Source organism: Duganella paludis (assembly GCF_054461335.1).
Genome location: NZ_CM136922.1, coordinates 5675577 through 5731921, shown reverse-complemented (window position 1 = coordinate 5731921; position 56345 = coordinate 5675577). Strand labels below are relative to the sequence as shown.

The window sequence follows — 56345 nt, the reverse complement described above, 5'->3', positions numbered from 1 at the left end:
CAGCAAAGCCGGCCCGGCGCGATGCGCTGCTGGACCATCCTGCTCGCGCTACTGGCCTGCTGGGGCCTGATCCTGCTGTGGGAGCCGCGCCGGCAACCGCCCTCGCTGGTGACGTTGATCTGGTACGTGCACCTGATCGAAGGCTTGTTTGCATTCATGGCGCTGAGTTTCCTCGGGCTGTACCTCAACAACCTGGCGCTGTTCTTCGCCGCCTGCTGGAGCCGCTGGAAAGCGGGCAAGGGCAATGTGCGGCAGGCGGTCGATACCGCCCTGATCGCGGCGACCATCCCGGCGCCGCTGCTGCTGACGGTGGTGCTGGCGCTGTGGGCGGTGGCCTGGCAGGCCCTGAAGAGCGGCGATTTTCCCATCCTGAAAACGACGGTGACACTGCCCTTCCCTGCCGCCGGTGACCAGGGCATACCGCTGATCGACCGCATGGGCAAGCTGATCGAGCTCAGCGCTAGCGAGGCCTTCACGCCGTATCTGCTGGTGCTGGCCGTGGCCTTCGCCTGCGCGCTGATCGCGCTGCTGCCCTCGGTGGTGGCCGAGCTCAAGCCGCGCGTCGACCGCGCCAACCTGGCGGCCACGCGCGGCCTGTGGCATTGGCTGAACCAGGGCTTCCACCTGCTGCACCTGGCGCAGTGGCTGTGCGTGGCCGGCTTCGTGTTCGTGATTCCGTATGGCGTGATCGGGCAATACACGCCGTGGAAGCCGGAGGGCTTCCCCAATCTCGGCACCGCGATGGGCGGCGGGATACTCGCCTTCATCACCGTCACCAAGCTGTCGAGCGTGAACGCATTGGGTCGCGTATCGAAATTCTTCGCGCGCCTGCGCGTGCTGATCGACACCCTGATCGACGTCGACAACTGGCTGCGCGAACGGCCGGTCGGCCATACGCCCCGGTTGCACATCATGGCGCGCTATGTGTCGCTGCTGCGCTACCTCGAAAGCCAGGGATACAAGCGCATCGTATTGGTGAGCCACAGCCAGGGCACGGTGATCACGGCCGACCTGCTGCGTTATCTGAAAGCGCGCAATCCCGGACTGCTCAAGCGCCTCGGCAAGATCGACTTGCTGACACTGGGCTCGCCGCTGCGCCAGCTGTATGCGGCGCGCTTCCCCGGCATTTACGAATGGGCGGTCAATCCGGTGTTGAGCAGCACCGGCCTGGCCAGCTGGCACAACGCCTACGGTAGCGGCGACTATGTCGGCCGCAACCTGTGGGACGCCGCGCCGCCCGAAGTATGGCAGACGGGACCGCGCCCGCCGCGCAAGGAGTTCTGCACCGGCGCCGTGGCCCACACCCACTACTTCGACGACAACAGTCCCTACGTGGCGGCGGCCGTGGTAGCGCTGCTGGCTTAGAGCGGGCCGGGCAGCGAGTCGCGCACCGCCTGCAGCACTTCGAGCGACATCGCCTCGTCGTCCACCGCGCGCGACAGCACGATGGCGCCGACCATGGCGGCGTAAGTCGCCAGCGCCTGCTTGCGCCGCTCGGCATCGTCCGCGCCCGGCATCAATTGCTCCAGCACGGCGATCTGGCCGCTGGCGCCGGTGGTGACGGCGTGCCGCGCCTTCGGCCCGAGGCGGGCGATGTCGGCGCCCAGCGCGGTGACCGAGCAACCCTTTTCCGGATGGTCGCGGTGCTGCGGCGTCAGGTAGCCGTCGCCGATCTTTTCCAGCGCGGCGTCGCGGCCCTCGGCCAGATAGCCTTCCCAGCGCGCCACCGATTTTTTCAGCGCATGGTCGGCGGCTTCGGCCAGCAAGTCTTCCTTGGAGGCGAAGTGGCCGTAAAAGCCGCCGTGCGTCAGGCCGGCGCCCTTCATCAGATCGGCCACGCCGATGCCGTCGTAGCCCTTTTCGCGGAACAGCCGCGCGGCCGTTTCGACAATGCGCTCACGGTTGAGCGCCACTTGTTCCCTGCTGACTTTCATGTTTGTCTCCCGCTTCCAGCCTATTGACATTATACATTACGGGCGTAATATATCAAACATTACGACCATCATCAAAGGTGATTCATCATGAAAGCAGTCATCAGCGCCTATGCGCGCTCCCCCTTTCATTTCTCCCGCAAAGGCAAACTGGCCGAGGTGCGCCCGGACGATCTCGGCGCGCAAGTGGTCAAGGGATTGATCGAGCGCACCGGCCTCGACCCGGCCTTGCTGGACGACGTCATCCTCGGCTGCGCCTACCCGGAATCCTCGCAGGGCAACAACCTGGCGCGCATCGTCTCGCTGCTGGCCGGATTCCCGCATGAAGTCAGCGCCATGACCATCAACCGCTTCTGCGGTTCGTCCATGTCGGCCGTCCACATCGCCGCCGCCAATATCGAGGCCGGCCTGGGCGAGGCCTATCTGTGCGTGGGCGTGGAATCGATGACCATGGTGCCGCAAGGCGGCTTCAACTTCTCACCGAATCCGCAACTGCTGGCCGAAACCGACGCCTACATCAGCATGGGCGACACCGCCGAAAACGTCGCCCGCAAATACGAAGTGGCGCGCGCCGACCAGGAACTGCTGGCGCTGCAATCGCACCAGAAAGCCGCCGCCGCCCGCGCCGCCGGGCTGCTGAAAGATGAAATCGTCCCCATCACCACCGCCAGCGGCGAAGTGATCGCCGAAGACGGTTGCATCCGCCCCGGCACCACGCTGGAAGCGCTGGCCGCGCTCAAGCCGGTGTTCGATCCCGAGCACGGTGTGGTCACGGCCGGCACTTCGTCGCCGCTGACCGACGGCGCCTCGGCGGTGCTGGTGACCACCGAGGAATTCGCCCGCAAGCATGGCCTGCAGCCGAGCGCGCGCATCGTCTCGATGGCGGCCGTGGGATGCGATCCGGCGCTGATGGGCATCGGCCCGATCCCGGCCACGCAAAAAGCCCTCAGGCTGGCGGGACTGAAGGCGGAAGATATCGATGTGGCGGAAATTAACGAAGCCTTCGCCTCGCAGGCGCTGGCCTGCGTGCGCGAGCTGGGCATCAAGCCGGAGGTATTGAATATCGACGGCGGCGGCATGGCCATCGGCCATCCGCTGGGCGCCACCGGCGCGCGCATCACCGGCAAGGCGGCGGCGCTGCTGGCGCGCACCGGCGGCCGCTACGCGCTGGCCGCCCAGTGCATCGGCGGCGGCCAGGGTATTGCCACCATCCTGGAGAAGATTTAAACCGTCGCCATCTCGATGCAGTTGCGGCCCGCGCGCTTGGCGCGGTGCAGCGCCGTGTCGAGACGGTCGAGCACGGTGGCGCTGCCTTCGTCGGCGCCGACCTGGGTCACACCCAGGCTGATGCTGACGGCGGCGCCGAAACCGGCGCCCGGCAAATCGGCTTCGGTGATGGCCGTGCGCAGCTTTTCCGCCAGCCGCATGGCGTCGGCCGAGGTGGTGTGGGTGGCGACGATGAGGAACTCTTCGCCGCGCATGCGCGCCAGCGTGTCCGAGGTGCGCAGGCGGCCCAGCACCGTCTCCGCGACCTTGCGCAAAGCGGCGTCGCCGACCGGCGAACCATACAAGTCATTGGCCGAGCGGAAGCTGCCGACGTCGAACGACAGCACCGCCAGCGGCAGGCCGTAGCGGCGGGCGCGGCGGATTTCGTTGTCCAGCGTGTCCTCGCCGGCGCGGCGGTTGGCGGCGCCGGTCACCGTATCGACCGTGCTCATCTGCGACAGCTGGCCCGACAGCGCATCGTTCTGATGCTTCAACTCGCTCATGCCGAGGCCGAAGCTGACAAACTGCGCCAGGCTGGCGAAGCAGGCGAACTGCTCGCGCGAGAAGGTGATGTGACGGTCGAACATCATGCAGATGGCGCCCATCTCCGGGCCGCCCGGTTCGGCGCGCAACGGTAGCGCTAGCACCATGCGCACATTGCGGTCGTGCAGTTGCATCGACAATTCGGGATCGCCGGACTTTTCCGGCGCATCGAGCAGCACCATTTCGCCGCGCGACACCGCCATCAGCGGCGGGAAGCTGTCGCGTAACGGCGATTGCAGCAGGCGGTCGCGCCGTTGCAGCAGGCGACCCAGGTCGAGGTGGTTGCGCGCTTCCTGCGCCACCAGTTGCAGGTCGCCCCGCGTTTTCATGTGCATCAGCGAGGTGTGGCGCACGCCGGGGAAATTACACAGCGCCAGGCAGATCTGCGCCGACATGGTGGCGATATTGTCGATGCCGCTCAGGGCGCGCTGCAGGCTGCGCTGCACGCCGAGCAGGTCGCGCAATTCTTTTTCCTTGTCCAGCAGCTCCTGCTGCATGGCAGCGGCCGGGTCCAGCGGCACGGCCAGGCCTTGCTTGACGGCCTGCTGCAACTCTTCGCGCAGCACCGGGCAGATGCGGTAGTTGAAGGAACCATAAGCCATCAGTTCGGGCAGCCAGGCGCTGTGCTCGTAGGCGCACAGCACCAGGATCTGCGCGCCGGCCCGGCTGCGGATCAGGGCGCCCACGCCGGCCAGCTCGTTCAGGTGGTCGAAACCATTCAGATCGAGAATCAGCAGGTCGGTTTCGTGCTTGACCAGGGCCGCGCCGGTGGCGTCCACACTGTCGCAGGCGATCAGCTGCGAAAACATTTCCGCGCAGCACGATTGAAACTCCGCACGGCGCTCGCCGCTGGGATTAAAGAATACGCCCGTGCTGTTCAACCGGCTCAAAACGTCCGACATGATGTGTTACTCCCCTGCGCTGATTTTATAGTTGGAATTGGTCTCTCCTACTAGTGTGCCATAAAGTTCATAATTAGCAATATTTTTTGCATTAAAGATCAGTTTTTTTTGCTGGCCGTGGTTTGGCGGCATATGTGAGTGAGCGTACCGTCATTGTGGCGGAGCGCGCCAATACTGTTCTTTCGACGATGGAGGAACGGACCATGGCAAATTCAGAGAACAAGGCGGACCCCGGCAGTGGCAGCCTGCAACGCGAAATCCAGCAGCGCCAGGATCAGCTGGACCAGCAGGGCCAGCGCGCCAGCGAAACCGCGCAGAGCAAGGAACCGGTGCAAACCAGCAGCCACCACTATCCGGGCACGCCGATGCCTGCCCAGCATCTTGAAAAACCGGGACTGGAAGCCGACATGCAGCAAAAGCCCGAATTCCTCGCGCCCGACTACGCCGGCAGCGGCAAGCTGGCCGGCATGGCGGCGCTGATCACGGGCGGCGACTCCGGCATCGGCCGCGCGGTGGCGGTGCTGTACGCGCGCGAAGGCGCCGACGTCGCCATCGTCTACCTGGAGGAGGATCAGGATGCGGAAGACACCAAACGTTATGTGGAGGCGGAGGGCCAAACCTGCCTGCTGCTGCGCGGCGACGTGCGGGATCCTGCGTTCTGCCGCGACGCAGCACACCGCACGAACGAACGCTTTGGCCGGCTGGACATCCTGGTCAATAACGCTGCGTTCCAGGAGCACGCGGAAAAACTCACCGACCTGACCGAGGACCGCTTCGACCTCACCATGAAGACCAATGTGTACGGCTACTTCCACATGGCCAAGGCGGCCCTGCCCTACCTCAAGCGCGGCGGCTCCATCATCAACACCGGTTCGGTGACGGGCCTGGAAGGCTCCAGCCACCTGCTCGACTATTCCACCACCAAGGGTGCGATCCATGCGTTCACCAAGTCGCTGGCCTCCAACCTGCTGGATCAGGGCATCCGCGTCAACGCGATCGCGCCGGGGCCGGTGTGGACGCCGCTCAATCCGGCCGACGCCAGCCCCGACAAGATCGCCCAGTTCGGCGCCGACACCGACATGCGGCGTCCCGCCCAGCCGCAGGAGCTGTCGCCGGCCTACGTGTTCCTGGCCGCGCCCTGCTGCTCCAGCTACATCACCGGCATCGTGCTGCCGGTGACCGGCTCGGTGGGAGGCTGACCATGGCCGCGCGCGCCTTGTGGAAGGGAGCGATCAGCTTTGGGCTGGTCTATATTCCGGTCGAGATGTACACGGCCGTGCAGGAGCACGACCTCGATCTGACCATGCTGGACCGGCGCGACTTTTCGCCGGTCGGCTACAAGCGCTACAACAAGAAGTCCGGCAAGGAAGTGACCTGGGACGACATCGTCAAAGGCTACGAGTACGAGGACAACGAGTACGTGGTGCTGTCGGACGAGGATCTCAAGCGTGCCAACGTGGAAGCCACGCAGACCATCGACATCGTCGCTTTCGTGGAGGCCGCCGACGTGCCGCTCACCTACTATGAAACGCCCTACTACCTGGCGCCGTCGCGCGGCGGGGCCAAGGTGTATGCGCTGTTGCGCGAGACGCTGCGCAAGGCCGGCAAGATCGGCATCGCCACGGTGGTGATGCGCACCAAGCAGCACCTGTGCGCGCTGGTGTGCGTGGAGGACAAGATCGTCCTCAACACGCTGCGCTATGCGAGCGAGATCCGCAGCGCCGAGGAATTGAAACTGCCGCCGGCCACGCTGAAAGCGGCCGGCATTAGCGACAAGGAGCTGCAGATGGCCTTGTCGCTGGTCGAAGGCATGAGCGAGGACTGGAAGCCGGAGCAGTACCACGACACCTACAAGGAAGACGTCATGGCCATGATCAAGAAGAAGATCAAGGCCGGCCAGACCAAGACCATCACCGCGCCTGAAAAGGACAGCGGCGCGCCGAAGGCATCCAACGTGGTCGATCTGGTGGCGCTGCTGCAGAATAGCCTGGGCAAGAAAGGCAAGGCCGCCGCCAAGCCTGCGCCTGAAGAGGATGAGGAAGAGGAAGACGAGGAAGTCAAGCCTAAGGCCAAGCCCAAGGCGACGGCCACAAAGCCGACCGCCACGCCAGCTGCGAAGACGACCACTAAGTCGGCGCGGAAGACCACCGCCAAGGCTGCGCCGAAGGTCGCAGCGCACGCCACAGCCGCCAAGCGCAGCAAGCCAGCGGCGAGCCGCAAGGCCGCCTGACCTCAAGCCGGCGCATGGGCACGCAGGCGCTCAGGCGACGCCCGGCTTGAACTTCATCAGCTTCATGGCCGGTGCCAGACCCTTGGCCGCTTTGGCGTAGTCGTCCCACGGCGTGTTGCCGACATCCAGCCGCGTGTGCACATTGCTCACGTTCCAGTGATCGGCGCCCTCCAGTCCATCCAGTTCTTCCCAGGTGATCGGCACCGAGATGCCCAAGCCCGGCCGCGTGCGCGCCGACCAGGCGCAAACCGTGGTGGCGCCACGCCCATTGCGCAGGTAGTCGATGAAGATCTTGCCGACGCGGTTGCGCGGGCCACTCTTGAGCACAAAGCGCTCCGGTATGGTTTCCGCCATGTGCGCGACGATGGCTTGCGAGAAGGCTTTCACATCGTCCCAGCCGTAACCGGGCTTGATCGGCACCACCACGTGCAGCCCCTTGCCGCCGCTGGTTTTAATAAATGCGGGGAGGCCCAGTTGCTCCAGGAAGGCGCGCGTCAGCTGCGCGCCCTCCTTCACCTGCTCCCACGTCACGCCCTTGCCGGGGTCGAGGTCGAACACCATGCGATTGGGTTTTTCGTAATTGCTACCGGTTGCGTTTTGCGTGTGCAGCTCGATCACGTTCATTTGCGCGGCCGACAGCAACGCCTCCTCGGTCGGCACCTCGATCATCGGCGGGTGGTCAGGATCGAGTTCCTGCTTGAACTGCTTCACGCCGGGCATCTGGCTCACTTCCGCGTGCTTCTGGAAGAACAGCTCTCCACCCACGCCGGCGGGCGCGCGCACCAGCGATACGGGACGGCCTTTCAGATGAGGCGTCATCAGCGAGGCCACCAGCGCGTAGTAGCGCACCACGGTGATCTTGGTGGCGCCGCTTTGCTTGTCGATTACGCGGTCGGGATTGGTGATCTTCAGCGATTTGGGCAGCTTGCCCTCAACGGACGGTTGCATGTCTGGTTCCTCCTGCTTGAGATGTGCGGGTACTTCGCGCACGATGGCGCTGGCTTTCTTATCCTTGCGCAGGCCCTTGAACACCGAATGGCGGATCGAGCCTGAATGCGTCCACTCCCCGAAGGCGACTTCCGCCACCAGCGTAGGCTTTAGCCAGTGGGCGCGCTTGTCGATATCTCGGCTGGGCGCGAACGGGCTTTGCTCGGCGTGCAGCTTGTCCATCTTCGCCTTCAGCTCTTTCAACGAAGTGGCGTTGAAACCGCTGCCGACGTTGCCGGCATATTGCAGCTTGCCGTCCTTGTCGTAGGTGCCAAGCAGCAGCGAGCCGAAGCCGCTGCGCGTCCCCTGCGGGTCGGTGTAGCCGCCGATGACGAACTCCTGGCGCTGGCCACATTTGAGCTTGATCCACGTGCCGGTGCGGCGCGCCGTGTAGCGCGAGTCGCGCCGCTTGCCGATGATGCCTTCGAGGCCCATCTGGCAGGCGGCGACGATCATCTCCTCCGGCGGCGCGGACAGCGCGGTGCTGAAACGGACCGTGTCGTTGGCGCGCTTCTCCATCACATTTTCCAGGATGGCGCGGCGCTCTTCCAGCGGCGTGTCGCGCAGGTCGTGGCCGTTGTGGAATGGGATATCGAATAGGAAGTAGACAATCTCCCCAGGATGGTCTTCGTCGAAAGCGTTTTGCAGCAGGCCGAAGTCGGGACGGTCGTTGTCGTCGTGGACGACAATCTCGCCGTCGTACCAGCCGGAGGGCAGCTTCATTTTGGCCAGCGCTGTTTGTAGCGGCTTGAGCTTGTGTGTCCAGTCATTGCCATTGCGGGTGATGAGGCGGATGTCCTTGCCCTCCACGCGCGCCAGCAGGCGGTAACCGTCGAACTTCACTTCGAACAGCCAATCGCCGGCGTCCGATGGCGGAGCGTCCACCAGCGTGGCCAGTTGCGGCGACAAGGTCTCCGGCAGCTCGGCGTCCGGCGCGGCCTTGAGCGCCTTGGCCGGCGCCACCGCAGCCTTGCCCGGCGCGCCGGGCATCGGCAGCGCCTTCACGCTATCGGGCATCTCGTCGACCACGCTGAACTCCGACGCCGGCCGCACGTATTCATCATTCTCCTTAATCAGCAGCCAGGGCTCCTGCTTCTCACCCTTGCCCTTCATGCGAACCAGCACCCAGCGGCCGCGCATCTTGTGGCCGTGGATTTCGAATTTCAGATTGCCGGCCTTGAGCGCCTTGTGCGGATCGTCCAGCGGCTTCCAAGTGCCCTTGTCCCAGATAATGACCTTGCCCGCGCCGTACTGCTTGGGCGGGATGGTGCCTTCGAAGTCGTTATATGAAATCGGATGGTCCTCGACATGCACCGCCATGCGCTTGTCGTGGGTGTCGTAGCTGGGGCCCTTGGGCACGGCCCAGCTCATCATGACGCCGTCGAGTTCCAGGCGGAAGTCATAGTGCAGGCGCGAGGCCCAGTGTTTCTGGATCACGAACGTGAGCGTGCCGACGCCCTCCCCGCCACCTTCGGCGGGTTCGGGCGTGATGGCGAAGTTGCGTTTGGCCTTGTAGGTCTTGAGCAGGTCGTTCATGTGACCAGCGTATGCCGGCCGGCGTGCAAAAACCGTGCGGTGACGAACATGTAAGCGATTGTAAAGACCGTCAACGACAGCAATCCGGACCGCGTTTCTTGCTCAGTGACACGGGAATTGTCCCGGGCCCGAAACCTGCAAACAAAGGAATACACCATGACCAAAGTTATCGCTACCCTGATCGCCGGCCTGTTCGCTACCGCTGCATTCGCACAGACCCCTGCCACCGCTCCTGCCGCTCCTGCAGTGGTCAAAGCCGAAGCCAAAGAAACCAAGGCAGCCGCCAAGGCGGAAGCTAAAGAAACCAAGGCCGAGATCAAGGCTGAAGCCAAGAGCGCCAAGGTAGAAGCCGACGCCAAGAAAGACGTCGCCGTCGCCAAGGCCGATGAAAAAGCCGTCAAGGCCGATGCGCACGCCAAGGCAAGCAAAACCAAGGCCAAAGCCCACGCCAAAGCTGAAAAAGCCGAAGCCGCAGCAACGCCAGCACCTGTCGTCACCAAGTAAGATCACCGCACGTCATTCCCGCGAAAGCGGGAATCCATGGAATGCATATTCAGCATGGACTCCCGCTTGCGCGGGAGCGACGGCGAAAAAAAGCGGACCATTTCGGTCCGCTTTTCACTTTACTGCTGCGCCAATGTCTGCGCGGGAGCACCGGCATCCCAGCCGCCGCCCAGCGCGCGTATCAGCGCCACGGTGGTCACCGCCCGATTGCCGCGCAACTGCACCGCCGCACGTTCCACCGTCGCCAGATTGCGCTGCGCATCCAGCAGATCGAGATAGCTCGAACGTCCCGCCGTGTACAGCTTCTGCGCCAGGTCGGCCGAACGGCGCGCCGACACCACCGCATCATCGATCTGCGCCGTCTGGCCAGCCAGAATGCGCAAGCCCGCCAGATTGTCTTCCACTTCCGCGAACGCCGTCAGCACGCTCTGGCGATACGTCCCCACCGACTCCTCCAGCGCCGCTTCGCTGCGCGTGATGTTGGACTTGTTGCGGCCACCATCGAGCAGCGGCATCGACAACGCCGCGCCCAGCAACCACGAACGGCTGCTCCACTTGAACACATCGGCCACGGTATTACCCGACACGCCACCCGCATTCGCATTCAGCATCAGCGATGGGAACATAGCCGAACGCGCCACGCCGATGCGGGCATTGGCCGCTTCCATCGAACGCTGCGCCGCCGAGATATCCGGACGACGTTCCAGCAGCGACGACGGCAAGCCCGCCGGAATCACCGGCAGCAGCGACGTATCCAGCAACGGGCTGGCGCCCGCCGTGTAGCTGGCCGCCGGCTTGCCCAGCAAGACCGCCAGCGCATGCTCGGTCGTCACGCGCTGACGCTGCAGGCCGATCGCTTCCGCTTTCGCGGTCGCCAATTCGGTCTTGGCGCGCGAGAGATCGAATTCGCCGATGTCGCCCAGGTCGAAGCGACGCTGGTTGACCTTGACGTTTTCTTCCCGCGTCTGCACCGTGCGGTTCAGCGTTTCCAGCTCGGCATCGGTGGCGCGCAGACGGAAGTAAGTCTGCGCCACGTCGGCCTGCACGGCCAGCAGCACCGAGCGGTAGTTGGCTTCGACCGAAGCCGCATCGCCGCGCGCCGCCGCCACGTTGGACGATACGCGGCCGAACAGGTCGACCTCGTAGCTTGCGGTCAGGTTGGCGTTGAACACCTTGGCTGGCGTCACCGGTGTACCGGCCGGCAGTCCCAGTTCGGTCGCCGACTGGCGCACGCGCTGTGCACCAACGCCGACGCCCACTTGCGGAATGCGGTCCGCTTCCGCGATGCCGGCGATGGCGCGCGCCTGCTTGACGCGGGCCGCAGCCACGGCCAGGTTGGCGTTAGCGCGGGTGGCTTCGTTGACCAGCTCATTCAAGGCCGGGTCGTTGAAGGCCAGCCACCATTCGCCGCGCGGTTGCGCTTCGGCGGCTTGCGCCTGTTTCCAGGTGCTGCCGTCGGCCGCAACCTTCACCGAGGCTTCCGGCGTTTGCGATTCCTTGAAAGCGGTCGGCACCTCCATCGCAGGTTGCTTGAACTCCGGCGCTGCGCATGCGGTCATCAGCAATGCGGCCAGGATGGGCGCTACGCCCTTGGCGATCATATGCAGCTTGTTCATATCAATGGGTCCCTTCCAGTTTTGCCGGTGCGGCATCAACCGCCACGGCAGGTTTTTTCTCCAGGCGCACCGCCAGGGTGCGCAGCAGGACGTAGAACACCGGTGTCAGGAACAGGCCGAAGAAGGTCACGCCCAGCATGCCGGCAAACACCGCCACACCCATTGCATGACGCATTTCCGAACCCGCACCGTGCGAGAACACCAGCGGCAGCACGCCCATGATGAATGCGATCGACGTCATCAGAATCGGACGCAGACGCAGACGGCAAGCTTCCAGTGCTGCTTCAACGATGCTGCGGCCCTGATGTTCCAGCTCCCGTGCAAACTCCACGATCAGAATCGCGTTCTTCGACGCCAAACCAACCAGCACGAACAGCGCAATCTGCGTGAACACGTTGTTGTCGCCACCGGTCAGCTTGACACCGATCAGCGCGCACAGAATCGACATCGGCACGATCAGGATCACGGCCAGCGGCAGGGTCCAGCTTTCATACTGTGCAGCCAGCACCAGGAACACCAGCAGCACGCACAGCGGGAACACATACATCATCGTGTTACCGGACAGGATGTCCTGGTACACCAGTTCCGTCCATTCGTAGCCGATACCCTTCGGCAGGACTTCGTTGACGATCTTGGTCATTTCAGCCTGCGCTTCGCCCGACGACACGCCAGGAGCCGGTGCGCCGTTGATTTCAGCGGCGACGTAAGCGTTGTAGCGCTGTACGCGATCCGGGCCATAGCTGTCTTTCACACGCATCAGCGAGGACAGCGGAATCATCTCGCCCTTGTCGTTGCGGACTTTCAGCTGGGCGATGTCTTCGGCATGCGAACGGAATTGCTGGTCAGCCTGGACGCGCACCTGGTAGGTACGGCCGAACTGATTGAAGTCGTTCACATACAGCGAGCCCAGATTGATCTGCAAGGTCTGGTAGATCGTATTCAGCGGCACGCCCAGTTGCTTGGCCTTGGCGCGGTCGATGTCGGCGAACAGCTGCGGCACGTTGATCTGGTAGCTCGAGAAGACACCGGCCAGTTTCGGGTTCTGCCATGCCTTCATCTGCACTGCCTGCACTGCTTTGTACAGCGCGTCGTAACCGAGGTTGTCGCGGTCTTCGACCATCAGCTTGAAGCCGCCGGTGGTGCCCAGGCCATTGACTGGCGGAGGACCGAGGACCATCACGAACGCACCTTCGATGGCGCCCATGCGCTTGTTCATCTCGGCGGCAATCGCTTCGGCCGAGGTTTCCTTGGTGCCGCGCTTGTCGAACGGCGCCAGGCCCAGGAACACGATACCGGCGTTAGGTGCATTGGTGAAGCCGTTGATCGACAGGCCAGGGAACGAGATCGAGTTGTCCACGCCTGGAATGTCCTTGCCGATTTCCGACATCTTGCGGATCACGGCGTCGGTACGGTCCAGCGAAGCTGCATCAGGCAGTTGTGCGAAGCCGATCAGGTACTGCTTGTCCTGTGCCGGCACGAAACCCGGTGGCACCAACTTGAACATGAAGCCTGCGGCCACGGCCAGCACGGCGTACACCACCAGCGACGAGCCTTTGCGTTTCAACACGCCGGTCACGCCCGATTCATAGCCGTGCGAGGCACGGTTGAAGAAGCGGTTGAACCAGCCGAAGAAGCCGCCGAACACTTTGTCCATGCCACGGGTCAGCACATCTTTCGGTGCATCGTGTGGTTTCAGCAGGGCTGCAGCCAGGGCCGGGGCCAGGGTCAGCGAGCTGAATGCCGAGATCACGGTCGAAATCGCGATGGTCAGTGCGAACTGCTTGTAGAACTGGCCGGACAGGCCCGATACGAAAGCGATCGGCACGAACACGGCGCACAGCACCAGCGCAATCGCGATGATCGGACCACTCACCTCTTTCATCGCCTGGATGGTCGCATCACGCGGATTAAGGCCGTCGTGAATATTCCGCTCGACGTTTTCCACCACCACAATCGCATCATCGACCACGATACCGATGGCCAGCACAAGGCCGAACAGCGACAGCGTGTTGATCGAGAAGCCGAACGCCATCATCACGGCGAAGGTACCCACCACCGATACCGGCACAGCCAGCAGCGGAATCACCGAAGCACGCCAGGTTTGCAGGAAGATGATCACCACCAGCGCCACCAGAATGATCGCTTCGATCAGGGTGTGGATCACGGCGTTGATCGACTCACGCACGAATTGGGTCGGGTCGTATACAACGCTGTATTCGACGCCTTCCGGGAAATCTTTCGACAGGCGAGCCATGGTCGAACGCACGTCGGCCGACAGCTGCAAGGCATTGGCGTTAGGTGCTTCGAAAATAGGAATCGCCACAGCCGATTTGTTGTTCAGCAGCGAGCGCAGTGCGTAGGAGTTCGAACCCATCTCCAGGCGTGCCACGTCCTTCAGCAGCGTGACCGCGCCGTCGGCGTTGGCCTTCAGGATGATGTTGCCGAATTCTTCTTCCGACTGCAGACGGCCTTGCGTGTTGACGGTCAGCTGGAAGTCCGCGTTTTTCGCAGGACCTTGGCCCACCACACCGGCGGCCACTTGCACGTTCTGCTCGCGGATGGCGCTGACCACGTCACCGGCGGTCAGGCCGCGTTGTGCCACTTTCTGTGGATCGAGCCAGACGCGCATGGCGTAGTCGCCCGAACCAAACAGCTGCACCTCGCCCATGCCGGGCAGGCGTGCCAGTTGGTCCTTGATGTTCAGCACCGCGTAGTTACGCAGGTACAAATCATCGTAACGGCCGTTCGGCGAATTCAAGTGAACCACCATGGTCAGGTTGGGCGAAGACTTCACCGTCGTCACACCGATCTGGCGCACTTCTTCCGGCAGGCGTGGCAGCGCGCGTTGAACGCGGTTCTGCACCTGGGTTTCAGCTTGCTCGACGTTGGTGCCGATCTTGAAGGTGACGGTCAGCGCCAGCGCGCCGTCCGAGGTGTTTTGCGAGGACATGTAGAGCATGTTCTCGACGCCGTTGATCTGTTCCTCAAGCGGCGCGGCCACGGTTTCGGCGATGATCTTCGGATTCGCACCCGGATACTGCGCACGCACCACCACCGATGGCGGCACCACGTCCGGATACTCCGAGATCGGCAGCTTGAAGATGGAGATCAAGCCGGCGACGAAGATAAGAATCGACAGCACCGCCGCGAAGATCGGCTTGTCGACGAAGAATCGAGAGATATTCATATTGTTTTATTCCTTCACAGTGCCAGTCTTGGCGATGGCGACTTTCTCTTCTTTTTTAGCCACGTTGGCGGCCAGCGGATCGGAATCCATCGGCACCACGGTTGGCGTCAGCGGTGCGCCAGGCTTCACGCGTTGCAGGCCGTTGACGACGATTTTCTCGCCCGGCTTCAAGCCCTCGCGCACCACGCGCAGGCCGTCGATTTGCTGGCCCAGCGTGACCGGACGGTATTCCGCCTTGTTGTCCTTGTCGACCACGAACACGAACTTGCGGTTCTGGTCCGTGCTGACGGCGCGTTCGTTGATCAGCAGCGCCGACTTGGCGCCGGTGCTGCCGGCCAGTTGCACGCGGGCGAACAAGCCTGGCACCAGCACGCCGTCGGTATTGGCCAGGGTGGCGCGCATGCGCACCGAGCCGCTACGCACGTCCAGCTGGTTGTCGACGAATTCCAGCTTGCCTTCATGCGGGAAGCCGGTCTCGTTGGCCAGGCCGATCTTCACGGTGGCAGGCTTGCCGTTGTGGGCGTCGGCGCCAACGCGCAGGTAGGTGTCTTCGTCGCCGTCGAAGGACGCGTAGATCTGGTCCAGCGACACCACGGAGGTCAGCACGGCGGAAGCATCCACCAGGTTGCCCAGCGTGATTTCCGCTTTCGATACGCGGCCGTTGATCGGCGAAGTCACTTGCGTGTAGCTCAGGTTCAGCTTGGCCGCTTCGTACTGCGCCGTGGCGGCGCGGGCGTCGGCGTCCAGCTGCTTGTAGCCCGATGCCGAAGCGTCGTATTCACGTTGGGCGATGGCTTTGTCGGCCAGCAGTTTTTCTGCGCGGGCCAGTTCCACCTTGGCCAGATCGGCCTTGGCGCGCGCCGAGTTGGCGGCGGCTTCAGCGCGGTTGGCTTCGGCCTGGTATGGACGCGCGTCGATCACGAACAGCACATCGCCCTTCTTCACGCGGCTGCCCGGCTTGAAGTTGATGGCGGTGATGAAGCCGCTGACGCGCGGACGAATCTGCACCTGTTCGATGGCTTCCAGACGACCCGAGAACTCCTGGGTTTCAATGATGGTTTTCTCGACCACGGCCGCCGCCGAAATGGGTGGGCCGCCTGCTGCTGCCGGTGCTGCTGCCGCCTTGGCGGAATCGCCGCAGCCGGACAGCGACATTGCGGCCAGGCCCGCCAGCGCCATAGCGGCTACCAGCGGCCGGGCTAGAGCACTCATTGGTTTAATGTTTTTCATTTTAATTCCTTTTTGTATGAAAATAATTAATATAAAAGGCGGCACCGAGCGGTCTCAGCAAAAATCGAGAAAACACGGTACTAGCGCCCCGCCGGCAAGCCAGTGGGGACGTAACTTCGGATACTGCTAAGGGTTAGGGGATCCTATGCGGCTGGCGGCGTCTCGGTCCGGTCCAGTCCAGCGATGAAGCTGGCGATCTCTCCCAGCGCTTGACATCGACAAGCGCATTCGTTGCGTGCCTCTACATCGTTCAAAGGCGCCGGCTGCATGCGCCGGACGGTGGTCTTGACGCCGCAGGAAATCAGCTTGGCGCCATATTGCTCGGCTTCGTCGCGCAGCGGATCGTCTTCGGTCGACAGGATCAGCGCCGGCGGCAGGTTTTTCAGTCGGCTCGATTGCAGCGGCGAGGCGTACGGGTGGGTGCGGTCGGCGGCGTTCGGCAGATAGCCGCGGTAGGCCTTGGCGCAAGCGTCGGCCACGTCCAGCAGCTCAGGCGCCGCTTGCATTTCGCGCATCGAGCAAGTGGTCAGGCCCGGATCGAGCATCGGCATGATGAGGATCTGGCCGCCCAGCGCCGGGCCGCCGCGATCGCGCGACATCAGCGCGCAGACAGCCGCCAGGTTGGCGCCGGCTTCGATACCGGCCACCAGCAACTGCTTGCCGCTCCAGCCTAGCTTGGCCTTGTTCTTTTTGGCCCAGACCAGCACGGCGTGCGCATCTTCCACAGCCGCCGGGAACGGGCGCTCGGTGGCCAGCGTGTAGGCCGAAGCCAATACGGCGACATGCTGGCTGTCGTCGGCCATGTGGCGCAGGAATACATCCGCATCTTCCAGGTCGCCGCCGACAAAGCCGCCGGCGTGGAAGAACACCAGCAGCGTGCCGCGCTTGGCGCCGGCATCGCCGCTGGTGTAGAGGCGCGCAGCCAATGGACCTTCCGCGCCCTTGACCTCAAGGCTGCGGATTTTCAGTTGGTCCGATAATATCGGCAGGGCCTCTACTGGATTGTTCATTGTTGCACCGTTCCCGATTCGTTGGAGGACAACATGGTAGCAGGATCGCAGTCCGCCGCGTCGCCGCTGGCCACCAGCGACAGCGCGCGCATGCCGTGAACCTCCGCCTTGGCGGTGTGTGAGTAGGCATCGGTATATACCACGCCAGCCAGTGCAACCGACGAAAGCGCCAGTGCTATCGTTGCAAATATTGCATCCCGATATTTCATGATAAGTCCTCCTTTCCGGTCTTTTACTTTGTGCAGTACAGCAATCTTAAACTTGTTCTACAATCTGATAAATACGGCAAAGATGAATTGATTGTTCAGGATTCCGAACAATGAGAGCGAAAGATGAATAAACTTCAAGCGATGGAAGTGTTTGTACAGGTGGTGGACGCCGGCGGCTTCACGCGCGCGGCCGAAAACATGAAGCTGCCCAAGGCCACGGTGTCGACCCTGATTCAGTCGCTGGAGGGCTCGCTGTCGACCAAGCTATTGCACCGGACCACGCGCCACGTCAGCGTCACAGCCGACGGCGCCGCCTATTACGAGCGCTGCCTGCGCATCCTGTCGGACGTGCGCGAGGCCGAGGAATCGCTGTCGCGCACCCGGCTCAGCCCTTCCGGCCGGCTGCGGGTGGACGCGCCGACCGGCTTGTCGAGCGAAGTGATCGTCCCTGCCCTGCCCGACTTCTTTACGCGCTACCCGGACATCCAGCTGGAACTCGGCTCCAGCGACCGCACGGTGGACCTGATCGAGGAAGGCGTCGATTGCGCGGTGCGCGGCGGACAGCTCGGCGATTCCAGCCTGATCGCGCGCCGGGTCGGCATCATGCACTTCATCACCTGCGCCACGCCGGGCTACCTGGAACGCTACGGCCGGCCGGCGCATCCGAATGAGCTGCTGCGGCACCGCTGCGTCAACTATTTTTCCTCGCGCACCGGTAAAATCTTCGACTGGGACTTCACCCGCGACGGCGAGCGGGTGCAGGTGGCCCTGCCCGGCCTGATCGCGCTGAACGACACCAACTCCTACACGGCGGCGGGACTGGCGGGACTGGGCATAGTACAGATGCCGAATTTCCTGCTGGAGCCCATGCTCAGCGACGGCCGCTTTGAATCGATCCTCAACGACTGGGTGAGCGATCCGCTGCCGGTGCACGTGGTGTATCCGCAGAACCGCCACCTGTCGGCCAAGGTCCGCGTGTTCGTCGAATGGATCGCCGAACTGTTTTCCAATCACCCCGGCATGCGCCTGCCCAAAGGGCCGGCGGCGCGTGCCCCAACCCTGGAGGTTGCCGTATGACCGAAGCACACCGCATCGTTTTCCTGGACCGCGACAGCCTGATCGCCAATGTGCGCAAGCCGTCCTTCGCGCATGAATGGACCGACTACCCGGCCACGCGCGCGGCCGACACCGTGCAGCGCCTGCGCGACGCCCGCGCCACCATCGCCATCAGCAACAAAGTGGCGCTGTCGGCGGACGACATGGCGCAGCTGCCGGACCTGAAGATGATCGCCATGGCCGCCACCGGCACCAATATGATCGACGTGGCGGCCGCAGCGCAGCGCGGCATCGTGGTCAGCAACATCCGCAACTACGCGGTGCACACGCTGCCCGAGCACACCTTCGCGCTGATCCTGGCGCTGCGCCGGCAACTGGTGGCCTACCGCGCCGATATCGAAGCGGGCCTGTGGGAGAAGTCGCAGAATTTCTGCCTGTTCGGCCATCCTGTGACCGACCTGGCCGGCAGCCGCCTGGGCCTGTACGGCTACGGCGCGCTGGGCAAGGCCACGGCGCGCATCGCCCGCGCCTTCGGCATGGAAGTGATCGTGCACACGCGCTCGCCCTTGCCCGATGCGGCGGCGGACGGCGTGCGCGAAGCCAGCTTCGACGAAGTGCTGGAGACCTCGGACGTCATCAGCCTGCACCTGCCGCTGAACGACAAGACGCGCAACATGATCAGCGCCAAGGAATTGATCCGCATGAAGCGCACCGCCCTGCTGATCAACACCGCGCGCGGCGGCCTGGTGGATGAAACCGCGCTGGCCGACGCCTTGCGCGCGGGCGTGATCGGCGGCGCCGGCTTCGACGTGCTGACCCAGGAACCGCCGCCGGAAGACAACGTCCTGCTCAAGCTGCGCCTGCCCAACTTCCTGCTCACGCCGCATTCGGCGTGGGCCAGCACGCAGGCCATGCAAACGCTGGCCGATCAGCTGGTCGACAACATCGAAGCCTGGGCCGCCGGCACGCCGCGCAATGTGGTGAGCTAAGCTTTAGCCGCGCACTGCGGCGCGCTTGCGGGCCACCACGCCCATCAAGGCCAGGCCGGCGAACAGCATCGCATAGGTGGCCGGCTCAGGCACGGCTGGCAGCGCGGCGATCGCGTCCGGGCTGCCGACCACCATCACCGGCTGCAGCGGGTTGCCGAATGGACCGGTCTGCTGGCCGGACAGCCAGATCGTGTCGGCGCCGCCGGCGCCCAGCGTGGTCAGGGCAACCACGCCCGGCGTTGCGCCATAAGCGGCCTGGAAGGTCACGTCGACGCTATAGCCCGACATAAAGCTCTCCGACCAGCTGAAATGCAGCACACCGCCGCCAATGCCGAACAAATCGTTCGATGCTTCCACTGCGGACGACCAGCCTTCGCTCTGTTGGACGTTCTGGATGCCCATGTCGGCGAAATACGGCAGATAGAAGTCGGTCAGCCTTGCGAAACTGGAATTGCCGGTGCAGGACAGCGCGGTGGCCGTGATGGCGTAATCGAACGACGAGCCCGATCCGGTGACCGAAGTGCTGGTATTGGCCGGCGTGATGAAGCAGATTGCCTGCGCGCCGCTCATGGCGCCGAGCATGGCCACCACGGCCACGAACCGTTGCAGCGTTTTCGAAAGTAAGCGCATGTGAAATCCCTGTTCTGATGGTGAGTTTTAGATAGATTTGATATCAATAATACATTGATTATTTTACATCAGAATGTTTAGCGCAAGGGCATTGTTGATGCAAATCGGCATCGATAGTATTATCTCCGCGTCAACAATCTCATTCACCTCACAATCGGTCAGCCGCCGCCACACCGGATTCCACGCCATGACCAAACTTACACACATGATTACCGCCGCCAGCCTGTTGCTGGCGGCCATAGCGACCGCTGCCGCCGCCACGCCGGCCGGACAGGATGCCCTCGCCGGCCCGCAAGTGCGCGTCGATGTCGGCGGGCGCAAGCTCAATATGTACTGTAGCGGCAAGGGCTCGCCAACCGTATTGTTCGAAGCCGACGCCGGCCGCGCGGGCTGGGACTGGTCGGCGGTGCTGCCGGAGATGGCCAAGCGCACGCGCGCCTGCGTGTATGACCGTGGCGGCATGGGATCGAGCGATCCCATCATCCGTCCGGCAACGGTGGCCAACGCCAGCAAGGACCTGAACTTCCTGATCAAGAATGCGAAGATGGAGGGCCCGTTCGTGCTGGTGGGCGCGGGCTACGGCGCGATGATCTCACAGCACTTCGCGCTGCGCTCGCGCGGCGCCAACGTCGCCGGCCTGGTGCTGGTGGAAGCCATGCACGAAGACGCGCTGCCCGCTGATCGCACGGCCTGGCTCGATGCGGTGGTGGCCTGCCTGACGGCGGCGGAGCAAGGCAAGCCGAGCGCCGGCTGCGGCTACCCGTCGAACAGCATGAACGCCGACATCGGCCCGGCCCTGGCGTCGGCGCAAGCGGCGCAAACCGCCAAGCTGACCTACTGGCGTGCCCGCGCCTCGGAACTGGACAGCCTGGAAACCAGCGCCGACCAGCTGCGCAAGGCCCGCAAGTCCTTCGGCGATATCAAGGTAGTCGAAGTGCCGCAAGCAGATCCGGCCGCCATCGTCGCTGCGGTATCGCAACTGCTTGAAAAAAACTAAGCCAGAAACTGATAGGCGTGCGCAGTGACAGGCCTACTCTCGCTCAGCCTGGTCAGGCGTTCCCAGTCGCCCAATGATCAAGGACGAGAAGCTGCTTACGCCGACTCGGATGCTTTCCTCGTCTACTTGAAAATCCGGGGCGTGGTTCATTGCAATGAAACCTTTCTCGGCATTTGATCCGCCGAGGAAAAAATACACACCCGGAATTTTCTGTTGAAAGTAGACGAAGTCATCATTGAAGAACGGTGCCTGTCCAAAAGCTGGCCTGACCGCGTCAACTCCCCGACTTCGCTGCAGTGTGCGGATGGCAGAGCGGGTCAGTGCGGCGTTGTTCAGCACAGTGGGATTCTCTTGTACGTACGACACGGAGACCAATTGGCTCTTGTGGCCGCTGGCATCAATCACTCGCTCGATTCGAGAAATGATGCCCTCCAGCTTTGTTGCTGTTGTTTCATATAGATAGAAGTCAAGAACCAGCTCTTCGTTTTCCGTGCGAGTATCAAAGGTCGCATCCATGATCAGGTAGTCCTGAAACGCAGTACGCGGGGACGTCAATCCGATCACAGGATCGCCAATATTCTGAATCTCCCAAGGCTTCGCGCCGGTCTGGCTCCGAGACAGCTCACTGTTCACATCCTTCGTCAACTGCACTATCTCCGCCTTCGATAATTCGTTTTTCAGCCGGATGCTGACTCGCCGCTGATATGCGAACATCTCATTTTCCCGGACAACAATCTGTCCCACGGGCAATGGCGTCACGTGCAAGCCGTAGATCTCATCCGGGGTGATGGACGAGAAAACGCCCCGCTCGATCAAGCCCTTTGCGCCCTTGAAGGTCTCCTCGTCCGACTGAAACACGAAGACAACCGTTCCACGCAAGAACTCCCGTTGCTTCGCAAGGACCTCGGCGATTCCTAAGGCAATTGCAATGTGGATATCGTGCCCGCAGGCATGGTGAACGCCGGGATTCTGCGACCTGAAGAGTGCGGGATCACGGAACTCGCCAGGAAGCGCATCAAGCTCGGCTCGCCATGCAACCGTCTTTCCCGGGTGCCCGCCCCGCAGTATTCCGATAACACTGTGGCCGTACTGGCCAGTCTGAACTTCAAGCCCCATTTCACGCAAGTGCGCGCTTATGGTCGCCGAAGTTCGAGATTCATGGCCTGCCACTTCAGGGTGCTGGTGGAGATCTCGCCTGATGGCGACAAGCTTCTCGAAAAGGCCATCAGTCTGCAACTGAACCGCATCCGGAGCAGTGCGCTGGCTTGGGTTGTATTGGCAGCCGCCGAGTAGGAGTCCGAAGACACTTGAGAGAATTATTAAAAGTCGCGTCATGGTCGAGATTGGGGAATAGTGAAGAAGTGCAACTGACGAATCGAGTGTGTCACATCGTCAATTCACACGGCACCCCAATTGCGATGAACTGCAGTTCGCTCAGATGAACTGCAGGAAGGTGCGGACCAGTGGAATGATTGTCCGCGCGGATGATCTGCTCACGGACGCCGTGATGAGTTCAGCAAGAGAGAGCAGGCATCTCGGCTAAGCGCCGGCGATCCGGTCGACGACGAGATGGTGGGCGTCATCGAAGACCCACACAGGTTCGTAATCGACTTCAAACAGGTGGCCGTCGGGATCCTTGAAGTAGCCGGCGATGCCCCAGTTGGTGCGCGTGGCGGGTTTGACGATGACGCCGCCCGCCGCCTCCGCCTTGGCCAAAATGCGCGGCACGTCTTCCGGCTTGCGCGCCATGTGGATCAGTGCGACGCCGGAAAAGCCGCTTTTCGCTGCGGTCGGCTCCAGCGCATCGCTGGCGAGGTCGTTCCGGTTAATCAGGCTGATCGCGTAGCCGCCCATATTGAACTTGACGAAGCCGTCGCTGCTGGTCGGCGATCGAGTCCAGCCCAGGGCTTCGTAAAATTTCGCCGAGCTCGCCACGTCCGCCACGCCCAGCAGCACCATGTGCATGCGCTGGCTCGGCGCCAGCGTTTCAGCAAAAATATAGGTGTGCCCTACCGCTTGATCCAGCATTAAAAACTCCCCGGCAACAAAATATTTTTATCGACCTGGCGCACGTCGCGCAGGCCGCAAAAGGCCATGGTCAGGTCCAGCTCGTTGCGGATGATGTCCAGGCATTTGCTCACGCCCTGCTCGCCCATCGCGCCCAGCCCGTACAGGAAGGGACGGCCTATGTAGACGCCTTTGGCGCCCAGCGCCAGCGCCTTGATCACATCCTGGCCGGAACGGATGCCGCCGTCCATGTGGACTTCGATCTGCTTGCCCACCGCGTCGGCAATCGCCGGCAACGCGCCGATCGACGATTCGGCGCCGTCGAGCTGGCGGCCGCCATGGTTGGAGACGATCAGCGCATCGGCGCCGCTTTCCACGCACAGCCGCGCGTCTTCCGCGTCCATGATGCCTTTGATGATCAGCTTACCGCCCCAGCGCTGCTTGATCCACTCCACGTCTTTCCACGACAGGCTGAGGTCGAACTGCTGGCTGGTCCAGGACGACAGCGACGACATGTCGGACACCGACGTCGCATGGCCGACGATGTTGCCGAAGCTGCGGCGCTTGGTGCCCAGCATGCCGAGGCACCAGCGCGGCTTGGTGGCGAGATTGATCATGTTGGCGATGGTGAGCTTGGGCGGCGCCGACAGGCCGTTGCGCAAGTCCTTGTGGCGCTGGCCCAGCACCTGCAGGTCCAGCGTCAGCACCAGCGCCGAACAGCGCGCGGCCTTGGCGCGGTCGATCAGGCGGTTGATGAACTCGCGGTCCTTCATCACGTACAGCTGGAACCAGAACGGCTGGCTGGTGTGGGCGGCGATGTCTTCGATAGAGCAGATGCTCATGGTCGACAGGGTGAACGGCACGCCGAACTTTTCGGCGGCCTTGGCGGCGAGGATTTCGCCGTCGGCGTGCTGCATGCCGGTCAGGCCGGTCGGCGCCAGCGCCACCGGCATGGCCACGTCCTGGCCGATCATGGTGCTGGCCAGCGAACGGTTTTCCAGATTCACGGCCACGCGCTGGCGGAATTTGATCTTGGCGAAGTCTTCGTTGTTGGCGCGGTAGGTGGATTCGGTCCAGGACCCGGCATCGGCGTAGTCGTAAAACATGCGCGGCACGCGCTTTTTCGCCAGAACGCGCAGGTCTTCAATGCTGGTGATGATGGTCACGCCCACTCCCCATAGTAATGATCGTCAGATCATCGGGCATTTTTAAGAAAATGCCAATAGGGATGAGGTTCGCGCTGCGCAGTAGTCATCGGATTGCGCGTTATGCAGGAACGAAAACGTAGCGACAAAGCAAAAGGGCCTGAAGATTGCTCTTCAGGCCCTTCCACTAACGAATTTTGGTGCGGCTGGCAGGAATCGAACCCACGACCCCTTGGTTCGTAGCCAAGTACTCTATCCAGCTGAGCTACAGCCGCGTAAAACGTTTTTACTACTTAAACTTCTATCAGACAGACTCGACAGTCTATCCAACTACAAAATCTGGTGCGGCTGGCAGGAATCGAACCCACGACCCCTTGGTTCGTAGCCAAGTACTCTATCCAGCTGAGCTACAGCCGCAAAAAACAAGATTATAACAGCACTTTCTTGTTTGCAAACAGGAAAATCTTCCAACTCTCCTGGGTAAAACGATGGTGCGGCTGGCAGGAATCGAACCCACGACCCCTTGGTTCGTAGCCAAGTACTCTATCCAGCTGAGCTACAGCCGCACTGTGCAAGCATTATAAAGCATTAATTTTGTTTTGCAAAGTTTGGTATTTACTACCGTTTAGTTGGCTTGACATACCTTCCGCCGAATCAACCACTATGCAAAAACTATTCAAAACTGCTCTGCTGCATTTCTTCCGAACAGCATGCCGCTCGAAAGAAGCAGCATTATAGGGATGTTGCCCGGGCTTGTCCAGCACCGCGTATGGATTGCCTCCGCCTTGCGCTCAGGTGCCGAATTCGGCCGCCGCCTTGGCCGACCATAGCGCCTCGTTGTAGGACGGATACGGAATGCCGTAGCAATCGATGGCGCCGCCGGCGCCGACGAACTTCACCCACCAGCCTTCGTCGTCCTGCAGGATGGCGATATCGCCCTCGCCGCAATGGGCGGCGATCTCGGCGTCCGGCCCCAGCACCACTATTTTCACCTTGCGATGTTTTATTACCGTAGCCATTATCGCTCCTAGCCCTTCTTATTCATGACGGTGATGTCTCACATTGCCAATCTAAATTTGCATTCGTTTGCGCATTGCAGCATGATTGACCTGTCTCCTCTATTCTCCTCCAAGAAAATAGATTTAGCCCGCTCCCGTAGCGGGCTTTTTTTTTACCGTGTACGATGCAATCGGCTTTGCCTTTTCATAAGACGAATAAGAGAGAACGCTCGCAACCGCACATGACTGCACCTTCCGCCATCACGCTCCCGACTCCCGACTGGTCGCAAACCGCCCTGGGCGATCCCGCCGCATGGCCCGCAAGCCTGCGCCTGACCACCGATATTATGCTCAATTCGCCGCAAGCCATGCTGCTGATGTGGAGCGATCAGAAAATCATGGTGTACAACGAAGCCTACGTCGATCTGACCGGCCTGCCCGGCCTGCGCGCGCCTGGCGGCAACGTGCCGGCCATGCAGCCGGCGGCGTGGAGCTGGAACGCCAGCGTCATCGCCGAGGTGCGCGCCGGCCGCAGCCTGGCTTATCGCGGCTGCACGCTGCCGGTCTGGCACGACGGCCGCGTCGAGCCGGTCACCCTCGACCTGTACTACACACCAGTTCGCGACGACACGCAAGTGGCCGGCGTACTGTGCACGCTGGCGCTGGCCACCCTGGGCGCACCGGCCGAAAGCACTGCGCCGCTGCGCCTGCTGGTGGTGGAAGACAATGGCGACGCCCGCTACCTGGTCTGCGAAACCCTGCGCGCACTCGGTCACGAGGTGGACGCCGTGGCCAGCGGCGAGGAGGCGCTGCCCTACCTGGAACAACATCCGTACGACGTGCTGTTCACCGATGTCAGCCTGCCCGGCATGTCCGGCGTCGACCTGGCCCGCCTGGCGCGGCGCGACAAACCGCAGTTGGCGTTGCTGTTCGCGTCCGGTTACGGCGAGGAATTGACCCGGCGCCTGGATTTTCCAGCGCAATCGTTGCAAAAACCCTACGATATTGAACAACTGCAAGCGGTGCTGGAGAGCATCGCCGCCGGGCGCAGCGCGGTCTGAGTTGTCCTGGACGCGTGATCGGCACCGCGCCAACCGTGCGGAGCCGCCACCTGCCTTGGGGCTAGAATGAGGCCATGATGCCGAACGCCCCGCCCGCCCCTCTTGTCACTGCGTCTCTCACGCCGGACGCGCACGAAGAACTGCTCCGCGCGAAAGAGGCCCTGCGTCAGAGCCAGCTGGAATTGCGGGCGCTCGCCAACTCCATGCCGCAACTGGCCTGGATCGCCGAACAGGACGGCGCCATGGTCTGGTACAACGAACGCTGGTACGACTACACCGGCACCACGCCCGAACAAATGGCCGGCGACGGCTGGCAGCGGGTCTACGCGCCCGACTGCTTGGGCGCCATGGAATCGCACTGGGAGCATTCGCGCCAGACCGGCACGCCGTTCGAGCTGGAAGTGCCGATCCGCAGCGCCAGTGGCGAGTTCCGCTGGTTTCTCACGCGCGCCAATCCGGTCCACCGCAGCGACGGCAGCGTGCTGCGCTGGTTCGGCACCAGCACCGACGTCGACCAGGTCAAGCGCGCGCAGGAAGCCCTGCGCGACGAAACGGCCGTGCTGGAGCTGCTCAATCGCACCGGCGCCATGCTCGCTTCGCAGCGCGACCTGCAACCGCTGCTGCAGGAAGTGACCGACGCCGCCACCAGCATCAGCGGCGCGCGCTTCGGCGCCTTCTTCTACAACACCACCGACAGCAGCGGTGAAGCGCTGATCCTGCACACGCTGTCCACCGGCGCGCCGTCGGCCTTCTCGAAATTCGACCAGCCGCGCGCCACCGCCCTGTTCGGCCCGAGCATGCGCGGCGAAGGCACGATCCGCTGCGACGACCTGCTCAAGGATCCGCGCTACGGCAAGAACGCCCCCTATTTCGGCATTCCGAGCGGCCATCCGCCGGTGCGCAGCTTCCTGTCGGTGCCGGTGGCGCTGCGCAACGGCGCGGTGATCGGCTGCCTGTTCTTCGGTCATCCGCAGCCGGGCATCTTCAACGAGCGCACCGAACGCATCATCGGCGGCATCGCCGCGCAGGCCGCCGTGGCCATCGACAACGCCCGCCTGTACGAAGCGTCGCAACAGGCGGCGGAAGAACGCAAGGTTCTGCTCGACAGTGAACGCCAGGCGCGCGCCGAGACCGAGCGCACCAGCCAGCTCAAGGATGAATTCCTGGCCACCCTGTCGCACGAGCTGCGCACCCCGCTCACCGCCATCCTCGGCTGGGCCCAGGTGCTGCGGCGCGGCAGCCGCAACCAGGCCGATCTCGATCGCGGCCTGCAAACCATCGAGCGCAACGCCCGCGCCCAGGCCCAGCTGATCGAAGACTTGCTGGACATGAGCAGCATCACCTCCGGCAAGGTGCGGCTGGACATGCAGCCGCTGGCGCCGGCCGCGATCGCCGCCGCCGCCATCGAATCGGTGCGCCCGGCGGCCGAGGCCAAGCAGATCCACATCAGCCGCGCCTTCGCACCCACGCCCGGCATGGTCTCCGGCGACGCCAACCGCCTGCAGCAAATCCTGTGGAACCTGCTCACCAACGCCATCAAGTTCACGCCGCGCGGCGGCAACGTCGAAGTCGGCGTGCGGCGCGACGGCGACCAGATCGCCATCACGGTGCGCGACAGCGGCATCGGCATCGCCTCCGGCTTCCTCGACCATGTGTTCGAGCGCTTCCGCCAGGCCGACTCCACCACTACTCGCCAGCATGGCGGCTTGGGACTTGGATTGGCCATCGTCAAGCACCTGGTGGAACAGCACGGCGGCACCATTGCCGTAACCAGCGCGGGCGCCGGCCAGGGCGCCAGCTTCACCCTGCGCCTGCCCGCGCACGACAGCGCGACGCCCTCGGCACCGGCCAGCGTGACCGCGGCCGCGCATGGTGCGGCGCATGATCTGAGCGGCCTGCAAGTGCTGGTGGTGGACGACGAGGACGACGCCCGTGAACTGATCACGCGCATCCTCAGCGACTGCAATGCCGAGGTGCTAACGGCCGCCACCGCCACCGAAGCTCTCGAATTACTACAGCACGAACGGCCCGACCTGATGGTCAGCGACCTCGGCATGCCCGAAGTGGACGGCTACGGCCTGCTGGACCGCATCCGCGCCCTCGGGCCGGCGCGCGGCGGCGACCTGCCGGCCATCGCCCTGACCGCCTTCGCCCGCTCGGAGGATCGCGTCAAGGCGCTATCCAGCGGCTTCCTGGCGCATATCGCCAAGCCGGTCGAGCCCAATGAGCTGATCGCCAAGGTAGCCAATGCCAGCGTGGCCCGGCGCGCCGCCTGAAACCAGCTTAAGTTTCCAAGCGGCAAGTATGCATTCCTACTTTTAGACGCGGCAATGTCCTACAAGCAATTTGAAAAACTCTTGATACACTACAAGAATCTAAATTTAGGCGTACAATAGTTTCCACACGGAAACCAAGCGCTCTTATGTGCGACGCAGCACCGAGGCTTGGGCTATTATCGAATTACTATTAAGCACCCGAAACAAACGAGACCACTATTATGCCGAGCCGAGACGAAATCCTGAACGCCAAAATCCTGGTGGTGGATGACAGCGCAGACAACGTCGAACTGATGTTGGAGATCCTGCGCGAGGCCGGCTATACCGATGTGTCCTCCACCATGCTGCCGGAACAAGTGTGCCCGATGCACCGCCAGCATTGCTACGACCTGATTTTGCTGGACCTGCAAATGCCGGGCCTGAACGGCTTCCAGGTCATGAAGGGCCTGAAAGAGATCGAACAAGGCGGCTACCTGCCGGTGCTGGCCCTCACCGCCCAGCCGAGCTTCAAGATCGCCGCGCTGGAAGCGGGCGCGCGCGACTTCATCAGCAAGCCGTTCGACCTGCTGGAAGTGCACAAGCGCATCCACAACATGCTGGAAGTACGCCTGCTCTACAAGGAATTGGCGCAGTACAGCCGCCAGCAGCAGGAACTGGCCCTGCACGATCCATTGACCAGCCTGCCCAACCGCCGGTTGCTGGAAGACCGCATTTCCACGGTGCTGCAACACGCCGCGCGCCAGCAGACCAAGGCCGCCGTCATGTACCTGGACCTGGATGGCTTCAAGATCATCAATGACACCCACGGCCACGCCTACGGCGACGAAATCCTCAAGCAGGTGGCGCAGCGCCTGGTCGGCTGCTCGCGCAAGGAAGACACGGTGGCGCGCGTGGGCGGCGACGAATTCGTCATCGTCATGGGCAACATCAGCGCCGTCGGCGATACGCAGGAGCCGTGCAACAAGCTGATCGAAGCGGTATCGCAGCCCTACCTGGTCAACGGGCTGACGCTGCAACTGTCGACCAGCATCGGCGTCGGCATCTTTCCGGACGATGCAACGGAAGTGGCGCCGCTGATCGCGGCCGCCGACGGCGCCCTCTACGAAGCCAAACGCTCCGGCAAGAACCGCTGCTGCACCGCGCAAATGCTGGCCGCGCCACCGGCCCATCACCACACCATGTCGGCCACGCCGGCGTGACGCAAAAAAGGCGGGCCGCAGCCCGCCTTTCCTTTTTCCATTCCGCCGACTCAGTGCGCGGCGGCTTCCGCTTTCAGGCCTTTTTCCGTGCTCTGCTCGACCTTGCCTGCGTGCTGGTGGTCTTCATGCGCGCTCACGGTTTCGGGCGCCACTTCGATGCGGGTGATGCCGGAATCGACCGACACCGGATCGCTGGCCGGGAAGGTCATTTCGACGCCGCTGTCGAGCAGGGTCTCCTTGGCCTGTGCTTCCGGCGTTTCCTGTTCCTGCTCGGCCAGCGTGGTGATGGCGGCGGCCAGCTTCACGAATTCCAGGTTGGCCAGGTCGCGCACGGTGTGCACATTGAAGGCCTGCGCCAGCGCCTTGGCATCCTTGGCGCTCACGCCGCGCAAGGCGCTGGTCGGCGCATCGGCCAGGGCGCGGAAGGTCTGGCCCAGGTACTCTTTGTCCACGACAGTATCGATATTCATGATGTGTTCCTTTCAGTTGAACGTCGCAGTCACTGTGCCAGTCCGGCCGCTCCAGGTCTGTGCGGGAGCGAACACTGCCCCCAGGCCGGATTTACTGTTGTGTTCAGTAGCATGTGCTGTTTTGACATTCATATAGGCAGTTGCTATGATCGCCCGATCCCTCGTGGTAGAGCCTCCCGTGCCTAAAATAGAAAAACCAAAGATTCTGGTCGTAAACGACGACGCGAACAGCCTGTTCGCGCTGACCAGTCTGCTCGCCCAATGGGCCGAGCAGGAAGGCTATGAGGTACTTGCCGCCCGCTCCGGGCAGGACGCCCTGCGCCAGGTGCTCATGCACGACTTCGCCGTGATCCTGCTGGACGTGAACATGCCCGGCATGGACGGCTTTGAAACCGCCGCCGCCATCCACGCCCGCGCGCGCTCGGCCGACATCCCCATCATCTTCATCACCGCCTTCCTCGCCGACGAACTGGACCGCCTCAAGGCTTACCAGCACGGCGCGGTGGACTTCCTGTTCACGCCGGTGATTCCGCAGATCCTGTACGCCAAGATCTCGGTGTTCGTGGCGCTGGCCATGAAGAACGAGGAACTGAAAAAGCAGGCGCGCCAGCTGAGCCAGCGCACCACCGAACTGACCGCCACCAATTTGCGCCTGACGCGCGAGATCGAAGAACGCCAGACCGTCGAACGGCAGAACCACGCCAAGGACGAATTCCTGGCCATGCTCGGGCACGAACTGCGCAATCCGCTCAGCGCCATCAGCAGCGCGGCGTCCTTGATCGGCCTGCCCGGCGTGTCGGCCGACGGCGTGCAGCGCGCCAAGAAGATCATCCAGCGCCAGAGCCAGCACCTGGGCCGCATCGTCGACGACCTGCTGGACCTGTCGCGCGCCATGTCGGGCAAAATCCTGCTCAACCGCGTGCCGATCGACCTGGCCACGCTGGTGGCGCAGACCCTGGAAACCTACCGCGCCACCGGCCGCAGCACCGACTACGAGCTGGAGCAGGATCTCGATCCGGGCTGGATCGCCGGCGACTCCACCCGCCTTGAGCAGATCACCAGCAACCTGATCGACAACGCCCTGAAATACACCCAGCCCGGCGGCCGCATTGAAGTGCGCACCTGGACCGAAAACGAAGACGTGGTGCTGAGCGTGCGCGACACCGGAGTCGGCATTTCGGCCGAGCTGCTGCCGCATGTGTTCGACGTGTTCGTGCAAGGCAGCAGCACGCTGGACCGCTCGCAGGGCGGGCTCGGCATCGGCCTGTCGCTGGTGCGCCGCCTGGCCGAGCTGCACGGCGGCAGCATCGAGGCCGACAGCAAGGGCCCCAACCGTGGCAGCACCTTCACGCTGCGCATGCCGCGCATCGAACACCTCCCCATCACGGCACCGGCACCGACACCAGTCGCAGGCGAACACGGCAAGCCGCGCGTGCTGCTGATCGAAGACAACGACGACGGCCGCGAAATGATGACCATGATGTTGTGCGGCTACGGCTACAGCGTGGAAGCGGCCGCCGACGGCTTGCTGGGCCTGGCCGCTGCACACAGCTATGGGCCGCACCTGGCGCTGGTGGACATCGGCCTGCCCGGCATCGACGGCTACGAAGTGGCGCGCCGCCTGCGCGCGGATCCGGCCACGCGCGCCATCAAGCTGGTCGCCCTCACCGGCTACGGCCAGGCCGAAGACCTGCGGCGCGTGATGGACGCCGGCTTCGACCGCCATCTGGTCAAGCCGGTCGATATCGACCAGCTGATGGAGGTGATCGATACCTGCGCGCAGCTTCCTGTTCCCGTCAAACAATAGTCGTGCGCCCCCGCCAGCAAAGCTCGGGTATCATCGGTGCAAGCCTCCGTTCGTTCGACTTAACCGAGAAAACCATGTCCGTACCGGCACCGCAAGAACCACAACCTACCCAGCAAGACGCCCTGCGCAGCGCGGACCTGAGCGAGCTTTTGGGCCATGTCCACACCTGCTGGGACAATGAACGGCGTTCGCTGTCGCGCCAGCTGCACGACAGCCTGGGCTCCTCGCTGACCGCGCTCACCATGCACCTCGGCCTGCTGATGCAGAAGCTGCCGTCCGACCAGGCGCTGCAAGACCGTGCCGGCCACATGAAAAAGCTGCTGGGCCAGATCGTCGAAACCAACCGCCAGATGCAGATCAAGCTGTGGAACGACAAGCTCGAATTCCTCGGCGTGCGGGTGGCGCTGGAAGAACTGGTGACGGATTTCGGCGCCCAGCACAACATCACGGCGCGCAGCAGCCTGCCTGAAGACGAGCTGGACTGCCCGCGCAGCCACGGCATCGTGCTGGTGCACATGCTGGAAGAAGCGCTGCGCAATATCGCCAGCCATGCGCAAGCCACCGAAGTCGATGTGATCGTCGACGACAACGAAGATGAAGTGATGCTGACGGTGAAGGACAACGGCGTCGGCCTCAGCGGCCCGGTGCCGGCCGCGCCCGAACACGCGGGCGGCAAGTTCGGCCTGCGCACGGTGCGCGAGCGCGCCGCCTACCTGGGCGGCACGCTGACGGTTTCTTCCGGACCTGAACGCGGCGTCACGCTCAGCATGATCCTGCCCAAGCCCAAGCCCAGCCCTAGTGCAGCTTGACCAGCGGCGTGGTGCGCTTGATGAGGAAGCGCGCCAGCGCCAGCACGCCCGTGCGCACCGTGCCCAGCACGGCCTGGTGATGCATCAGGTGCAGGCTGGTGTACATCAGGCGCGCCACAAAGCCATCGACAAACCAGCTTAAGCCCTTCAAGGAGCCCATCAGGCTGCCGACCGAATTGGTCTGGCCGAACGACACCAGCGAACCGTAGTCGCGGTATTGGTAGGGCTTGGTTGGCGGCGGCTTGCCCTTGTGCTGGCGCAGGAAGGTGTCCAGCAGATAATCGGCCTGCTGGTGCGCGGCCTGCGCGCGCGGCGGCACCAGCTTGCCGTCCGGGCCGGCACATGCGGCGCAATCGCCGAGCGCGTAAATATAATCAAAGCCTTTGACCGCCAGCCTGCCATCCACGTCAACCTGGCCGGACTTGATGGTCGGCAGTCCCAGCGTCTTGAGGAAATCGGGCGCCTTGATGCCGGCCGCCCACACCACGATCTGCGCCGGATACACGGCGTCGCCGGCGCGCACGCTGGTGGCGTCGATGGCGGTGACGCGAGTGTCGGTGACCACGGTAACGGCACGCTGGCGCAGCAATTCCAGCGCGGCGGCCGAGACTTTTTCAGGCAAAGGCGCCAGGATGCGCGGCGCGCCTTCGAGCAAGGTGATGCGCACGTCGCGCTCGGCCTGCAACTGGCGGAAGCCATAGGCCGCATACACGCCGCTCGCTTCGCGCAGCTCGGCCGCCAGCTCGACGCCGGTGGCGCCGCCGCCGATGATGACGACATCCACCCCGGCCGCCTTTTCCAGCGCGGTCAGGGTCAGGCGCTTGAGCAGGGTCAGGCGGAAACGTTCCGCGTCTTCCGTCGCGTTCAGGGAAATGGTGTGCTCGGCCGCGCCGGGCACGCCGAAATAATTGGAGGTGCTGCCGACCGCCAGCACCAGCGAATCGAAGCGAACCTGCCGCTCGGGCAGGATTTCTTCCTGGCCGCTGAGGATGGCGCCCACCGTCAGCAGGCGCTGCGGCGCATCGAGCGCCAGCAACGGTCCGTAGACAAAAGTAAAGCCATTGTCGTGCGCCAGCATCTGGTAGGACAAGCCTTCCTGATGCACGTCCAGGGTGCCGGCCGCCACTTCATGCAGCGACGGCTTCCAGATATGGTACAGCCGGCTGTCGACCAGCATCACCTGCTCCGGTCCCAGCTTGCGTCCCAGTTTGCAGGCGAGCTCCAGCCCGCCTGCCCCGCCACCTACTATCACGAATTTACTCTGCAAAAGTCTCTCCTTGTGGCGGCGTGTTCAGCCGCAAGTTTAATCGCGTCCGTGGCCCTTGCCGTTGCCGTGGTCTTTGTCCTTGTCATGGCCTTTGCCGTGACCGTGGTCGTCGCGGCGGTCGTCACGATGGTCATCACGATGGTCGTCGCGGTAGTCGCGGCGATCATCGCGGCGATCCGGGCCGGCATGACGCTCGCGGTAGCGCGGCACGTACTGGTTGTTGTACCAATTGTCCTGCACGAAATACACGCGCTGGCCGCAGGCGTTGTACTTGCCGCAGTGCTTGGACCAGTTCTTGGCATGGCCTGGGGGCACGCGCAGATAAATCGGCGCTTGTTCCACGTAATGCACAGGACGCTGCACGATCACCGGTTGTCGGTACAGCACTTGCGGTTGCGGATAATCACCGATATCGATGCGGCCGTAAAAACCTGGCTGGCCGATGTTGATGGAAACACCCACGTCGGTTGCAAAGGCGGAGGCAGACAAGGCCAGCAGGCTGGCGGCGAGTAACTTGGCTTTCATGATATGTCTCTGTTCTTGATCTGAGCGAAGATGCTCAGATCTCATCATATACCGTCGGCGGAAACTTTCCGTACGCTAGCGAACATACGTTACCTGTGCTAAACTAATCGTTCGATACCTAACTATTAGCTCCAGAACAATATGTCCTCGATAGAAGAGCGCTTCTCCGCCGCCCTGCACGGCAGTGCCCGTGTCTGGCGCCTCGCCATCGACCGCCGCCTCAAGCATTTGAACCTGAGCCAGGCCAGCTGGATGGCGATCGCCCTCACCGCCAAGGAAGCGGAACCGCCGTCGCAAACGCGGCTGGCGGCGCGCGCCGGAGTGGAAGATCCAACCATGGTGGCCACCGTCGACCGCCTGGTCAAAGCCGGCTACATGGTGCGCACGCCGTCGGCCACCGACCGCCGCGTCAAACTGCTCAGCCTCACGCCGGCCGGGCAGGAAATCTACGAATCGGTGCGCGCCGAAGCCGAAGCGCTGCGCCGCGAGCTGCTGGGCACGGTCGATCCCGACACGCTGCGCACCGTCACCGCCTTCCTGGAAGCGATCCAGGCCAATATCGAGTCGCTGCCATGAGCACTGCCGCAGGCGCAGAAGACGGCCTGAACCGCCGCATGATCACCATCTCGATCATGCTGGCGACCATCATCCAGGCGCTCGACGGCACCATCGCCAACGTCGCCCTGCCGCACATGCAGGGCAGCCTGTCGGCCTCGCAGGACCAGATCACCTGGGTGCTGACCTCCTTCATCGTGGCCGCCGCCATCGCCACCCCGCTCACCGGCTGGCTGTGCGACCGCTTCGGCCTGAAGAACATCTTCCTCGCTTCGGTGGCCGGTTTCACGGTGGCCTCGGTGCTGTGCGGTTTGTCCGGATCGCTGACGGAAATCGTCATCGCCCGCATGCTGCAGGGCGTGTTCGGCGCGGCGCTGGTGCCGCTGTCGCAGGCCACGCTGCTCGACATCAACCCGCGCGAAAAACACGGCTCGGCCATGGCGGTCTGGGGCATGGGCGTGATGATCGGCCCCATCCTCGGCCCCACGCTGGGCGGCTGGCTGACCGACAGCTACGACTGGCGCTGGGTGTTCTTCATCAATATTCCGGTGGGCGCGATGGCGTTCTACGGCATCTGGCGCTACATCAAGAAGACCGATGCGCCGCGCAAGATGAAGTTCGACGCCTTCGGCTTCGCCACCCTGAGCCTGGCCATCGGCGCGCTGCAGATGCTGCTCGACCGTGGCGAGCAGAACGACTGGTTCGCTTCGACCGAAACCTGGGTGGAAGCCATCATCCTGGCGCTGAGCTTCGCCTATTTTGTCGCCCACACGGCCACCAGGCCCGCCGGCAAATCCTTTTTCGATTACCGACTGCTGCGCAATGCCAACTACGTCAGCGGTCTGTTGTTCATCTTCATCGTCGGCCTGGTGCTGTTCGCCACCCGCGCGTTGACGCCGTCCATGCTGCAAACGCTGATGGGCTATCCGGCCAAGATCGCCGGCCTGGTCACGGCGCCGAGCGGCATCGGCACCATGATCGCGATGATGATCGTCGGCCGCCTGGTCGGCAAGTTCGACCTGCGGCTGCTGCTCGGCCTGGGCTTCCTGATCACCGCCTTCTCGCTGTGGCAGATGACGCAATACACCCTGGTGCTGTCGCAGAGCGACATTGTCTGGCCGGGAGTGATCCAGGGCCTCGGCCTGGGCCTGGTATTCGTGCCGCTAAGCGCCGCCACCTTCGCCACGCTGTCGCCGGAGATGCGCGCCGAAGGCACGGCGATCTACAGCCTGATCCGCAATATCGGCAGCTCGATCGGCATCGCGCTGGTGCAAACGCTGTTGGTGCGCAACACGCAGACCGCGCATGCCTCGCTGGCGGAGCACATCACCACCACCAACCCGTCGCTGCTGGAGAACGTCGCCACGCCGGAAGCGGCGGCGGCCCTGAACACCGAGATCACGCGCCAGGCATCGATGATCGCCTACGTCGACGATTTCTGGCTGATGTTTATTTTGACCCTGTGCGTGATACCGCTGCTGCTGTTGATTAAGCCGGCCGCCAGGAATGCCCCGGTCGCGGTCGATCACGCGGCCATGGAATAAGAAGGACGAACAATGACCACCACCACACCGTTACGCCCCGCCCTGCTCTCGCTCGCCATCGCCTTGGCGCTGGCCGGCTGCGCCAACATCGCGCCGGACAGCCACGCGCTGGCCAAGCGCGACATCGCCAGTGCCGAACTCTCGTCCGGCATCAAGCTGGCCAACGAAGGCTGGCCGCAAGCCCAGTGGTGGCTGGCCTACCATGACGAGCAACTGAACGCCATCATCAAGCAGGCGCTGGCCGGCAGCCCGACGCTGGAAGTGGCGGCCGCGCACATCGGCAGCGCGCGCTCCTCGCTGTCGCGCACCGTGGCCGACCTGGGCGTCGACATCAGCGCCTACGGCAACGCCAACCGCCAGCGCTACTCGGGCACCGGCCTGTTCCCGGCGCCCATCGGCGGCACCTACTTCACCGAAGAGACGCTGCGCCTGGACCTGCGCTACAACTTCGACTGGTGGGGCAAGAACCGCGCACAGGTGGCGGCCGCCGTCGGCGAACTGAACGCCGGCCGCGCCGACTACGCGGAAGCCGAACAAGCGCTGGCCGCCTCCATAGCGCAAAGCTACTTCCGCCTGCAAGGCGCGTGGGCGCGGCTGGCCAACACAGAGCAGCTGGCGACCACGCAAACAGCGCTGGTGCAGGACAAGGCGAAACGCATCGCCGCCGGCCTGGCGAATGCGGACGAACAGCGCGCCGCCGAAGCGGACCTGAGCCTGTTCCGCAAACAGCAGGCCGCGCTCAAGACCGACATCGAACACGAACGCGAAGCCCTTCGCGCGCTGGCCGGCGCCGACAACACCGCGCTGGCGGACCTGAAGCCGGCGGCGCTGTCGGCGGCGCCGCACGCCCTGCCCGCGCATCTCGGCATGGACCTGCTGGCGCGCCGGCCGGACCTGCAGGCCGCGCGCTGGAAGCTGGAAGCCTCGCTCAGCAAGATCGACGCCGCCAAAGCCGCCTTCTATCCCGACGTGAACCTGACCGGCTCCATCGGCCTGGACACGGTCAAGATCGAAAACCTGCTGCAAGCGGCCAGCCGCACCGTCTACCTCGGCCCCACCATCTCGCTGCCGCTGTTCGACAGCAAACGCCTGGATGCGCAGCTGGACGGCGCCCGCACCAACCGCAACGAACGCATCGCCGAATACAACCGCACCATCGTCGACGCCGTGCGCGACGTGGCGCAAGGCGGCGCGCAACTGCAAGGCATCGAACAGCAGATCGCGCAGCAAACGGCGGCCACCGCCTCGGCGCGCGCGCAGCTGGCGTCGGCGCAGGCGCGGCTCGATCGCGGCCTGGCCAACAACCACAGCGTGCTGACCGCGCGCCTGGCCCTGCTCAAGCAGCAGGACGCCGACCTGTATCTGCAACAAGTACAACTGCTGGCCGAAGTCGCGTTGACCAACGCGCTGGGCGGCGGCTATCACGAAGAAGCGCCACTGGCGACCGTCACCAAATAAATCAACGGACCACATCATGAGCACCGACACCACCAACCCCAACGAGAAAAAGCGCAAGCTCATCCTGGCGGCGATCACGCTGGCCTTTATCGCCGCCGGCGTAGCGTACGCGGTCTACTACAAGACCGTGCTGTCCAAGATCCAGGAAACCGACAACGCCTACGTGGGCGGCAACCTGGTCAACCTGTCGTCGCAGGTCACCGGCAACGTCACCGAAATCCGCGCCGACGAAACGCAGATGGTGCAGGCCGGCGCGCCGCTGATCCAGCTCGACGCGGCCGACGCCGACATCGCACTGGCGCAAGCGGACGCGCGGCTGGGCGCGGCCGTGCGCCAGCAACGCCAGCGCTACGCGGACGTAGCGCAGTACGACGCCACCATCGCCCTGCGCAAGCTGCAGCTGAAGAACGCCGAGAACGACTTGGCGCGGCGCAAGCCGCTGGCGGCCGACCACACCGTCTCGGGTGAAGAAGTCGAACACGCACGCCAGGCGGTGGAGGACGCGCGCGCGGCCATCGCGGTCGCGGTCAAGCAGGAAGAAGCTGCCAAGGCCGGCGTGAGCGGCGTCTCGATGGCGCAGCATCCGGCGGTGCAGGCGGCCAAGGCCGACTACGTGCAGGCATGGCTGGCGTCGCGCCGCAACACGATATTGGCGCCGGTGTCGGGCTACGTCGCCAAGCGCAGCGTGCAGATCGGCGCGCGCGCCACGCCGGGCACCTCGCTGATGGCGATCGTGCCGCTGGATCAGCTGTGGGTCGACGCCAACTTCAAGGAATCGGAATTGAAAAACATCCGCGTCGGCCAGCTGGCCAAAGTGGAAGCGGACATGTACGGCAGCAAAGTGGAATTCCACGGCCGCGTGGTGGGTCTCTCGGCCGGCACCGGCAGCGCCTTCTCGCTGCTGCCGGCGCAGAACGCCAGCGGCAACTGGATCAAGGTGGTGCAACGCCTGCCGGTACGGATCGCGCTCGATCCGAAAGAGCTGAAAGAACATCCGCTGCGCATCGGCCTGTCGACCACGGTATCGGTGGACATCAGCAAAACCGACGGCCCGGTCCTCGGCGCGGCCATGCCGCAAACGCCGGTCTACACCACGCAATCGCTGACGCAGCCGCTACAACAAGCCGCCACCGCCGCCGACGCCATCATCGCCCGCAACCTTTAAAAAATTCGGGGTCAGTTCCGACATTCGGACACGAGCCCAGCCGTAGCGCCAGCTAGGGCTGGGCTCGTGTCCGAATGTCGGAACTGACCCCGAATTTGGGCTAGCGCTGCAGCTCGGCATCCAGCTGGCGGATGGCGGCTTGGGCTTGGGTGATGACGCGGTCGGCTATCCTTTGCCGCATGCCGGGGACGCGGCCGGCGGCTTCGGCTTCCAGCAGGATCGGCGTGAGCAGCTGCAGCGCCGAGTCGCGGAAGCCTTCGGCTACCTGGTCCAGCTGCGCGTTGAAGGATTGCTCGGCCGCTTGCAGCTGCTTGCGCAGTTCTTCTTCGAATGCGACGCGCTTGTCGCGGATTTCGGTGCGCTTGCGCTTGCCGCCGTCGGTGAACCATTTGAACGCGCCCGCCAGCAGCACCGCGCCGCCGACAAACGGCGCGACCGGCGCCACCACCGGCAACACCACCGCCGCGCCGATCAGGTAGGCCGCCGTGCCGGTGCTGGCCGCCACCGCCGCGCCGCTCACCAGCGTGACATTGGCCGCTGTGTCGAGCTTGTTGACGATGCGCGTGCCGATGCGCATGCGCGGCATCAGCTTGGCCAGCGCCGCGTGATGCTGACGCTGGAATACCGTGGCCTGCCCCAGCTTCATCCCGGACTGGAACAGCCGCAAGTCTTCCTGCAGCAGTTGCAAGGCCTGCTCCTTGCGCCGCACGATGCGGTCCAGCCGCCGCTCCATTTCCTGCCCAAACTGGTTGCGGCTGATGCTGGCCCAGACGTCGTCGTCCTTCCATTTGTCCGTGTTGAGGCGGTCGCTCATCGCCAGTTCGATGGCGTTGCCGGCGTCGTGCACGGCGTCGTCGATTTCCTCGACCAACAGGCGGCGCTCGTGGGCAATGCGCTGTTCGACCAGCACCAGCCGCTGCGCCACTTGGTTTTTCAAGTCGCTGGCGGCGTTCACCAGCGAGGTGGCCGCCGCTTCGCCGACCGACAGCGCACGCGCCTGTTCGAGGTAGCTGCTGATATCGTGCGTGATCGAGGCGGTGGTGTTGCTCACGATTTCGCGCAGCGCGACCTGGTCGATTTCGCCGGACTGGAAGTTGCGCGCGTGGGCGACCAGTTCCTGCTGGCCGGCGGTGCGGCCGAAGTCCGCCACCGTGTCCGCCAAGGAGCGGCCGCGCACCAGGCGCCGCGCTTGTTCGCCGAGGTTGGCCAGGATGCCGCGCTCTTCGGTATGAGGCAGGCGCGTCAGGTGTTCCGGCGACAGGCGTACGGACAGGGCCTTGGCCAGGCGTTGGGCCAGCGTGCGGGCGTCGGCGCCGTGCAGCGCCAGCAGCGGGATGACCATGCCCAGCGCCTGCTCGCGTGCGGCCTGGTCGATGCCGGTGCAGCTGCGGCTTAGTGCGTTCAGCGCCCAGTCGACTTCGACGCCGGATTCGATGGCGTTCAGGACCAGGGCGGTGAAGACGGCGGAGGATTGGCCGTCGCCGGCGATCTCGGTGACAGCGGCGAACTGGGCCAACGTGAGGCTGCCCTGGTTAGCGGCGATCGCACCCACCGCTCGCGCGTAGGCGGAGCTGAAGCTTTGATCGGAAGACAAATGCTCATCCAGCGAGCGCACGACTAGCTGCGAGGGACTATTCACTCCTGCTCCAGTTGGTTGTGATGCCATTATGGCATTGTAACTGAAGCGAACCTAGCGAGGCAGGTAGCGAATGATGGCAATGACGGTGCCGATAGTAATGGTCGTCTGAGCGACGAAAAACGTGAACATCCACATCAGCATCTCAACTTTGAATTCCTTCAGCTGCAACTTGATCTCGGCCCGTACCCACTCCTTGGTGGCAAGCTGCTCCGTAAGGTGTTCGAGCACTTCGCCCAGCGCATCGGCATGTACCTGCGCCTGCGCCGGCGGCACGCCGCCCTCTTCAAGCGTCTTGCGGTATTTGGTGGATTCGGTGGAGTTCATGGGAACAGTATGCGTCGCCATCGGCCGAATGCAAGCGCCACACTTTGATGCAGATCAGCCCTTCACCACTTCAGTCGACAAGGTCAGCGTTTCCTTGATTTCCTCCATGACGACATAGCTTTTCGACTGCGCCGCCCCAGGCAGACTGAGCAGCATATCGCCAAGCAGCTTGCGGTATTCCGCCATTTCATGAATGCGCGCCTTGATCAGATAGTCGAAGTCGCCCGACACCAGATGGCACTCCTGCACCTCCGGAATGCGCAGCACCTCGCGCCGGAATTGCTCGAACGCCGGTCCCGACTTCTGGTTCAGCGTAATCTCCACAAACACCAGCAGCTTGGCGCCCAGCGACGGCGGATCGATGCGCGCGTGGTAGCCGGTGATCACGCCGTCCCGCTCCATGCGCTTGACCCGCTCGATGGTCGGCGTAGTCGACAGCCCCACCTGCTCGCCCAGGTCTTTCATGGAGATGCGGCCGTCCTCCTGCAGGATCTGCAATATCTTTCGGTCAAGCTTGTCCAGCCCGCGAACCGACTCTTTCTGAATTCTCATGAAAATCCACTGTTTTATCAACGATATATAGTGACAACCACTACTCAAACGAGAATACCATAGCTGAATATCTGGTAGTTAAATAATCAGGGGGACAGCATGCGTGTAGTGATCTTGGGTAGCGGTGTTATCGGCGTCACCAGCGCCTACTATCTGGCCAAGGCCGGCCACGACGTGACGGTACTCGACCGCCAGCCCGGTCCCGCCCTGGAAACCAGCTTCGCCAACGCCGGCCAGATCTCGCCCGGCTACGCCTCCCCATGGGCCGCGCCCGGCATTCCCCTGAAAGCCATGAAATGGATGCTGCAGCGCCACGCGCCGCTGTCCATCACGCCCGACGGCACGCTGTTCCAACTGCAATGGATGTGGCAGATGCTGCAGAACTGCAACGCCGAACGCTACGCCGTCAACAAGGAACGCATGGTGCGCCTGGCAGAATACAGCCGCGACTGCTTCAAGGCGCTGCGCGCTTCCACCGGTATCGAATACGAAGGCCGCCAGCAAGGCACCACCCAGCTGTTCCGCACGCAGGAGCAGATGGACGCCGCCGCCAAGGACATCAGCGTGCTGGAAGAAACCGGCGTACCGTATGAATTGCTGAGCCGCGAACAACTGATCGGCGCCGAACCCGGCCTGGACCGCAACAAGCTGGTCGGCGGCCTGCGCCTGCCGAACGATGAAACCGGCGACTGCCAGCTGTTCACCAACCGCCTGACCGCCATGGCCGAAGAACTGGGTGTGAAATTCCGTTACAACGTGGACATCACCGGCCTGGTCAGCGACGGCGACAGCATTCGCGGCGTCAAGTGCGGCGACGAACTGGTGACCGCCGAATCCTTCGTGGTGGCCCTGGGCGCCTACTCGACCGAGCTGCTGAAGAACCTGGTGAAGATTCCGGTCTACCCGATGAAGGGCTATTCGATCACCGTGCCGATCGTCAACGCCGACGCGGCACCGGTCTCCACCATCCTGGACGAAACCTACAAGATCGCCGTGACCCGCTTCGACGACCGTATCCGCGTCGGCGGCATGGCCGAGATCGCCGGTTTCGACAAGCGCTTGAATCCGCGTCGCCGCGAGACGCTGGAAATGGTGGTCAACGACCTGTTCCCCGGCGCCGGCAATACCGCCGAGGCCAGCTTCTGGACCGGCCTGCGCCCGATGACGCCGGACGGCACGCCGATCGTCGGCCGCACCGGCCTGCGCAACCTGTTCGTCAACACCGGCCACGGCACGCTGGGCTGGACCATGTCCTGCGGCTCGGCGCAACTGCTGTCGGACATCATCTCGGCCCGCCGCCCGGCGATCCGCGCCGACGACCTGTCGGTCAGCCGCTACAGCACCGAACGCGGCGCCCGCGCACCGCAACTGGTCAACGCTTAAGCAGCGGATCGCCGTTCACGGCGCGATCTGTCGCATTGCCGCCCTATCTTCCGCCCAAGCCGCAATTACGCGGCGCCGGGCGTTGAGATTGGGGCCAAGCCTGCGTATAATTTTGACCATGAACAAACTAGAAGCATACGGCCATATCGCCGCCCTGGCCATTCGTGGCGAACTCGTCTTCCCTACCAGCGTCAATGCGGCGTTGCGCGTACAGCTCGCGTTGGATGATCCCGACTGTCCCATCGACACCGCCATCAGCCTGGTGCTGGCCGAGCCCTTGCTGGCCGCGAAAACCGTGGCGATCTCGAATTCGGCCATGTTCAACCGCTCCGGCGTGGTGGTGACCAATGTGCGCGGCGCCATCATGCGCATCGGCTACCAGAATCTGTACGCGCTGGCCGCCGCCATGGTGGTGCGCCAGTTCGGCAGCAAGATCTCCGATCCGGCCCTGCGCGCCAAGGCCGAAAAGCTGTGGGACCACACCATTGCCGTGTCCGCCTTGGGCCGCCTGATCGCCCGCCACGTCACCGGCGTGAACGAGGATACCGCGCTGTTCGCCGGCATCGTGCACGAGGTGGGCGGCTTTTACCTGCTGTCGCGCGCCGATGAGTTCCCGGGCCTGCTCGACGAAGATACGGAAAACTGGCACTCGGCCAGCGAGGAAATTATCACCCGCGAAGTGATGCACAAGCTGTGCATCCCGGAGCCGGTGGCCGACGCCATCGAAGGCCTGCGCGACAGTTTCATGTCGATCCCGCCCGACACCCTGCTCGACACCCTGCTGCTGGCCAACCACCTGACGCCGGTGAAATCGCCGCTGCAGGAACCGCAGCGCGACCTGCCGCCGCATTCCGACTCGGCCATCGACCTGTTCATCGACGAGCAGAAGCTGGCGTCCATGCTGGAAGAAGCAAAACGCGATGCGGCCGAGATGAGCGCCGCGCTGCTGGTGTAGGTTTTGATGCAGAGCGCACCGCTGTCCTACGGTTCCGATCCATCCGGCATGGTGTGCGGCTATCTGTTCGGCCGCAGCGGCGACGGCAAGGGCCAGCCGCTCGACACCGAAGCCGTCAGCGCCTGGCTGGCGACACGCGACCAGCATCCGCAGGAATTCATCTGGCTGCACTACAACCTGGCCAACACCGCCAGCGAAAAGTGGCTGCACGAGCATCTGGCGCTGCCGGACGAATTCTACGAAAGCCTGCACGAAGGCCCGCGCTCAACCCGCATCGAGCTGGCCGACAACACCCTGATCGCGGTGGTCAACGACGTGCTGCACGACTTTACCTTCGAAGCATCCGACATTTCCACGCTGTGGCTGAGCGTCGACCGGCAGATCGTCATCAGCGCGCGCCGCAAGCCGCTGCGCGCGGTCGACAGCCTGCGCAACGCGGTGCGCAACGGCGAAACCATCCGCTCGTCGGTGGAACTGCTGATCCATTTGCTGCGCGACCAGGCCGATGCCCTGATCAAGATCGTGCGCGACGCCATCACCACGGTCGACGGCATCGAGGACAATCTGCTGGCCGGCAAGCTGACCACCAAGCGCGCCAGCCTCGGCGCCCTGCGCCGCGTGCTGGTGCGCCTGCAGCGCCTGCTGGCGCCGGAACCGTCCGCGTTGTTCCGCCTGCTGCAAAAGCCGCCGGCGTGGATGGCCGAGATCGACGCGCAGGAACTGCGCCAGTCGACCGAGGAATTCTCGATGGTGTTGGCGGACATGGCCTCGCTGCAAGAACGCATCAAGTTAATTCAGGAAGAGATCGCCGCGCTGGCCAGCGAGGCGAACAACCACAGCCTGTTCGTGCTGACGGTGGTAACGGTGTTGGCGCTGCCGATCAACATCATCGCCGGCCTGATGGGGATGAACGTCGGCGGCATACCGCTGTCGGATTCGCCACACGGCTTCATGATCATCGTGGCGATCGTCGCCAGCTTCACCGTGATCGCCGGCTGGCTGGCCTTCCGCCGCCAGCGCGACGTGCGCTAAGCCGGGGAGCGCGCAAGCGCCACGCGCCGGCGGCGACGGCGGCCACGCCCATCGCCAGCGCGATCAGGTTGTCTCGGCGGTAGGCGCTGCGCACCTGCTCCAGGCTGGCCGCTTCCTTGCCGCCGACCGACAACACATACGCCGCATAAAACTCGCCGGGCGCGAAGCCGATGCCGGTTTTCTGCTGACGCAGGAACTGAACCGTGATCGGATACATGGCGCCGTCGCGAACGGCAGCGCGCTGGCGTCCGTCCGGATCGCCCTTGGCGTACAACACCAGTTGCTGCTTGTCCGACAGGATGAAATACAGCGCGCCGCGCGTCTCCTGCTGCCACGCCACGCGGCCACGCGCCGTCTCCAGCTGCGCGGCCGAGGGAAAGCGATACTCCAGCACGCCGAACAGCGCGATCAAGCCGACACCCAGCCACAGGAAAAAATACGCCCCGCGCTGGTCGGCAAACCAGTCTCTCATGTTGAGCTTGCTCGTATGGAAAGACGCTATGATACCGCGTAGTCACGAGCTCATGACCGCCTCGCTCGGTTAATTTATAAACTTTTTTGTTTACTTATTGTCGGGCCCGGCTTAGAGTGTGGGCATGAAAACACATTTGCTTATCGCTTCGGCCTGCCTGCTGGCGCTGTTGTCGACCATCGGGGCGGCGCTGCCGTATCCTATTTTGCCGCCGCTGTTTGCCGCCGGCGCCACCAACGGCTTGAATACCTTCCTCGGCCTGCCGCCCAAGCTGCTGTTCGGCCTGGCGTTGACCATCAATCCGCTCGGCCTGCTGATCGGTTCCGCCCTGCTCGGCCCCATGTCCGACCGCTACGGCCGCCGCCCGGTGCTGCTGATCACCGCCGTCGGCGCCGCCATCGGCCACGCCGTCACGGCCGGTGCGCTGATTATCGAGAACTACCCGCTGTTCATCGTGGCCCGCTTCGTCACCGGCCTGCTGGAGGGCAGCGGTTCGGTGGCGCGCGCCATGCTGGCCGACCGCCTCGACGGCGACCTGCGCCGCAAGGCGCTGTCGTGGCTGAACGGCGCTTTCTACATGGGCTGGCTGGCCGGGCCGCTGCTGGCCGGCGCCACCCTGCAATTCGGCATCACCACACCGTTCTGGGTGGCCGTGGCCGCCCTGCTGCTGGTGGCGGCGCTGGTGGCCGTGGCGCTGCCGCGCGAAGCGCCGTCCCATGCGACCACCTCGTGGTGGCAGGTGGCGCGCGACCGTCATGCGCTCAACCTGCTGCGCGAGCCGGACCTGCGCAGCCTGTTCATCGTCACGCTGGCCTATACCTGCGGCGTGACCGCCTTCTACGAGTTCTATCCGCTGTGGCTGGTGGAAGTGCCCGGCTACGGCGCCCAGGGCATCGCCTGGGTCACGGCCGCCATGTGCGCCGTGATGACCGCCACCACCATCATCGCCGGCCGCCCGTTCAAGGGTGAACCGCTGCTGCGCGCACGGCTGTACGCCTTGACCGTGGCAGGCATCATCGCCCTGCTGGCGGCCAGCAACGCCACGCTCGGCCTGGCCTGCATCATCCTGTACGGCATTCCGCATTCGTTCTACAACGCCATCGTGCCCAACTACTGCGCCGAGCGTTTCGGCGGCGACCACGGCCAGGGCGCGGTGATGGGCCTGATCTCCACCACCTTCTGCCTGGCCAACATCATCATGGCCTTGGCCGGCGCGGTGCTGACGCTGATCGACACGCGTTTGATCCTGCTGCTCGGCGCCGCCTTGAGCGCCTGGTCGGCCTGGCGCATGCAAAGCTGGCACCACAGCATGCACGGTCGGGTGGAGGCCGCCGCGCCATGAACACCGCCGAACACACGCTGTTCCTGCTGAAAACGCGCGGCCCGCAAACCGCCCAGCAACTGGCCGCCCTGCTCGACCTGACCTCGATGGGCGCGCGCAAACAGCTGGAGTCGTGGCAGGAAAAAGGCATGGTCACTTTTGAGGAAGTGGCCGACAAGCCGGGCCGCCCGTCGCGCCGCTGGCTGCTGACCCAGGCCGGCCACGCCCGCTTCCCCGACCGCCACGCCGAGCTGACCCTTCAACTGATCGACCAGGTGCGCACCCTGTTCGGCGAAGCCGGCCTGGAAAAGCTGATCGGCTCCCGCGAGGCCGCCAGCGAACGCGACTACCGCCAGCATCTGGCCGCCAGCCGCACCCTGCCCGAACGCGTGCAGGCCCTGGTCCAGGCCCGCAGCAGCGAAGGTTATATGGCCGAACTGGAGCAGCAGGATGACGGCAGCCTGCTGCTGATCGAGAACCACTGCCCGATCTGCGCCGCCGCCCGGCAATGCCAGAAATTCTGCCGCTCCGAGCTGGATGTATTCCAGCGCGTGCTCGGCCCGGACTGCTCGGTCGGCCGTGTGGAACACATGCTGGCCGGGGCGCGGCGTTGCGTTTACGTCATTAAATCCATATAATAAGAATCATTCTCATTCTTATTCAAGGATTTCGCATGCCCCGTCACCTCACTTTGCGCCCCATGCTGCTGGCGCTGTCGATGATTTACGCCGGTTTTGCCGCAGCATCCGACACAGCGGCCGACACGCCGGCCGATGCGCCCGTAACCCAGATGCAAACCGTGACGGTGACCGGCGCCGCCGACCAGGATACCTACACCACCCGCGCCACCAGATCGGCCGGCAAGCTGGAACTGTCGCTGCGCGAGACGCCGCAATCGGTCTCCGTGGTGACCCGCGCGCTGATGGACGACTTCAAGCTCGACAACATCAACCAGGTGCTCTCCACCACCACCGGCGTGACCGTCGAGCGCGTGGAAACCAGCCGCACCTACTACACCGCGCGCGGCTTCGACGTGGTCAACTTCCAGTACGACGGCATCGGTATGCCACAGGTGTTCGGCAACGTGCAGGCCGACCTCGATACCGCGCTGTACGAGCGCATCGACATCGTGCGCGGCGCCAACGGCCTGATGTCCTCCACCGGCAATCCGTCGGCCGCCGTCAACTTCATCCGCAAGCGCCCCACCGTCGCTACCCAAGCCAGCGCCAGCGTCACGCTCGGTTCGTGGAACAAGCGCCGCGTCGAAGGCGACGTCAGCACCAAACTCAATGACAGCGGCAGCGTCGCCGGCCGCGCCGTGCTGGTGCACGACGACAGCGACTCCTACCTGGACCGTTATTCGCCGAAAAAGAACCTGGCCTACGTCGTCATCGACGCCAAACTGGGCGACGACACACTGCTGACCGTCGGCCACACCTACGAAGCCAACCGCAGCAAGGGGCCGATGTGGGGCGCCCTGCCGCTGTACTACACCGACGGCACACCGACCAACTACCCGGTGGGCGCCAGCACCTCGGCGGACTGGTCGCGCTGGGACACCACCAACAACACCAGCTTCGCTGAACTGGAGCACAAGCTGGGCGACAGCTGGACCGCGCGCGGCACGCTCAGCTACATCACCGACAAATCCGATTCCGACCTGCAGTACGTCTACGGCACGCCGGTCAAGGGCGTGGGCGGCGGCTTGTACGCCTACCCGTCGCAATACATGGCCGAGCAGAAGCAGAAGCTGGCCGACCTCTCGGTGGACGGCAAGTTCGCCCTCGGCGGCCGCGAGCACGACCTGAGCTTCGGCTACAGCTGGTCCAAATCCACCCTGAACGACCGCTCCAACTACGGCCAGGGCATCGGCACAGAACTGCCGGGCCAGACCGCGTTCGACGGCAGCTATCCAAAGCCAAGCTTCGACGCCTCGGTCGACGGCAGCAGCTACGAAGACACCCGCAACACCGTGTTCCTGGCGTCCCGCTTCAACCTGGCCGACGACTGGAAACTGCTGGGCGGCGTGAACCACACGCGCGCCAAGAGCAACGGCAACGCCTACGGCACCAGCAAATACATATCGGCCAGCAAAACCACGCCGTATGTGGGCGTGGTGTACGACATCAACCGTGTATGGTCAGCCTACGCCAGCCACACCGAGATCTTCAATCCGCAAAGCGAGATCGACGCCACCGGAGCGCCACTCGATCCGGTCGAAGGCAAGACCACCGAGGCCGGCATCAAAGCGGAACTGTTCAACAACAAGCTGAATGTCTCGGGCGCCATCTTCAAGACCAAGCAGGACAACACGGCCGAAGCGGCCGGCATGATCGGCGCCAAGACCTACTACCGCGGCGTGAATGCGGAATCGCAGGGCTTCGAGTTTGATTTGTCGGGTGAAGTGGCGAAAGGCTGGCAGGCCAGCGCCGGCCTGACCCGGTTGACCTCGCTCAAGGGCGACCAGGGCCAGGCGGTGCGCACCTTCGTGCCGCGCACCACGTTGCGTTTGAACACGACCTATCAGTTGCCTGCCCTGCCGGCGTTGAAAGTCGGCGGCACGCTGGCCTGGCAGAGCGAGACCTCGACCGACCAGGGTGGCGGCATCCGCACGGTGCAGTCGTCGTACGCCACGCTGGGCCTGATGGCGCGCTACGAGATCGACAAGCACCTGTCGCTGTCGGTCAACCTGAACAACGTCAACGACAAGAAGCACCTGACCAGTCTTTACTGGACCCAGGCCTACTACGCCGCGCCGCGCAACGGCAGCGCGACGTTGAGCTGGACTTACTAAAACCAGGCGCCGGCCGGGCTATGCAGCTACCGCCAGCCTCGGCGCCGGTGCGCCCAGCAGGGCCGCCAGCTGCAGCGGCGGCAGCGGACGGCTGAACAGATAGCCCTGCATTTCATCGCAGCCGTTCTCACGCAGGAAGGCGCGCTGCTGTTCGGTCTCCACGCCCTCGGCGATCACGCGCAGGCGCAGGCGGTGCGCCAGCCCGATGATGGAGCTGGCGATGGCCTCGTCGCCGCTGCTGCGCCCCAGGTCGCGCACAAAGGACTTGTCGATCTTCAGCGTCGAAATCGGGAACGACTTCAACGCCGACAGGCTCGAATAACCGGTGCCGAAATCGTCGATCGACAGCGACACGCCCATGGCCCGCACCTGCGCCATCTTGGCCACGGCCTGCTGCAGGTCGCGCATGATGACGCCTTCGGTCACTTCCAGCTCCAGCCACTGCGGCGCCAGGCCGGTGTCGTCCAGCGCCTGCTGCACGCGCTCGACCAGGCGCGGATCTTCGAACTGGCGCGGCGACACGTTGACCGAGATGCACAACGGCGCCAGGCCGGCGTCCTGCCAGGCGCGGTTCTGCGCGCACGCGGTGCGCAGCACCCAGTCGCCCAGCGCCACGATCATACCGCTCTCCTCGGCCAGCGGGATAAAGCGGTCCGGCCCGATGGTGCCGTGCTCCGGATGGTTCCAGCGCACCAGCGCCTCCACGCCGAACACGCGGCCATCGTGCAGGTCCACCTTGGGCTGGTACACCAGGCTGAATTGTTCTTCTTCCAGTGCACTGCGCAAGCCTTCCAGCAGCACCAGCTTTTCCTCGATGCTGGCGTTCATCTCGCGGGTATAGAACTGGCAGTTGTTCTTGCCCTTTTCCTTGGCGCGGTACATGGCGGCGTCGGCGTTCATCAGCAGGGTTTCGGCATCGGCGCCGTCGTGCGGATAGACCGCCACGCCGATGCTGCAGCTGACCTGCACCTCCTGTCCGCACAGGCTGATCGACTGCAGCACCGCTTCGCGCACGCGCTCGATCACCTGCGCCGCGCCGATCGCCGATCCGGTTTCACTCAGCAGCAGCACGAATTCGTCGCCGCCGAAACGGCCGACGGTGTCGCTGGCGCGCAGGCAGCCGGACATGCGCTCGGCCACCACCTTCAGCAATTCGTCGCCGGCGTTGTGGCCCAGGCCATCGTTCACCAGCTTGAAGCCGTCGAGATCGATGAAGGCCACCGAGACCGAGCCGCCGCTGCGCTGGGCCTGTGCGATGGTCATGTCCAGCCGGTCGGAAATCAGGCTGCGGTTCGGCAGGCCGGTCAGCGTGTCGTGGTGCGCCAGGTGCACCATGCGTTCCTCGGCCAGCTTGCGCTCCGAGATGTCGCGCACGATGGCGACAATGCCGCCGCGCACCGCCACCACCTGCTGATGCAGCCAGCGCGCGCGCAGCTGCGGCACGGTGCTTTGCCATTCCTGTTCATGCACGCCGCCCTTGCGGGTGACGTCGATCAGGTGCGTCAGCATGCCGTTCGTGCGCGCATCTGGAATCAGCGTGCACAAGGTGGTACTGCACAGGAATTGCTTGCTGCTGCCGGTCATCTGCTCGGCGCGCTGGTTGGCGTCGACGATCTTGAAATCGACGATGGCGCCGCGCGCATCGCGCACTTCGCGCATGACGAAAAAGGCGTCGAGGCTGGCGGCCGACGCCGCCGCATACGTCTCCTGCGCGCGCCGCATGCGGGCGCGGGTGCGCGCGCCCTGCCACGACCATAGCCACAACAGGCCGGTGACGGCCACCAGCGCGCCGCTGAGGATGCCGGCCTCCCAGATTTTTTCGCGGCGCTGGCGCTCGAAGCCCAGCATCAATTCCTGTTCGTCCAGGCCGATCAGCACGTTCAGGCCGATGCCATGCAGTTCGCGCATGCCGCTGTACTTGCCGGCCGGGCCGTCCAGCCGCTGACCGAAGGACAGCTTGTCGCCGGTACGCAGCGCGCGCACCACGCCGTCCGTGCCCACCAGCCCAAGCCGGCCATGCTCGCCCAGGCGGCTGCGTTCATAACTGCTGGTGAAGTAGGCCGGGTCGGTTTCGACGATGACGATGCCGGCGAAATTGCCGTCGGCGTCATCGAGCCGGCGGGTGAAATGCAAATGCCACTCGCTGTTGGCGGCGTCGCGCGTGGCCGGGCTGACGTAGGTGGCGCCGCTGTCGCGCTCCATGTGGAATTTGAAGTAACCCTGGTCGGCCACCGATATCGACGGCGCGACCGGATTGCTGGCCACCGTGATGCCGTTGCGGTCGACGATGCCGACCACGAACACCACGCCCGGCGGCAGCAGGCCTTCGCGGCCCAGCTCCGGCAAGGCGCCCAGCGCGCCCTTGCGCTCGACCGCGTACTTCAACACGCGCAAGGTCTGCTCGATGCCGTCCACGCTGCGCGCCACCTGCGCTTCGTAGGTGCCGAGCATCTCCTGCAGCGAATCGGTGGCCGCCTCCTGCGCGTGTTCGCGCTCGGCGTCGATCTCGTGGAAGGCGACCACCCAGATCGCCACCAGCAGCAGCATGGCGAACAAGGGCAGCGACACGTGGGTGTCGAGGCCGCGCCGCAGCCAGCGCGCGCGTCGGGTTTCCCTGGCGAGGTTCATGGTGTCACCTGTATGGCTTTGACGCTGGCGTCCAGCGCCGCGCGGTCGATATAAGCGATCATGGCCGGGTTGTCGGCCACCATGCGGCGCGCGGCCACGCTGTTGGACAATTCGCGCGGCGGCTGGGCGCGGCCGGTGAACACCATCTTGGTCCAGTAGGCCTTCATCAGGGCCGGCGTGCGCGCCGCCACCTTGTTGTAGAAGGCGTCGCGCAGCGGGCTGCCGAACGGCAGGTCGAGCGGAATCGCTTCCTCGCCGCCGGGGAAGCGGCCGGTCTGCGACATGAAGATGGCCGCCACCTGTTCCGCGCTCAGCGCAGTCAAGGGACTTCTGGCCGAGACCACGACCACGAAATCCGCCGGCGACGCCTGCGCGCCGGCGCCCGCCAGCAGCAGGCAGGCCAGCAGCAGCCGCGATAAGAGTGTAAGGATAAGCTTCGGCATGGTCAGAACACGAAGTCGAGGGCTGCGCTCAGCACCGTGATCGGACGGCCCGAGCGGAAGCCCGGCTGCACGTTGATGAAGGTGCCGGTGGAGCCCTGTTGCGGCGTGATGCGGTCGGCCTGCAGCTTGAGCGCGTAGTTCGGATACAGGTCCCAGCGCACGCCGGCGCTGACGCTATGCTGGCGCGGGATCGCCGCCAGCAACCGGTTCAGGCCCGTGTTCAGCTGCGCGCCCATGGCCGCCGGCTGCGCCGGCATGCCCGCCAGGTCCAGGCCGGCCACGCTGGTTTCCATGTTGGCGCGCGAAACCGAATACACGGCGTACGGCGTGAGGTCGGCGTGGCGGTAGCCCGCGCCCAGGTAGGCGGCGGTCTTGTCGCCGAGGTAGGAATGCATATCCATGCGGCCGATCTCACCCATCGCAAACCAGTTGCCCGGATCGTAGTTGAAGCCGAGCGACATCACGCGCGAGCGCCGCGCGGACAACTCATAGCGCCCGGCCAACGCCTCGCCCTGCGGGCCGAACTGGCGCAGGCCGCCGAACAATTCGCGGGCGATGTCCACGCTCAGTTCAGCACTCATGATGCAGGCACGCAGCGTCAGCGCGCCGGTGGTGGTGGTGTTGGAGACGCCGGTCAATGCCCGCGCCCGCGCCCGCGCGCCCGGCGCCAGCGACAGTTCGGTGCGGCCGAAGAACAGCTGCGTGACGTTGTTGCCGTCGCCGGCCTGCCAGCGGTAGCTGGCGTCGACGCCGTCGCTGCTCGACAGCGGGATGGCGCCGTACAGCTCCACCGGCGGCCGCACCCACGGCAGCGCATAGCCGGCCTTGCGGTAGTCGCCGCTGAGGAACAGCGGCAGCGCGATGCGGCCGAGGCGCAGGCTCAGGTCCGGCGTAGCCTGGTACTTGACATTGGCCCACTCCACCACCGGCCCGTAACCTTCGCGCAGCGTGCGTTCGGCCACCAGCTGCAACACGGCCGACCATTTGTCGTCCAGGTTCACGCCCACTTGTACGCCCGCGCGGCTATCGACTGCGGCGCTCAAACGGTGGCTGTAGCCGGCGCTGCCCGGATTGAGGGCGTTGGCCGTGAAGTCCGACTGCTTGTCGCTGCTGTGCACCAGGCCCAGTGTGCCGAAACCGCCAACAGTCACGCGCGCGACCTCTTCGCGTGCGGGTTCCCCTGCCAGGGCCGCACAGCAGCTCAGCATGGTGAAGGTGGCCACAGAGGCCCGCATCGGCGAAAAGTCAGCGTTCATACAGAGTTCCTTACGTGCGTGCGCAGTCCGCGCAGTGCAGCGTTGGTTTGGGCTGGATGGGGGTATGGTCGGTGTCGGGCACATGGATGGGGTGCCGAACCGCGTAGTCAATCAGGTGCGTAAACTTTATACTTCCTTGAGGCAACTGTCGATACTTTAGAGCAAATACTCTCCAAAAATCACACATTTTTGGTGCAAATCGAACAATTCCGATAGCTCGGAGATAACGCTTTCAAGCGTCCATTGCCAATAGAATAAATTTGCCCTATCATGAGAATAAGAATCATTATCATTATTGAGGCCCATGGATATTCCACAAGAATTGCGCAAGCTTGGCTTAAAGGCCACCCTGCCCCGCTTACGTATCCTGCAACTGTTCCAGGAAACCAAGAGCAAGCACCTGAGCGCCGACGACGTCTACCGCCTGCTGCACGACGAGCATATCGACATGGGCCTGGCCACGGTGTACCGCGTGCTGATGCAGTTTGCCGATGCCGGCATTTTGATCCGCCGCCACTTCGAATCGGTGGCCTCGGTGTTCGAGCTGAATGAAGGCGGCCACCACGATCACCTGATCTGCACCAACTGTGGCCGCATGGAGGAATTCCTCGACGCCGAGATCGAGCAGCGCCAGGAGGCGGTGGCGGCCGAGCGCAACTTCGTGCTGCACGAGCACTCGCTGTCGCTGTATGGCTTCTGCGGCGAGTGCGCGGCCAGCATCAAGCCAATGGGCGTGAAGAAGCTGCGGCGCAATTAGGCCGTCAGGGGATCAGCGTGTCGGCGTCGCCAAAGGCGGCCGGCGGTGCGAAGCGCATGCCCGGATTGGTGAACATCTTCACCGGCCGTGTTTTATCATCCTTGATGAAGCCGAACTGGCCGGGATCGTAGCGGAATTCGCCCGCGCCGTTGACGATGGAAATGCCGCCCGTGCTGACGTGGACATGCAGGCCGGGCTCCAGGCCCGGCGAGGCATCCAGGTCGCCCTTGCCGGTCAGGTATTCCAGGAAGAAGGTGGTGCCGCGTATGCCGATGGTGGCGCTGGGCGTCTTCATGGCGAATTTGTCTTTGCTGCGCTTGCCCAGCAAACCGGTCACCGAGCGCAGGCCGCCTTTGACCAGTGTGTAGGCGGCGCGGTCCGTATCGGGCCGCGACTCGTCGTACGAAAACTGGTCGATCTTGACGGTGGTGCCGGGCTTGAGCGCCAGTTCACTGTTGTCGATGAAGCGCACCAGCGCATAGGCGCCGGGGGCGGTGACCAGCGTGTCGCCGCTCTCCACTTCCGACTTGGCCTGCAAGGGCTTGACCGCGCCGGCCGGCGAACGCGCGCTCATCGGCCCGCTCAGCTGCACCACCACGCCCGCCACCTGCGCCGCCTGCACGCCGGCCGCGCCCAGCATCAATACCAGTCCGATTAGAAAACGCCGCATGGTGAGCATGCTCCGATGTGAAAAACATCAGCATACATCAAACCCACGCGGGTCAAGCCGCCCGCAGTTGCAGGCTTCCTTCAAGGAAGTTCAAGGCGGATGCCGCCGGCAGCGGGCGGCTGTAGTGATAACCTTGTATCTCGTCGCAGCGCCAGGCGCTCAACATGGCGCGCTGGGTCTCGGTTTCCACACCTTCGGCGATCACAGTCAGCCCCAGGCTGTGACCGAGGCCGATGGTGGCCTGCACAATGGCGGCCTGCTCGCGCACCGCATGCATATTGCGCACGAAGGACTGGTCGATCTTCAGCTTGTGGATCGGGAAGCGCGACAGGTAGGCCAGGCTGGAATAGCCGGTGCCGAAATCGTCGATCGCCAGCTTGAGGCCCAGCGCACGCAGGCGGTGCAGCAAGGCTATCGCGCCTTCGGCGTCTTCCACCATCACGCTCTCGGTAATCTCCAGCTCCAGGCAGGACGGATCGATGTGGGTGGTGGCCAGCAGGTCTTCGATGTGGGCGAGGAAGCCCGGCGCAGCGAACTGGCGGGGCGAGATGTTCACCGCCACCACCACGCGCTGGCCGGTCTCGGCCTGCCATACGCTGATCTGGCGGCAGGCTTCTTCCAGCACCCAGTTGCCGATGGCGACGATCAGGCCCGATTCCTCTGCCATTGGAATGAAATCGGCCGGCGAAATCAGCTGGCCATGGCGGCGCCAGCGCACCAGCGCCTCGAAGCCGATCAAGCCACCGTTGTGCAAGGCCTGTTGCGGTTGATAGTGCAGCTCCAGCTCCTCGCGCTCCACCGCGTGGCGCAGCAGCGACTCCAGGTCCAGCCGCTCGCCCGCTTCGGCGTTGAGCTGCTGCGAGTAGACCACCAGCCGGTCGCCGCCGCCCTTGCGCGCCGCCTGCAGCGCGGCGTCGGCGTTGCGCAGCAGCGTGCCGGCGGATTCGCCGTGCAGCGGGAAGCTGACCGCGCCCAGGCTCAAGGTGGTATAGATTTCATGGCCTTCGCAA

Annotated in this window: 49 protein-coding genes and 3 tRNA genes (2 of these 52 cut by a window edge); 24 read left to right on the top strand and 28 right to left on the bottom strand. The window is 64.0% G+C overall.

The window, feature by feature from the left end; all coding sequences use genetic code 11:
• A protein-coding gene (locus ACXZ1M_RS25360; protein ID WP_459050365.1) for a hypothetical protein crosses the window boundary here: on the top strand, positions 1–1365 show its 3' portion. 933 nt of this gene lie to the left of the window's left edge; 1365 of the gene's 2298 nt are visible here — the last part of the coding sequence; its start codon lies off the left edge, out of view; its stop codon occupies positions 1363–1365.
• On the opposite strand, the gene ACXZ1M_RS25355 is transcribed toward ACXZ1M_RS25360, so the two are convergent.
• Positions 1362–1934 (bottom strand): TetR/AcrR family transcriptional regulator, encoded by a 573-nt coding sequence (locus tag ACXZ1M_RS25355; RefSeq protein WP_459050364.1) that lies wholly within the window; start codon positions 1932–1934, stop codon positions 1362–1364. The two genes, ACXZ1M_RS25360 and ACXZ1M_RS25355, sit on opposite strands and share 4 nt — an antisense overlap.
• Before the next feature lie 87 nt (positions 1935–2021).
• On the opposite strand from ACXZ1M_RS25355, the gene ACXZ1M_RS25350 reads away from it, so the two are divergent.
• Positions 2022–3158 carry a thiolase family protein gene (locus ACXZ1M_RS25350; RefSeq protein WP_459050363.1) on the top strand — a complete coding sequence of 379 codons (1137 nt, stop codon included), beginning with the start codon at positions 2022–2024 and terminating at the stop codon, positions 3156–3158.
• Here the strand turns inward: ACXZ1M_RS25350 and ACXZ1M_RS25345 are convergent.
• Positions 3155–4642, bottom strand: coding sequence for a GGDEF domain-containing protein (locus tag ACXZ1M_RS25345; RefSeq protein WP_459050362.1), 1488 nt, complete (start codon positions 4640–4642; stop codon positions 3155–3157). The genes ACXZ1M_RS25350 and ACXZ1M_RS25345 overlap by 4 nt on opposite strands.
• Before the next feature lie 203 nt (positions 4643–4845).
• Between ACXZ1M_RS25345 and ACXZ1M_RS25340 the strand changes: the two genes are divergently transcribed.
• Complete coding sequence (locus ACXZ1M_RS25340; RefSeq protein WP_459050361.1) at positions 4846–5841, top strand: SDR family oxidoreductase; 996 nt, start codon at positions 4846–4848, stop codon at positions 5839–5841.
• 2 nt (positions 5842–5843) lie between these two features.
• Positions 5844–6872 (top strand): non-homologous end joining protein Ku, encoded by a 1029-nt coding sequence (gene ku / locus ACXZ1M_RS25335; protein ID WP_459050360.1) that lies wholly within the window; start codon positions 5844–5846, stop codon positions 6870–6872.
• A gap of 30 nt (positions 6873–6902) precedes the next feature.
• On the opposite strand, the gene ligD is transcribed toward ku, so the two are convergent.
• Positions 6903–9395 carry a DNA ligase D gene (gene ligD / locus ACXZ1M_RS25330; protein WP_459050359.1) on the bottom strand — a complete coding sequence of 831 codons (2493 nt, stop codon included), beginning with the start codon at positions 9393–9395 and terminating at the stop codon, positions 6903–6905.
• Between the two features lie 156 nt (positions 9396–9551).
• Here ligD and ACXZ1M_RS25325 point away from each other — a divergent pair, with 156 nt between their 5' ends.
• Positions 9552–9899 (top strand): hypothetical protein, encoded by a 348-nt coding sequence (locus ACXZ1M_RS25325; RefSeq protein ID WP_459050358.1) that lies wholly within the window; start codon positions 9552–9554, stop codon positions 9897–9899.
• A gap of 119 nt (positions 9900–10018) precedes the next feature.
• Here ACXZ1M_RS25325 and ACXZ1M_RS25320 read toward each other — a convergent pair whose 3' ends face one another.
• The 5 genes from ACXZ1M_RS25320 to ACXZ1M_RS25300 form a co-directional block, all read right to left on the bottom strand.
• Entirely contained in the window at positions 10019–11515 is a 1497-nt protein-coding gene (locus ACXZ1M_RS25320) for an efflux transporter outer membrane subunit (RefSeq protein WP_459050357.1), read from the bottom strand.
• Between the two features lies 1 nt (position 11516).
• Positions 11517–14702 carry an efflux RND transporter permease subunit gene (locus ACXZ1M_RS25315; protein WP_459050356.1) on the bottom strand — a complete coding sequence of 1062 codons (3186 nt, stop codon included), beginning with the start codon at positions 14700–14702 and terminating at the stop codon, positions 11517–11519.
• 6 nt (positions 14703–14708) lie between these two features.
• The gene (locus tag ACXZ1M_RS25310) at positions 14709–15914 is read right to left on the bottom strand and encodes an efflux RND transporter periplasmic adaptor subunit (protein WP_459050355.1); all 1206 of its coding nucleotides are present in this window, start codon (positions 15912–15914) and stop codon (positions 14709–14711) included.
• Between the two features lie 161 nt (positions 15915–16075).
• Positions 16076–16942: an alpha/beta hydrolase gene (locus tag ACXZ1M_RS25305; protein ID WP_459050354.1), complete on the bottom strand. Its 867-nt coding sequence runs from the start codon at positions 16940–16942 to the stop codon at positions 16076–16078.
• Entirely contained in the window at positions 16939–17151 is a 213-nt protein-coding gene (locus tag ACXZ1M_RS25300) for a hypothetical protein (protein WP_459050353.1), read from the bottom strand. Before ACXZ1M_RS25300 ends, ACXZ1M_RS25305 begins: the two co-directional genes overlap by 4 nt.
• A gap of 123 nt (positions 17152–17274) precedes the next feature.
• On the opposite strand from ACXZ1M_RS25300, the gene ACXZ1M_RS25295 reads away from it, so the two are divergent.
• Together ACXZ1M_RS25295 and ACXZ1M_RS25290 are read left to right on the top strand one after the other, a co-directional pair.
• Complete coding sequence (locus ACXZ1M_RS25295; protein ID WP_459050352.1) at positions 17275–18228, top strand: LysR family transcriptional regulator; 954 nt, start codon at positions 17275–17277, stop codon at positions 18226–18228.
• On the top strand, positions 18225–19196 hold the full coding sequence (locus ACXZ1M_RS25290; RefSeq protein ID WP_459050351.1) for a D-2-hydroxyacid dehydrogenase: 972 nt from the start codon (positions 18225–18227) through the stop codon (positions 19194–19196). The genes ACXZ1M_RS25295 and ACXZ1M_RS25290 overlap by 4 nt, the downstream gene beginning before the upstream one ends.
• Before the next feature lie 3 nt (positions 19197–19199).
• Here the strand turns inward: ACXZ1M_RS25290 and ACXZ1M_RS25285 are convergent, their stop codons facing one another.
• A complete protein-coding gene (locus tag ACXZ1M_RS25285) occupies positions 19200–19826 on the bottom strand; it encodes a PEP-CTERM sorting domain-containing protein (RefSeq protein ID WP_459050350.1) in 627 nt (208 codons plus the stop codon).
• A 187-nt stretch (positions 19827–20013) separates the two neighbouring features.
• Between ACXZ1M_RS25285 and ACXZ1M_RS25280 the strand changes: the two genes are divergently transcribed.
• Positions 20014–20823, top strand: a complete 810-nt coding sequence (locus ACXZ1M_RS25280; RefSeq protein WP_459050349.1) for an alpha/beta fold hydrolase — start codon at positions 20014–20016, stop codon at positions 20821–20823.
• Positions 20824–20856: 33 nt separating this feature from the next.
• Here ACXZ1M_RS25280 and ACXZ1M_RS25275 read toward each other — a convergent pair whose 3' ends face one another.
• The 7 genes from ACXZ1M_RS25275 to ACXZ1M_RS25245 all read right to left on the bottom strand — a co-directional run bounded on the left by ACXZ1M_RS25275 (position 20857) and on the right by ACXZ1M_RS25245 (position 24994).
• Complete coding sequence (locus ACXZ1M_RS25275) at positions 20857–22158, bottom strand: M20 metallopeptidase family protein (RefSeq protein ID WP_459050348.1); 1302 nt, start codon at positions 22156–22158, stop codon at positions 20857–20859.
• A gap of 204 nt (positions 22159–22362) precedes the next feature.
• Entirely contained in the window at positions 22363–22851 is a 489-nt protein-coding gene (locus ACXZ1M_RS25270) for a VOC family protein (RefSeq protein WP_459050347.1), read from the bottom strand.
• On the bottom strand, positions 22851–23996 hold the full coding sequence (locus tag ACXZ1M_RS25265) for an alpha-hydroxy acid oxidase (protein WP_459050346.1): 1146 nt from the start codon (positions 23994–23996) through the stop codon (positions 22851–22853). The genes ACXZ1M_RS25270 and ACXZ1M_RS25265 overlap by 1 nt, the downstream gene beginning before the upstream one ends.
• A 177-nt stretch (positions 23997–24173) precedes the next feature.
• A tRNA-Arg gene (locus ACXZ1M_RS25260) sits at positions 24174–24250 on the bottom strand.
• 65 nt (positions 24251–24315) lie between these two features.
• Positions 24316–24392: transfer RNA gene (locus ACXZ1M_RS25255), tRNA-Arg, on the bottom strand.
• A 72-nt stretch (positions 24393–24464) separates the two neighbouring features.
• Positions 24465–24541, bottom strand: a tRNA-Arg gene (locus ACXZ1M_RS25250).
• A gap of 225 nt (positions 24542–24766) precedes the next feature.
• Positions 24767–24994, bottom strand: coding sequence for a hypothetical protein (locus ACXZ1M_RS25245; RefSeq protein ID WP_459050345.1), 228 nt, complete (start codon positions 24992–24994; stop codon positions 24767–24769).
• Between the two features lie 221 nt (positions 24995–25215).
• Between ACXZ1M_RS25245 and ACXZ1M_RS25240 the strand changes: the two genes are divergently transcribed.
• The 3 genes from ACXZ1M_RS25240 to ACXZ1M_RS25230 all read left to right on the top strand — a co-directional run bounded on the left by ACXZ1M_RS25240 (position 25216) and on the right by ACXZ1M_RS25230 (position 29509).
• On the top strand, positions 25216–26034 hold the full coding sequence (locus ACXZ1M_RS25240) for a response regulator (protein ID WP_459050344.1): 819 nt from the start codon (positions 25216–25218) through the stop codon (positions 26032–26034).
• A gap of 74 nt (positions 26035–26108) precedes the next feature.
• Entirely contained in the window at positions 26109–28310 is a 2202-nt protein-coding gene (locus ACXZ1M_RS25235) for a hybrid sensor histidine kinase/response regulator (RefSeq protein ID WP_459050343.1), read from the top strand.
• 221 nt (positions 28311–28531) lie between these two features.
• Positions 28532–29509: a response regulator gene (locus ACXZ1M_RS25230; protein WP_459050342.1), complete on the top strand. Its 978-nt coding sequence runs from the start codon at positions 28532–28534 to the stop codon at positions 29507–29509.
• Between the two features lie 50 nt (positions 29510–29559).
• Here the strand turns inward: ACXZ1M_RS25230 and ACXZ1M_RS25225 are convergent, their stop codons facing one another.
• Positions 29560–29979, bottom strand: coding sequence for a hypothetical protein (locus ACXZ1M_RS25225; RefSeq protein ID WP_459050341.1), 420 nt, complete (start codon positions 29977–29979; stop codon positions 29560–29562).
• 178 nt (positions 29980–30157) lie between these two features.
• Here ACXZ1M_RS25225 and ACXZ1M_RS25220 point away from each other — a divergent pair, with 178 nt between their 5' ends.
• A complete protein-coding gene (locus ACXZ1M_RS25220) occupies positions 30158–31786 on the top strand; it encodes a response regulator (RefSeq protein WP_459050340.1) in 1629 nt (542 codons plus the stop codon).
• Between the two features lie 74 nt (positions 31787–31860).
• On the top strand, positions 31861–32595 hold the full coding sequence (locus ACXZ1M_RS25215; RefSeq protein ID WP_459050339.1) for a sensor histidine kinase: 735 nt from the start codon (positions 31861–31863) through the stop codon (positions 32593–32595).
• Here ACXZ1M_RS25215 and ACXZ1M_RS25210 read toward each other — a convergent pair.
• Together ACXZ1M_RS25210 and ACXZ1M_RS25205 are read right to left on the bottom strand one after the other, a co-directional pair.
• Complete coding sequence (locus ACXZ1M_RS25210) at positions 32582–33862, bottom strand: NAD(P)/FAD-dependent oxidoreductase (protein WP_459050338.1); 1281 nt, start codon at positions 33860–33862, stop codon at positions 32582–32584. The genes ACXZ1M_RS25215 and ACXZ1M_RS25210 overlap by 14 nt on opposite strands.
• A gap of 36 nt (positions 33863–33898) precedes the next feature.
• The gene (locus ACXZ1M_RS25205) at positions 33899–34387 is read right to left on the bottom strand and encodes a hypothetical protein (RefSeq protein WP_459050337.1); all 489 of its coding nucleotides are present in this window, start codon (positions 34385–34387) and stop codon (positions 33899–33901) included.
• A 141-nt stretch (positions 34388–34528) separates the two neighbouring features.
• Here ACXZ1M_RS25205 and ACXZ1M_RS25200 point away from each other — a divergent pair, with 141 nt between their 5' ends.
• Genes ACXZ1M_RS25200 through ACXZ1M_RS25185 form a run of 4 tightly spaced genes read left to right on the top strand, consistent with a single transcriptional unit; the run spans position 34529 to position 39109 of the window.
• Positions 34529–34963 carry a MarR family winged helix-turn-helix transcriptional regulator gene (locus ACXZ1M_RS25200; RefSeq protein WP_459050336.1) on the top strand — a complete coding sequence of 145 codons (435 nt, stop codon included), beginning with the start codon at positions 34529–34531 and terminating at the stop codon, positions 34961–34963.
• The gene (locus tag ACXZ1M_RS25195) at positions 34960–36486 is read left to right on the top strand and encodes an MDR family MFS transporter (RefSeq protein ID WP_459050335.1); all 1527 of its coding nucleotides are present in this window, start codon (positions 34960–34962) and stop codon (positions 36484–36486) included. The genes ACXZ1M_RS25200 and ACXZ1M_RS25195 overlap by 4 nt, the downstream gene beginning before the upstream one ends.
• A gap of 12 nt (positions 36487–36498) precedes the next feature.
• Positions 36499–37944, top strand: a complete 1446-nt coding sequence (locus tag ACXZ1M_RS25190; protein ID WP_459050334.1) for an efflux transporter outer membrane subunit — start codon at positions 36499–36501, stop codon at positions 37942–37944.
• 16 nt (positions 37945–37960) lie between these two features.
• Complete coding sequence (locus tag ACXZ1M_RS25185; RefSeq protein ID WP_459050333.1) at positions 37961–39109, top strand: HlyD family secretion protein; 1149 nt, start codon at positions 37961–37963, stop codon at positions 39107–39109.
• 100 nt (positions 39110–39209) lie between these two features.
• Here ACXZ1M_RS25185 and ACXZ1M_RS25180 read toward each other — a convergent pair whose 3' ends face one another.
• The 3 genes from ACXZ1M_RS25180 to ACXZ1M_RS25170 are packed head-to-tail and all read right to left on the bottom strand — an operon-like array spanning position 39210 to position 41624.
• Positions 39210–40748 carry a hypothetical protein gene (locus ACXZ1M_RS25180; RefSeq protein WP_459050332.1) on the bottom strand — a complete coding sequence of 513 codons (1539 nt, stop codon included), beginning with the start codon at positions 40746–40748 and terminating at the stop codon, positions 39210–39212.
• 51 nt (positions 40749–40799) lie between these two features.
• Positions 40800–41072: a hypothetical protein gene (locus tag ACXZ1M_RS25175; protein WP_459050331.1), complete on the bottom strand. Its 273-nt coding sequence runs from the start codon at positions 41070–41072 to the stop codon at positions 40800–40802.
• Positions 41073–41126: 54 nt separating this feature from the next.
• Positions 41127–41624, bottom strand: coding sequence for an Lrp/AsnC ligand binding domain-containing protein (locus tag ACXZ1M_RS25170; RefSeq protein ID WP_459050330.1), 498 nt, complete (start codon positions 41622–41624; stop codon positions 41127–41129).
• 99 nt (positions 41625–41723) lie between these two features.
• Between ACXZ1M_RS25170 and ACXZ1M_RS25165 the strand changes: the two genes are divergently transcribed.
• The 3 genes from ACXZ1M_RS25165 (at position 41724) to ACXZ1M_RS25155 (ending at position 44994) form a co-directional block, all read left to right on the top strand.
• Complete coding sequence (locus tag ACXZ1M_RS25165) at positions 41724–43007, top strand: D-amino acid dehydrogenase (RefSeq protein WP_459050329.1); 1284 nt, start codon at positions 41724–41726, stop codon at positions 43005–43007.
• A gap of 118 nt (positions 43008–43125) precedes the next feature.
• Complete coding sequence (locus ACXZ1M_RS25160) at positions 43126–43962, top strand: HDOD domain-containing protein (protein WP_459050328.1); 837 nt, start codon at positions 43126–43128, stop codon at positions 43960–43962.
• Positions 43963–43968: 6 nt separating this feature from the next.
• Positions 43969–44994 carry a transporter gene (locus ACXZ1M_RS25155; RefSeq protein ID WP_459050327.1) on the top strand — a complete coding sequence of 342 codons (1026 nt, stop codon included), beginning with the start codon at positions 43969–43971 and terminating at the stop codon, positions 44992–44994.
• Here the strand turns inward: ACXZ1M_RS25155 and ACXZ1M_RS25150 are convergent.
• Complete coding sequence (locus tag ACXZ1M_RS25150; protein ID WP_459050326.1) at positions 44942–45466, bottom strand: hypothetical protein; 525 nt, start codon at positions 45464–45466, stop codon at positions 44942–44944. The genes ACXZ1M_RS25155 and ACXZ1M_RS25150 overlap by 53 nt on opposite strands.
• 124 nt (positions 45467–45590) lie before the next feature.
• On the opposite strand from ACXZ1M_RS25150, the gene ACXZ1M_RS25145 reads away from it, so the two are divergent.
• Genes ACXZ1M_RS25145 through ACXZ1M_RS25135 form a run of 3 tightly spaced genes read left to right on the top strand, consistent with a single transcriptional unit; the run spans position 45591 to position 49581 of the window.
• Positions 45591–46808: an MFS transporter gene (locus tag ACXZ1M_RS25145; protein WP_459050325.1), complete on the top strand. Its 1218-nt coding sequence runs from the start codon at positions 45591–45593 to the stop codon at positions 46806–46808.
• Positions 46805–47425 carry a helix-turn-helix transcriptional regulator gene (locus tag ACXZ1M_RS25140; RefSeq protein ID WP_459050324.1) on the top strand — a complete coding sequence of 207 codons (621 nt, stop codon included), beginning with the start codon at positions 46805–46807 and terminating at the stop codon, positions 47423–47425. Before ACXZ1M_RS25145 ends, ACXZ1M_RS25140 begins: the two co-directional genes overlap by 4 nt.
• Before the next feature lie 35 nt (positions 47426–47460).
• Positions 47461–49581 (top strand): TonB-dependent siderophore receptor, encoded by a 2121-nt coding sequence (locus ACXZ1M_RS25135; protein WP_459050323.1) that lies wholly within the window; start codon positions 47461–47463, stop codon positions 49579–49581.
• Positions 49582–49599: 18 nt separating this feature from the next.
• On the opposite strand, the gene ACXZ1M_RS25130 is transcribed toward ACXZ1M_RS25135, so the two are convergent.
• From ACXZ1M_RS25130 to ACXZ1M_RS25120, 3 genes are read right to left on the bottom strand one after another with little or no spacing between them, the layout of a single operon-like run.
• A complete protein-coding gene (locus tag ACXZ1M_RS25130) occupies positions 49600–52209 on the bottom strand; it encodes a bifunctional diguanylate cyclase/phosphodiesterase (RefSeq protein ID WP_459050322.1) in 2610 nt (869 codons plus the stop codon).
• Positions 52206–52652, bottom strand: a complete 447-nt coding sequence (locus ACXZ1M_RS25125; protein WP_459050321.1) for a phosphate ABC transporter substrate-binding protein — start codon at positions 52650–52652, stop codon at positions 52206–52208. Before ACXZ1M_RS25125 ends, ACXZ1M_RS25130 begins: the two co-directional genes overlap by 4 nt.
• A 2-nt stretch (positions 52653–52654) precedes the next feature.
• Positions 52655–53908, bottom strand: coding sequence for a hypothetical protein (locus ACXZ1M_RS25120; RefSeq protein ID WP_459050320.1), 1254 nt, complete (start codon positions 53906–53908; stop codon positions 52655–52657).
• 304 nt (positions 53909–54212) lie between these two features.
• On the opposite strand from ACXZ1M_RS25120, the gene fur reads away from it, so the two are divergent.
• Positions 54213–54665 carry a ferric iron uptake transcriptional regulator gene (fur, locus tag ACXZ1M_RS25115; protein ID WP_459050319.1) on the top strand — a complete coding sequence of 151 codons (453 nt, stop codon included), beginning with the start codon at positions 54213–54215 and terminating at the stop codon, positions 54663–54665.
• Positions 54666–54669: 4 nt separating this feature from the next.
• On the opposite strand, the gene ACXZ1M_RS25110 is transcribed toward fur, so the two are convergent.
• Both ACXZ1M_RS25110 and ACXZ1M_RS25105 read right to left on the bottom strand, forming a co-directional pair.
• Complete coding sequence (locus ACXZ1M_RS25110; RefSeq protein WP_459050318.1) at positions 54670–55335, bottom strand: FecR family protein; 666 nt, start codon at positions 55333–55335, stop codon at positions 54670–54672.
• A gap of 52 nt (positions 55336–55387) precedes the next feature.
• On the bottom strand, positions 55388–56345 hold the 3' portion of the coding sequence (locus ACXZ1M_RS25105) for a putative bifunctional diguanylate cyclase/phosphodiesterase (RefSeq protein WP_459050317.1). It continues 602 nt past the right edge of the window; 958 of the gene's 1560 nt are visible here — the last part of the coding sequence; its start codon lies off the right edge, out of view; it ends in the stop codon at positions 55388–55390.

Coding starts and splice junctions, on each gene's coding strand:
- ACXZ1M_RS25355 (WP_459050364.1), bottom strand. CDS start 1,934: ATGAAAGTCAGCAGGGAACAAGTGGCGCTCAACCGTGAGCGCATTGTC.
- ACXZ1M_RS25350 (WP_459050363.1), top strand. CDS start 2,022: ATGAAAGCAGTCATCAGCGCCTATGCGCGCTCCCCCTTTCATTTCTCC.
- ACXZ1M_RS25345 (WP_459050362.1), bottom strand. CDS start 4,642: ATGTCGGACGTTTTGAGCCGGTTGAACAGCACGGGCGTATTCTTTAAT.
- ACXZ1M_RS25340 (WP_459050361.1), top strand. CDS start 4,846: ATGGCAAATTCAGAGAACAAGGCGGACCCCGGCAGTGGCAGCCTGCAA.
- ku (WP_459050360.1), top strand. CDS start 5,844: ATGGCCGCGCGCGCCTTGTGGAAGGGAGCGATCAGCTTTGGGCTGGTC.
- ligD (WP_459050359.1), bottom strand. CDS start 9,395: ATGAACGACCTGCTCAAGACCTACAAGGCCAAACGCAACTTCGCCATC.
- ACXZ1M_RS25325 (WP_459050358.1), top strand. CDS start 9,552: ATGACCAAAGTTATCGCTACCCTGATCGCCGGCCTGTTCGCTACCGCT.
- ACXZ1M_RS25320 (WP_459050357.1), bottom strand. CDS start 11,515: ATGAACAAGCTGCATATGATCGCCAAGGGCGTAGCGCCCATCCTGGCC.
- ACXZ1M_RS25315 (WP_459050356.1), bottom strand. CDS start 14,702: ATGAATATCTCTCGATTCTTCGTCGACAAGCCGATCTTCGCGGCGGTG.
- ACXZ1M_RS25310 (WP_459050355.1), bottom strand. CDS start 15,914: ATGAGTGCTCTAGCCCGGCCGCTGGTAGCCGCTATGGCGCTGGCGGGC.
- ACXZ1M_RS25305 (WP_459050354.1), bottom strand. CDS start 16,942: ATGAACAATCCAGTAGAGGCCCTGCCGATATTATCGGACCAACTGAAA.
- ACXZ1M_RS25300 (WP_459050353.1), bottom strand. CDS start 17,151: ATGAAATATCGGGATGCAATATTTGCAACGATAGCACTGGCGCTTTCG.
- ACXZ1M_RS25295 (WP_459050352.1), top strand. CDS start 17,275: ATGAATAAACTTCAAGCGATGGAAGTGTTTGTACAGGTGGTGGACGCC.
- ACXZ1M_RS25290 (WP_459050351.1), top strand. CDS start 18,225: ATGACCGAAGCACACCGCATCGTTTTCCTGGACCGCGACAGCCTGATC.
- ACXZ1M_RS25285 (WP_459050350.1), bottom strand. CDS start 19,826: ATGCGCTTACTTTCGAAAACGCTGCAACGGTTCGTGGCCGTGGTGGCC.
- ACXZ1M_RS25280 (WP_459050349.1), top strand. CDS start 20,014: ATGACCAAACTTACACACATGATTACCGCCGCCAGCCTGTTGCTGGCG.
- ACXZ1M_RS25275 (WP_459050348.1), bottom strand. CDS start 22,158: ATGACGCGACTTTTAATAATTCTCTCAAGTGTCTTCGGACTCCTACTC.
- ACXZ1M_RS25270 (WP_459050347.1), bottom strand. CDS start 22,851: ATGCTGGATCAAGCGGTAGGGCACACCTATATTTTTGCTGAAACGCTG.
- ACXZ1M_RS25245 (WP_459050345.1), bottom strand. CDS start 24,994: ATGGCTACGGTAATAAAACATCGCAAGGTGAAAATAGTGGTGCTGGGG.
- ACXZ1M_RS25240 (WP_459050344.1), top strand. CDS start 25,216: ATGACTGCACCTTCCGCCATCACGCTCCCGACTCCCGACTGGTCGCAA.
- ACXZ1M_RS25235 (WP_459050343.1), top strand. CDS start 26,109: ATGATGCCGAACGCCCCGCCCGCCCCTCTTGTCACTGCGTCTCTCACG.
- ACXZ1M_RS25230 (WP_459050342.1), top strand. CDS start 28,532: ATGCCGAGCCGAGACGAAATCCTGAACGCCAAAATCCTGGTGGTGGAT.
- ACXZ1M_RS25225 (WP_459050341.1), bottom strand. CDS start 29,979: ATGAATATCGATACTGTCGTGGACAAAGAGTACCTGGGCCAGACCTTC.
- ACXZ1M_RS25215 (WP_459050339.1), top strand. CDS start 31,861: ATGTCCGTACCGGCACCGCAAGAACCACAACCTACCCAGCAAGACGCC.
- ACXZ1M_RS25205 (WP_459050337.1), bottom strand. CDS start 34,387: ATGAAAGCCAAGTTACTCGCCGCCAGCCTGCTGGCCTTGTCTGCCTCC.
- ACXZ1M_RS25200 (WP_459050336.1), top strand. CDS start 34,529: ATGTCCTCGATAGAAGAGCGCTTCTCCGCCGCCCTGCACGGCAGTGCC.
- ACXZ1M_RS25195 (WP_459050335.1), top strand. CDS start 34,960: ATGAGCACTGCCGCAGGCGCAGAAGACGGCCTGAACCGCCGCATGATC.
- ACXZ1M_RS25190 (WP_459050334.1), top strand. CDS start 36,499: ATGACCACCACCACACCGTTACGCCCCGCCCTGCTCTCGCTCGCCATC.
- ACXZ1M_RS25185 (WP_459050333.1), top strand. CDS start 37,961: ATGAGCACCGACACCACCAACCCCAACGAGAAAAAGCGCAAGCTCATC.
- ACXZ1M_RS25175 (WP_459050331.1), bottom strand. CDS start 41,072: ATGAACTCCACCGAATCCACCAAATACCGCAAGACGCTTGAAGAGGGC.
- ACXZ1M_RS25170 (WP_459050330.1), bottom strand. CDS start 41,624: ATGAGAATTCAGAAAGAGTCGGTTCGCGGGCTGGACAAGCTTGACCGA.
- ACXZ1M_RS25165 (WP_459050329.1), top strand. CDS start 41,724: ATGCGTGTAGTGATCTTGGGTAGCGGTGTTATCGGCGTCACCAGCGCC.
- ACXZ1M_RS25160 (WP_459050328.1), top strand. CDS start 43,126: ATGAACAAACTAGAAGCATACGGCCATATCGCCGCCCTGGCCATTCGT.
- ACXZ1M_RS25155 (WP_459050327.1), top strand. CDS start 43,969: ATGCAGAGCGCACCGCTGTCCTACGGTTCCGATCCATCCGGCATGGTG.
- ACXZ1M_RS25150 (WP_459050326.1), bottom strand. CDS start 45,466: ATGAGAGACTGGTTTGCCGACCAGCGCGGGGCGTATTTTTTCCTGTGG.
- ACXZ1M_RS25145 (WP_459050325.1), top strand. CDS start 45,591: ATGAAAACACATTTGCTTATCGCTTCGGCCTGCCTGCTGGCGCTGTTG.
- ACXZ1M_RS25140 (WP_459050324.1), top strand. CDS start 46,805: ATGAACACCGCCGAACACACGCTGTTCCTGCTGAAAACGCGCGGCCCG.
- ACXZ1M_RS25135 (WP_459050323.1), top strand. CDS start 47,461: ATGCCCCGTCACCTCACTTTGCGCCCCATGCTGCTGGCGCTGTCGATG.
- ACXZ1M_RS25130 (WP_459050322.1), bottom strand. CDS start 52,209: ATGAACCTCGCCAGGGAAACCCGACGCGCGCGCTGGCTGCGGCGCGGC.
- ACXZ1M_RS25125 (WP_459050321.1), bottom strand. CDS start 52,652: ATGCCGAAGCTTATCCTTACACTCTTATCGCGGCTGCTGCTGGCCTGC.
- ACXZ1M_RS25120 (WP_459050320.1), bottom strand. CDS start 53,908: ATGAACGCTGACTTTTCGCCGATGCGGGCCTCTGTGGCCACCTTCACC.
- fur (WP_459050319.1), top strand. CDS start 54,213: ATGGATATTCCACAAGAATTGCGCAAGCTTGGCTTAAAGGCCACCCTG.
- ACXZ1M_RS25110 (WP_459050318.1), bottom strand. CDS start 55,335: ATGCGGCGTTTTCTAATCGGACTGGTATTGATGCTGGGCGCGGCCGGC.